This is a genomic window from Falsiroseomonas bella, assembly GCF_003173615.1.
Taxonomy (GTDB): domain Bacteria; phylum Pseudomonadota; class Alphaproteobacteria; order Acetobacterales; family Acetobacteraceae; genus Falsiroseomonas; species Falsiroseomonas bella.
In genome coordinates, this window is sequence record NZ_QGNA01000004.1 from 549,239 (window position 1) to 604,192 (window position 54,954).

Here is a 54,954-nt window from a genome sequence, read left to right on the forward strand (position 1 = left end):
CTGCCTGATCCTGCGTCACCACGGCCTGCTGACGGTCGGGCGCAGCGTGGCGGAGGCCTTCTACTGGATGTACTACCTGGAACAGGCCTGCCGCATCCAGCTCGCGGCGCAATCCTCCGGCGCGAAGCTCGCGCTGCCGCCGGCTGAGGTTGTGGAGCGCACGCGCGCGCAGTTCAGCACCGGTCCCGGCAAGGGCTGGCTGCCCTGGCAGGCGTTGCGGCGCAAGCTGGACCGCGAGCAGCCCGGCTATCGCGACTGATGTCGGCCACCGGACACGCCCTGGCGCTGCATGGGCTGACCAAGCGCTACGGCAGCTTCACCGCCGTGGACGACGTCTCCCTGCGCATCGAGCGCGGCCAGTTCCTGACGCTGCTCGGCCCCTCCGGCAGCGGCAAGACGACGATCCTGATGTGCATCGCGGGCTTCGTCGCGCCGACTGCCGGCGCCGTGCTGCTCGATGGCCGCGACATCACCGCCTTGCCGCCGGAGAAGCGCGATTTCGGCATGGTGTTCCAGGGCTATGCGCTGTTCCCGCACATGACGGTGGCGGAGAACGTGGCCTTCCCGCTGCGCGTCCGCCGGATGGGTGCGGCCGAGCGGCAGGAGAAGGTGCGCGCGGCGCTGGACCTCGTGCAGCTCGATCGCTTCGCGGATCGCCTGCCGCGGCAGCTTTCCGGCGGGCAGCAGCAGCGCGTGGCGCTGGCGCGCGCGCTGGTCTTCGACCCGGCGCTGCTTCTGCTGGACGAGCCGCTCTCGGCGCTCGACAAGAAGCTGCGCGCCGAGCTGCAGGAGGAGCTGAAGGCGCTGCATCGCCGCGTCGGGCGCACCTTCGTCAACGTCACGCATGACCAGGAGGAGGCGCTGTCCCTCTCCGACCGCGTGGCCATCCTCAACCATGGCAAACTGGTACAGGAAGGCGCGCCGGCGGCGCTCTACGAGAAGCCGCGCACGCGCTTCGTCGCGGACTTCCTCGGCAAGTCCAACTTCCTGCACGGCACCGTGCGGGAGGCGCATCCGGGCGGCTTCGCCGTGATGGCCGGCGGCACGCGCGTGATCCAGGCGATCGCGCCCGACGCGCCGCGGCCCGCCGCCGGCACGCCGGCGCTGCTGTCGCTGCGCCCCGAGAAGATCGCCCTGCTCGGCGAGGCGGAAACCGCGGAGAACGCCGTGGATGGGCGCATCCTGAGCTGGTCTTATCTCGGCGCCGGTTTCGCCATCAATGTGGCCACCCAGGATCTCGGTGCGCTGCGCGTGACGCTGCCGAGCTGGGGCGCGCCCTTCGCGCCGGCGGAGGGCATGCCGGTGCGGCTGGGCTGGAGCGCGACGGCCAGCGTGCCGGTCGCCGAGGACGCGGACTGATGGCCGCGGCGGCGCAGCGGCAGACCGGCTGGTGGCTGCTGATCCTGCCCGCCTTCCTGCTGATGACGGCCTTCTACGTCGCGCCCATCCTGCAGGTGCTGGCGATCTCCTTCACCGAGCCGCAACCCGGCCTGCAGAACTACGAGCGCCTCTTCACCAGCGAGAGCGTGCAGCGCGTGATCGGCACGACGCTGCGCATCTGCCTGATCACCACCGCGCTGGCGCTGCTGCTGGGCTATGCGCTGGCCTACCGCATCGCGCTGGCGGAGGAGCGGGTGCGGCGGTGGTGGATCCTGGCCGTGCTGGTGCCGCTCTGGATCAGCGTGCTGGTGCGCGCCTTCGCCTGGGTGACGCTGCTGCGCCGCCAAGGGCTGGTGAACCAGGCGCTGCTCGAGACCGGCGTGATCGCGGAGCCGCTGCAGCTTGTCTGGAACGAGTTCGGCATCGTCGTCGGCATGGTGCACTACATGGTGCCCTATGCCGTGCTGCCGATGCTTGCCAGCATGCGGGAGATCGACCCGCGGCTGCTGGCCGCCGCGCGCGGTCTCGGCGCGTCGCGCTTCACCGTCTTCGCCCGCGTCTTCCTGCCGCTGTCGGCGCCGGGGCTGATCGCTGCGGGCGTGCTGGTCTTCATCTTCTCGCTCGGCTTCTACATCACCCCGGCGATCCTCGGCGGCGGCAAGACGCTGATGGTCGCGGAATGGATCGGGCTGCAGATCCTGGACCTGATCCGCTGGGGCCTGGGCACCATGATGGCGACGGTGCTGGTGGTGGCGATCCTGACCACGCTCGCCATCTTCTCCCGCGCCGTGGACCTGCGCCGGCTGTTCGGGAGCGGCGCCTGATGGAAGGCGCGCATCGGCCCGGCGGCGCGGCGAAGGGGCTGGCCTGGCTGGTCGCGCTCTACTTGGTGCTGCCGATCGGCATCATCCTGCCGGTCTCGCTGACCGACCAGCGCTTCCTGTCCCTGCCGCAGGAGGGGCTTTCGCTGCGGCACTACGCCACGGTGCTGACCTCGACGGAATGGCTCGGCTCGATCGCGCAGAGCTTCTGGATCGCGGTGGGCTCCACGATCCTCGCCGTGGTCGCCGGGACGCTCTGCGCGATCGGCTGCTGGCGGATCTCGCGGCGAGCGACGGACCTGGTCCGTGCGTTGATGCTGCTGCCGATCATCATCCCTTCGATCGTCTATGCGATCGGGCTCTATCGCTACTTCGCCGGGCTCGGGCTGCTGGACCGGTTCCTCGGCGTGGTGATCGCGCATGGCGTCACCGGCATCCCCTATGTGATCATCACCGTCTCCACCGCGCTCGCCGCCTTCGATCCGCGGCTGGAGCAGGCGGCGCGGGGGATGGGGGCGAGCCTCTGGCAGACCCTGCGCTGGGTGATCCTGCCGCGCATCGCGCCCGGCATCGCTTCCGGCGCGATCTTCGCCTTCATCCATTCCTGGGACGAGCTGGTCATCGTGCTGTTCATCGCCAGTCGAGACGTCTTCACCCTGCCGCGCCGCATCTGGGACGGGATCAACGAGAACCTGGATCCCGCCATGGCGGCCGTCGCGGTGCTGCTGATCGTCTTCACGGTGCTGCTGCTGCTGCTGGACATGGCGCTGCGGCGCCGGCGCGATGCGCCATGACCGCGCGGTGCGCCGGCATGGGGCGCACCATGCGCACCACCGGGAAGGCCATGCGCCCGCCGAGGGCCAGCACGTGATCGGACACGGCGCAATAGCCCAGCGCGTCGTAGAGCGGCACGCCGGAGAGCGTGGCCATCAGCTCCGCCACCTCCGCGCCTTCCGCGGCCAGGCGCTGTTCCACCGCGGCCATCAGGCGGCGCGCGATGCCGCGGCGCGTCACCTCCGGCGCCACATAGACGCTGCGCACGGTCCCGCAGCGGCCGGGCAGGGGCAGCAGCGTCTCCCGCATCAGCCGCGCGTAGTTCGGCTTGCGCAGCGTCCAGCCGGCGCTGCCGGCGATCCGTCCCTCGAGCTCCGCCACCAGATAGGTGCCGTCGCCGATCAAGCGGGGGTCCATCGTGCCCATCTCGGCCAGCGCGGCCTCCAGCACCTCGCGGTCGTAGAAGGCGGCGCCGAGCAGGCGAAGGCTGCGCTGCTGCATCGCCAGCAGCGGCTCCAGGTCGTCCGGGGTTGCGGGGCGTATAAGGGCGGTCATCGGGGCATCTCCGTCCCCGCCTTCGTAGCGGCCGCGGATTGCGGCGTTATGTCGCGGTGCGGCCGCGATGGTGTCATTCATGTCGTCCGTGACGCAGTTGAGGAGGACCGGCCATGTCGCGCGCGATGAGCGAGTTCGACCACCGCTACAACATGCTGATCGAGCGCTTCGCCTCGGTGCCGGAGCCGCCCTTCGAGGACGCCGCGGAGACGGCGCGGGTCTGGGGCCGCGCCTGGGGCTGCGATTCCGACATCGGCCGGCTGCGCGCGGTGCTGATGCATCGCCCCGGCGAGGAGATGCATGTCGTCGAGAAGCTGCCGCTGATCCCCGAGCTCGGCGCCTACGGCGCCCCGGAGAGCGGCGCCTACTGGCGCGGCGAGGTCCGCCCGACGCTGGCCGAGCAGCAGGCGCAGCACGATGCGCTGGCGAACGCGCTACGCGAGGAGGGGGTGGAGGTCGTCTACCTGAAGCGCTGCGCGCCGGGGCGGCACAAATCCATCTACACGCGCGACAGCTCCTTCGCGGTGAAGGGCGGCGCGATCGTGACGCGCATGGGCCCGAAGATCCGCCGCGGCGAGGAAGCGCCTGTAACCGAGACGTTGGCCTCCATCGGCATGCCGATCCTGCGCACCATCCACGGCACCGGGCTGATGGAAGGCGGCAGCTTCGCCTGGATCCGGCCGGATCTCGCCGTCGTCGGCGTCTCCTCCCGCGTGAACGAGGAAGGGGCACGGCAGGTGGAGGAGGTGCTGCGCGTACAGGGCGCGCGGCTGATCCGCGTGCAAATCCCGGGCTACCGCCTTCATATCGACGGCGCCTTCGTGATGATCCACCACGACACGGCCATCGTGAATCCCTCGACGCTGCCCTTCGTCTTCATGGAGGAACTGAAGCGCGAAGGCATCCGCATGATCCCGGTGAACCATGAGGACCCGTCCTGGGCGATCAACTGCCTGGCCGTCGCGCCCGGCCGCGTGCTGATGAGCGACAAGGTCTCGCCCCGCACGCAGGAGGCGCTGGACCGCGCCGGCGTCAGCGTGAAGCTGGTGCCCTATGACAAGGTGGGCCTCGGCGGCGGCGGGATCCATTGCTCCACCTGCCCGCTGCTGCGCGACCCGCTGTGACGCCAGCCGCGGCGGCGGGCAGGGGCTGCCCAGGCTTGCGGCAGGCTTCGTTGAGGAAGCGCGACGCACGCCATCTGCCGGGTTGACGCTGTGGGCCCCGGGCGGGACAGTCCCGTTGTGGAGAACTTGAAACCATAAAGGCAGAAGCCCGGGACGCATGACGCAGGATGTGATCTTGACGGGCGGCCGCGTGTTCCGCGGCCTGGCCGGCGGCTTTGCCGAAGCCCTGGCGGTGCGCGACGGCCGCATCCTTGCCGTCGGCAGCGCGGCGGAGATGGCGGCGGCCGCGCCCGATGCACGCGTGGTCTCGCTGGAGGGCAGGGCGGTGATCCCCGCCTTCAACGAAGCGCACATGCACCTGCTGCCCTACGGGCTCGCACTCGGCCAGGTGAACCTGCGCGCCGAGGAGGTGCGGAGCCTGGACGAAGCGCTGCGCCGGATCCGCGCGGCGGCCGAAGCCGCGCCGAAGGGCGCCTGGATCCTCGGCCGCGGCTATGACCATGGCGAGCTGGATGTCGGCCGGCATCCGACGGCGGCCGAGCTGGATGCGGCGGCGCCTGACAATCCCGTGTTCATCGTGCGCACCTGCGGGCATATGGGCGTGGCGAACAGCGCGGCGATGCAACTCGCCGGCGTCGGCCACAACACGCCCGATCCCGAAGGCGGCGTGATCGAGCGCAAGGGCGGCGCGCTGACCGGACTGTTCCAGGAACGGGCAATGCGCCTGGTGCGCGACGTCATCCCGGCGCCGGCAATCGGCCTGCTGGTGGATGCGATCGAGCGCGCCGGGAACCACCTCGCCAGCCTCGGCTTCGCCAGTGCCACCGACATGAATGTCGGCATGATCGCCGACATGGCGGAGATCGAGGCCTATCGGGAGGCGCAGCGCAGCGGTCGCCTGCGCCAGCGCATGTGGCAGGTGCTGGCGGGCAATCCCGAGGGCATCGCGCAGCTGGCCTGGGAGCAGGGGCTGCGCCCGATGCAGGGCGACGACATGCTGCGCTGGGGCGCGGTGAAGGTCTTCGCCGATGGCAGCGCGGGCGGGCTGACCGCCGCCTTCTTCGAGCCCTATCTGGCCAGTGCCGGCGGTGGCACCGGCGTCTTCACCTTCCCGGACGAGAAGATCCACGCGTTGCTGAAGCTCTATCACGAGCAGGGCTGGCAGCTCGACATTCACGCCATCGGCGATGCCGCGATCGAGCAGGTGCTGCTGGGGATGGAGGCGGCGGACACGCCCGCACATCCCTTCGCCGGCCGCCGCCACCGGATCGAGCATTGTGGCTTCGTCACGCGCGACCAAAGAAGGCGGATGAAAGCTCGGGAAATCCTGCCGGTGCCGCAGCCGGTGTTCATGTACGAGTTCGGCGACCTCTACATCCGTAACCTCGGCCACGGGCGCAGCGACCACGCCTATCCGATGCGCACCTGGTTCGAGGAAGGGCATCACCCGGCGGCGAGCTCGGACTGCCCGGTCTCGACCGTGGATCCCTTCGTCAACCTCTTCACCATGATCACGCGCAAGACCAACCGCGGCACGGTGATGGGGCCGGAGGAGGCGCTCACGGTCGAGCAGGCGATCCACTGCCAGACCTGGTGCGGCGCCTACACGCAATTCGCCGAGGATCGCCGCGGCACGCTGGAGCCGGGGATGCAGGCCGACATCGCGGTGCTGTCGCGCGACATTTTTGCGACGACGCCCGAGGACATCCTGCGCGACACGCGCTGCGACCTGACGCTGCGGGGCGGCGAGGCGATCTTCGACCGCCACGGGGCGCTCGCCTGATGCTGCGCCACGCCGTCCAGCGCCTGGCGATGGCGGTGCCGGTGATGTTCGGCGTGCTGCTGGTCGGATTCCTGCTGATGCAGGTGGTGCCGACGGATCCCGCTACGGTGCGCGCCGGCCCGACCGCCACGCCGGATGTCATCGCGGCGATCCGTGCCGATCTGGGCCTGGACCGACCGCTCTACGAGCAGTTCGGCCTCTATCTCTGGCGGCTGCTGCAGGGTGATCTCGGCGTCTCCATCATCAACAACGTCCCGGTCACGCAGGAGCTTGGCGCGACCATCGGCCCGACGCTGGAGCTGATGGTGGCGAGCCTGTTCTGGTCCATTCCGCTCGGCATCGCGCTCGGCACCATCGCGGCCTATTGGCGCGGCTCGCTGCTGGACCGGGCGATCACCGCCCTCACGGTCGCGGGCGGCTCCATTCCGGTGTTCTTCCTGGGCCTCGTGCTGATCTGGTACGTCGGCTTCAAGTGGCAGCTGCTGCCCTTCACCGGGCGGACCGGCCCGCTCTGGACCTGGGAAGGGGTACAGGGGATCATCCTGCCCGCGCTGACGCTCGGCGGCGTCTTCGTCGGCCCGGTGGCGCGCATGACGCGGACCGCGGTGCTGGACGTGCTGGGCGCCGACCATGTGCGCACCGCGCGCGCGAAGGGACTGACGGAGCGGCGCGTGGTGACGCGGCACGGGCTGCGCAACGCGCTGATCCCGGTGGTCACGCTGATCGGCCTGCAGATCGGCTTCCTGCTCGGCGGCGCGGTGGTGACGGAGACGGTGTTCTCCTGGCCCGGCGTGGGGCGTCTCGCCGTGGGCGCGATCCTCTCCTCCGACTTCCCGATGGCGCAGGGCACGATCATCGTGCTGTCCATGGGCTTCATCGTGATCAACCTCTGCGTGGACCTGCTCTACGCCGCGCTCGATCCGCGGATCCGCCACGCATGAGCGCAACGGCTGGCGAGATCGCGATTCCGAAGCGGCCGGGCGTGCTGGCGCTGATCCTGCGCGATCCGGCGGCCGCCGTCGCAGCGGCCTTCGCGCTGGCCATCGTGCTGGCCGCGGTCTTCGCGCCCTGGCTGGCGCCGACCGATCCCTTCGACAACGATCTCGCCAAGGCGATGCAGCCGCCAGGCAGCGAAGGCTTGCCGCTCGGCGCCGACACGCAGGGCCGCGACATGATCACGCGGCTGCTGTTCGGGCTGCGCGTGACGCTGCTGATGGGCGTGGCCGCGGTGGCCGCCGGCGGCAGCGTGGGCGCGCTGCTCGGCTTCGCTGCCGCATTCTACAAGAAGATCGACGGCTTCATCATGCGGCTGATGGACGTGCTGCTCTCCTTCCCGGCGATCCTGTTCGGGCTGGCGATCGCGGCGATCTTCGGCCCCGGCCTGTTCTCCGTGGTGCTGGCGCTGTCCATCGCGACGGTGCCGCTGATGGCGCGCATCGTGCGCGGCGCGGCGCTGGTGGTGATGCAGCAGGACTACATCGAGGCGGCGCGAGCCCAGGGCATGTCCGATGCGCGGCTGATCCGGCGGCACCTGGCGCCCAACTGCCTCTCGCCGATCTTTGTCTTCGCCACGCTGCGCTTCGGCCAGGTGATCCTGCTCGGCTCGGCGCTGTCCTTCCTCGGCCTCGGCGCGCAGCCGCCCACGGCAGAGCTCGGCGCGATGGCGAGCGAGGGGCGCAACTTCCTGTTCTTCGCGCCGCATATCGCGGTGATCCCCTCGCTGGTGATCTTCGCGGTGGTGCTGGCCTTCAACGTGCTGGGCGACGCGCTGCGCGACGCGCTCGATCCGCGGCTTCGCGTGTAGAACCAGAAGAAGGGAGACTGGAGAGCGATGAGGAAGATCCTGGGCACGGCCCTGCTCGCCGCAGCGGTGGCGATGCCGGTGGCCGATGCGCTGGCGCAGGCCGCGCCGCGCAACACGCTGGTGGTGATGCGCGAGATCGATGCGGAAAGCTACGATCCGCACCGCTCCACCGCGCGCGGCGCGGGCGAGGTGGTCTACATGATGAGCGACACGCTGGTGTCGCTGGACTGGGACATGCGCACTGTCCGCCCTGGCTTGGCCGAGCGGTGGGAGGTCAGCCCGGACGGCAAGACCTACACCTTCCATCTCCGCCGCGACGTGACCTTCTGCGACGGCCGGCCGATGACCGCCGACGACGTGGTCTACTCGATCCAGCGCTGGGTGGATCCGGCCACCCGCAGCCCGGTGCGCTGGCGCGCAGGCCCGATCAAGGAAATCCGCGCGCGCGACGCGCATACGGTGGAATACGAGCTGACCGAGCCGTTCGGCGAACTGCTCTACCAGCTGACGCTGTTCTTCGCCTCGGTGATCGACAAGAACACGGTGGAGCGCCTCGGTCAGAATTTCGGCGTGCAGGGCTTCAACGGGACCGGCCCCTATTGCTGGGCAAGCTGGACGCCGCGGCAGGAACTGGTGCTGACGCGCCACCCCACCTACAGCTGGGGCCCGCCGATCTACCAGAACCCGCGCCCGCAGGTGGAGCGCGTGATCTGGCGCGTGATCCCGGAGGCGAACACGCGCCTTGCCGCGATCCAGACCGGGCAGGCGGACGTGACGCAGTACATCCCGGAGATCGCGGTGAACCAGCTGCGCGCCGTGCCGACGGTGCGCATGTCGCAGCAGCCCAACTACTTCTGGGACCACTTCATGGGCTTCAAGGTGGACAAGCCCGTGGTGAACGATCCGGCCGTGCGGCGCGCCATCAACCTCGCGGTCAACCGGAACGCCATCGTGCAGGCCACCTGGTTCGGCCAGGCGCAGCCGGCAGATGCGTATCTCAACCCGAACGTCACCGGCTTCGACCCAGAGGCCGGGCGGATGGTGCCGCAGTACAACCCGGATGAGGCGCGCCGGGTGCTCGATGCCGCGGGCTGGACGCCGGGCGCGGACGGCATCCGCGTGAAGAACGGGGAGCGCGCGAGCTTCCTGGTCTATGGGCTGCAGACCGCCGTGGCGCGACGCTACCTGGAAGCCATCCAGGCCGATCTGCGGCGCGTGGGCATCGACATGCGCGTGCAACTCTGGGACGCCACGGTGGGCTGGGGCCGGCTGGCGACGCAGGAATTCGACGCCTTCGTGATGTCCTACCCCTATATCAGCGCGACGGACGGTTTCGCGCTGTATTTCGACAGCCGAAACCGGCCGACACCGAACCGGATGAACTGGAACGACCCGGAGACCGACGCGCTGCTGCAGCGCGCGAAGACCGCGCTGAGCGAGGCGGACCGGCTCGCCGCGATCCAGGCGGCGCAACGCCGCATCGCCTCCAACTACGTGTGGCTGCCGATCGCGCGCGAAGGCCTTTGGGTCGCCGCGGCGCAGCGCGTGGAAGGCGCGCGGGCGCACGGCATCTATGGCGTCGGGCTCTACAAGGGCCTCGACATCCGGCTGACGCGCTGAACCGAGCCAGGGCCGGCGCGTTGCGCGCCGGCCCGCATCCGATCCGAGGACAGGGCCATGACCACCGTCATCCGCAACGCGGAACTCGTTGTCGCCTGGGACGCCGGCACGCAGTCCCACATCTACCTGCCCGACGCAGATGTTGCCTATGAGGGCGGCGCGCTCACCTTCGTCGGCCGCGGCTACAAGGGCCCGGCCGAGGAGGAGATCAGCGGGCGCGGGCTGATGGTCATGCCCGGCCTCGTCAACATCCACTCCCACCCGTCGAGCGAACCGCTGAACAAGGGGCTGATCGACGAGATCGGCAGCCCGGGCCTCTACAACTCCTCGCTCTACGAGTTCATGCCGATCTTCCGCGCCGATGCGGAAGCGGTGCCGCATTGCGTGCGCGTTGCGCTGTCCGAACTGCTGCTGTCGGGCGTGACGACCGTCGCCGACCTTTCCATGGCGCATCCCGGCTGGCTCGACCTGCTGGCGGAAAGCGGCCTGCGCGTCTGCATCGCGCCGATGTTCAAGTCGGCGCGCTGGTACACGAAGAACGGCCATGTCGTGCAATACGAATGGGACGAAGCCGCCGGCGAGAAGGCGATGGCCGAGGCTCTGCAACTGATCGAGCGCGCCGAGCAGCATGAATGCGGCCGCCTCTTCGGCATGGTCGTGCCGGCGCAGATCGACACCTGCACCGACACGCTGCTGAAGGAATCCTTCCAGGAGGCCGGCAGGCGCGGCGTCTCCTGGCAGATCCACGCGGCGCAGTCGGTGGTGGAGTTCCATGAGATCACCCGCCGGCACGGCATGACGCCGATCGGCTGGCTGGATTCGATGGGCCTTCTCTCGGATCGCTCCATCATCGGACACGGCATCTTCCTCGATGACCACCCGAGCACGAAGTGGTGGACCGATACCGACATGAAGCGCCTGGCGGAGACCGGCACGACGGTCGCGCATTGCCCGACCGTCTTCGCGCGCCGTGGCATCACGCTCAAGCATTTCGGGCGCTACAAGCGCAGCGGCGTGAACATGGGCCTCGGCACGGACACCTATCCGCACAACATGCTCGACGAGATGCGGCTCGTCGCCTATCTCGCGCGCACCCAGGCGAATGACCCGCGCAGCATGACGACGACGGAGCTGTTCGACGCGGCGACCATCGGCGGCGCGAAGGCCCTGGGGCGGGAGGATATCGGCCGCCTCGCGGCCGGCTGCCGCGCCGATTTCGTGCTGGTGGACGTGACGCATCCGATGATGCGCCCCGCGCGCGATCCGGTGCGCAGCCTGGTGTACGCCGCGGGCGACCGCGCGGTGAAGGATGTCTTCGTGGATGGCCGCAAGGTGGTGGCCGATGGCGAGGTCGTCACCATGGACTACCGCCAGGCGGCCGCGCATCTGCACGAGGCGCAGAAGCGCGTGATCGGCAATGCCCCGGCGCAGGACTGGGCGCACCGCCCGGTGGAGGTCTCCTCGCCGCCGACCTTCCGGTGGCAGTGACGCATGCGATGACCGCAGGGCGCAGGCGTAGCCGAGCACCGGAGGTCTGAATCGCATGCGCGACAACGCACCTCTTCTCCGTATCGAAGGGCTGCGGACCGTCTTCCGCAGCTCGGTCGGCGAGATCGCGGCGGTGGACGGCGTGGATCTTGACGTGCCGCGCGGCCGCACGCTCGGCATCGTGGGGGAGAGCGGCTGCGGCAAGTCTATGCTGAGCCTCTCCGTCATGCGCCTTGTCCCGCCGCCCGGCCGCGTCGCGCAGGGGCGCGTGCTGCTGGAGGGCCAGGATCTGCTGCGGCTATCCGCCGGCGCGATGCGCCAGGTGCGCGGCGGCAAGGTGGCGATGATCTTCCAGGAGCCGATGACGTCGCTGAACCCGGTACACAGCGTCGGCGCCCAGATCACCGAGGCGATGCGCGCGCATGACAAATCGGCGTCCGGCGCCGAACTGCGCGACCGCGCGATCGAGGCGCTGAAGCGCGTGCGCATCCCCTCCCCGGAATCGCGCTTCGACGACTATCCGCACCAGCTCTCCGGCGGCATGCGCCAGCGCGTGATGATCGCCATGGCGCTGGCCTGCCGGCCGCAACTGCTGATCGCGGACGAGCCGACCACCGCGCTCGACGTCACGGTGCAGGCGCAAATCCTGGATCTGCTGCGCGAGCTCCAGGACGAGACTGGCATGTCCATCATCCTGATCACCCACGATCTCGGCGTGATCGCCGAGATGGCCGACGAGGTCGCGGTGATGTACGCGGGCAAAGTGGTGGAGCGCGCGACGGCGGCGGAGCTCTTCGCCAGCCCGCAGCATCCCTACACGCTCGGCCTGCTCGGCTCGATCCCGCGCCTGGATGAGGATCGCGAAAGGCTGCTGGCGATCGAGGGCGCGGTCCCGCCGCCCTTCGCCCTGCCCAAGGGCTGCCGTTTCCACCCGCGCTGTCCCTTCGCGATTGAGGCCTGCACCCGCGCGCAGCCGGCACTGGAACCCGTGGCCGACGGCCACCTCGCGGCCTGCATCCGCGCGCCGGTCGAGCAGTCGGCGGAACTCGCCGCATGAGCGCGCTGCTGCAGGTCGAGGGGCTGGCGAAGCACTACCCGGTGAAGCACGGCGTTCTGGACCGCGCGCAGGGCGTGGTGCGTGCGGTGGATGGCGTCTCATTTGCCATCGCGCGCGGCGAGACGCTGGCGCTGGTCGGCGAATCCGGCTGCGGCAAGTCCACCACCGCGCGCCTCGTGCTGCGCCTTATCGAGCCGACCGCCGGCACCATCCGCTTCGACGGCGTGGAGGTTTCGGGCGCCGCCGAGCTCCGCGCGCTGCGCCGGCGCGTGCAAGTGGTGTTCCAGGATCCCTATGCCTCGCTGAACCCGCGGCTGCGGGTGGGCGAGGCGATTGCGGAGCCGATGGAGGTGCATGGCATCGGCGACGCGCGCTCGCGTGCCGATCGCGTGAAGGAACTGCTCGGCCTGGTCGGTCTCGCCCCCTTTCACGCGCAGCGCTATCCGCATGAATTCTCGGGCGGCCAGCGCCAGCGCATCGGCATCGCGCGCGCGCTGGCGGTGCAGCCGGAGCTCGTCGTCTGCGACGAACCGGTCAGCGCGCTGGATGTCTCGATCCAGGCGCAGGTGGTGAACCTGCTCAAGGACCTGCAGGGGCGCTTCGGCCTCTCCTACCTGTTCATCGCGCATGACCTGGCGGTGGTGCGCCACATGGCCGACCGCGTGGCGGTGATGTATCTCGGCCAGATCGTGGAGACGGGGCCGAAGCGCACGCTGTTCGCCAATCCGCGGCATCCCTATACGCGCGCGCTGCTGGCCGCGATCCCGCATCCCGATCCGCGCCGGCGCGGCCGCGTGCAGCACCTTGGCGGCGACGTGCCGAGCCCGATGAACCCGCCGCCCGGCTGTCGCTTCCACACGCGCTGCCCGTATGCGCAGGCGATCTGCCGCGAGCAGGCGCCGCCGCTGCGGGAGGTCGCGCCCGGCCAGGCCAGCGCATGCCACTTCGCGGAGGACCTGCCGCGCTTCGACGCCGCCGTGGGGGAGGGGATCGCGCCGCGCGCCGCGGAACGTCTCGCGCTGTACGCTGCCGCCAAGGCGCGCCGGGCGGGCTGAGCCGTCCCGTCATCCTCGTGTCGGCCCCGTGCCGCAGGATCGCCGCGATCTCGTTGGATCCTGCGTGCATGTTCGCCCTGTCACGACGCACGCTTCTCGCCCTGCCGCTCGGCGCGCTGCCTGTCGTGGCGCGGGCGCAATCCGGCACCATCCGCGGCAGCGCGACCTATCACGAGCGCATGGCGCTGCCGCCCGGCGCCGTCCTGCATCTCCGCCTGGAGGATGTGTCGCGTCATGGCGCGCCCGCGTTGCTGATCGCGGAAGCCCAGATTCCGATCACCGGTCAGGTGCCCATCGCCTTCGCGCTGGCCTACGAACCGGCGCGCATCGAGGAGCGCTTCACCTATGCGCTGCGCGCCGAGATCCTGCTCGACGGCCGGGTGCTGTTCCGCACCGACCCCATCCATCCGGTGCTGACGCGCGGCGCGGAGGAGCAGATCGAACTTCTGCTGGTGCGCGCCCGCGAGAGTGCCGCGCCCGCCGCGCCGGCGCTCGTTGGCCCGGTCTGGATCGCGGAGGACATCGCCGGCCGCGGTGTCGTGGACCGCTCCCGCACCAGCATGAGCTTCGGCGCGGATGGGCGCGTCAGCGGCCTCGGCGGCTGCAACCGCTACAATGGCGGCTACACGCTGGATGGCGCGTCGCTGCGCTTCGGGCCGGTTGCCGGGACCATGATGGCCTGCCCGCCCGCGCTGGCCGAGCAGGAACAGCGCTTCCATGCCGCGCTGGCGCAGGTGCGCGGCTGGCGCATCGCGAACGGCCTGCTGCATTTGACCGACGAGGCGGGCGGCACGGTGATCCGCCTCTCATCGGACGGGTGAAGCCGGCTTCCCTGTCGGCCAGGGATGTCTAGCATGCGCGCGACAACCGAGGGTCGCGCATGACGCCATCATTACAACTGATCTCCTTCGACCTCTGCCCCTATGTCCAGCGCGCGGCCATCGTGCTGCTGGAGAAGGGCGTCGCCTTCGAGCGGGTGGACATCGACCTTTACGCCAAGCCCGACTGGTTCCTGGCCCTCTCGCCGCTCGGCCGCGTGCCGGTGCTGCGGGTTGGCGAGGAGGTGCTGTTCGAAAGCGCGGTGATCGCCGAATACCTGGAGGAGACGCAGGCGCCGCGGCTGCACCCAGCGGACCCGCTGGAGAAGGCCAAGCACCGCGCCTGGATCGAATTCGCCGCCACCATGCTGGACGACACCTGGGTGATCGAGACCGGCAAGGACGCAGCCGCCTTCGACGCCCGCTGCGCGACTCTGCGCCAGAAATTCCAGCGGATCGAGGCCCTGCCGCCCAGGCTGCCTTTCTTCGCGGGCGAGGATTTCTCGATCGTGGACGCCGCCTTCGCGCCCGTGTTCCGCTACTTCGACACATTCGACCGCATGGCGCCGCTCGGCGTGCTGGATGGGCTGCCGCGCGTCGCGGCCTGGCGGCAGGCGCTCGCCGCCCGGCCTTCGGTGCGGAAGGTCGTGGTGCCGGACTACCCCGAAAGGCTCCGCGCCTTCATCATGAAGCAGGGCGGCGTGCTGGCGCAGCGCGCCGCGGCGGCGGGATAAGGGGAGGACGGTCATGGTGGTGCAGCTGGTCGCGCCGCGGCTGATGCTGATGGGCGGCGGATCGGTCGGCAAGCTCGCGGAGGTGCTCGCGCAGCTCGGCCTCTCCCGTCCGCTGGTGGTGACCGATCCCTTCATGGTCTCCTCCGGCCTGCTTGATCGTGCGCTGGCGCCGCTGCGGGCGGCGGGGATAGAGGCGGCCGTCTTCTCCGACACCGTCCCCGACCCGACCGACACGGTGATCGAGGCCGGAGTCGCCGTGCTGAAGGCCGGCAACTTCGATTGCCTGATCGGCTTCGGTGGCGGCAGCCCGATGGACACGGCGAAGGCGATGACGATCCTCGCCGCCGCGCCCGCAGGCACGCATATCCGCGCCTTCAAGGTGCCGGCCGCCGCGAACCTCGCCGCGCTGCCGGTGATCTGCGTGCCGACCACCGCCGGGACGGGCAGCGAGGCGACGCGCTTCACCGTCATCACCGACACCGAGCGCGACGAGAAGATGCTGATCGCGGGCCTGGGCGCGCTGCCGCTCGCGGCCGTGGTGGATCACGAATTCACCTTCGGCCTGCCCGCGCGCATCACCGCCGACACCGGCATCGACAGCCTGACCCATGCGCTGGAGGCCTTCGTCTCCAAGCGCGCCAATCCCGTGGCCGATGACTATGCCCGCAGCGCCATGCGCCTGATCGCGCCGAACCTGCGGCGCGTCTGGGCCGATCCGAAGGACGCCGCGGCGCGGGAGGCGATGATGCGAGGCGCCACGCTGGCCGGCCTCGCCTTCTCCAATTCCTCCGTCGCGCTGGTGCATGGCATGTCGCGGCCGGTCGGCGCGCATTTCCACGTTCCGCACGGCATGTCCAACGCGATGCTGCTGCCCGCTGTCACCGCCTTCGGCCTGGACGCCGGCCGCGCCCGCTACGCGGAAGCCGCGCGCGTCATGGGCGTCGCGCGGGAGGATGAGGGCGACCAGTCCGCCTGCGCGAAGCTGGTGGAGGAATTGCGCGCGCTGAACCGCGACCTGCAGGTGCCCACGCCCGCGGGCTACGGCATCGCGGCGGATGCGTGGAACGGCCTGCTGCCGACCATGGCCGCGCAGGCGCTGGCCTCCGGCAGTCCCGCGAACAACCCGCGCGTGCCGACGGCCGACGAGATCGTCGCGCTGTATCGCGAATCCTACGGCGGCTGAGGCAGCGCGCGCCTTACCGGCCGTCCGGCAGGGCGGCCCCGCTCCAGGCCCCGATCCAGGCCGGCATCGCCTCCGGCGGGATCGGGCGGCCCACGCCGAAGCCCTGCGCCAAGTCGCATCCCGCCGCCGCGGACGCGCGCCACAGCAGCGGGTCCGTCACGCCCTCTGCCACCACCGCGCGGCCCTCGGCATGGGATTGGCGCACCAGACGCTCCACCTGCGCGCGAGCACGGCGCTCGGTCGGCAGCGCGGCGATCAGGCTGCGGTCCAGCTTCACCCCGGCGAAGGGCAGGCCGAGCAGCGGGGTTCGGGCGTCGTCCAGGCTCAGATCGTCCAGCAGCACGCGGAAGCCGGCGCCGTCCAGCCGTTGCAGCGCGCGCCGCAGCAGCGCCGTGTCGCGCACCGTGGTGCTTTCCGTCAGCTCCAGCAGCAGGTCCTGCGGCCGCAGCGCATGGTGGGAGATCAGCGCGCCAAGCCGGCTCGGCAGGTCGGCCCGCAACAGCACCGAGAGCGGCACGTTGAACGAAAGCCGCAGCGGCAGCGCACGTCGTACCGTGGCCAGCGCCTCGATCGCGCTGCGCGCGACGGCGAGGGCAAGCGGCGTGGCCAGGCCGGCCTGCTCCGCCAGCGCCACGAAGGCGCCGGCGCCGAGCGCCACGCGCGGCCGCTCCCATCGGGCGAGCGCCTCCACCATGACCGGCCGGCGATCGGCGAGGCGCACGATCGGTTGCAGGCGCACGGTGATCTCGCCGCGGGCCAGCCCGGCGGCGAGGCTGCGCGCATCGCTTGCCGGCATTGCGCCGCCATGGCCGTTGCGCGACAGCGCGGCGGCGAGCTTGGCGCCCTCCGCCGGCACGGCGCGCAAGCCGTCAGGTGCCTTCTCTCCGGGGCGTGCGACGACGACGACCTCGGTGCCGCTGAAGCGGTCGCGCGCGGCGGAGAGCAGATCCGCGCCCGCGCTGCCGCCTTCCAGCACCAGGTGGCGCGGCGGCTCGCCTGGGCCGACCATGCGGTAGAGCGCCTCGGCCCCGCTGACGATCTGCACCGGGCGGGCGCCCTGCAGGCGGCGGGCGGCCTCATGCACGGCGGCAATCACCAGCGGATCGCTCGCGACCAGCACCAGGCCCGAGGAATCACCCATGCTGCGGCGGGGGCGGCGAAGCATCGCTCAACCCTTCCCGCACGCGCCACCGGCGGTGGCGCGTGTCCGGCGCCTGCGGGCAGGCGCGGCCGCATGGGCCGGATGGCGACGCGCCCGTCTCAAATTAAACCGATTCTCCGCCAAGCGTCACAGCAGCCTAGCTTGGTCACGTCCGTCGCGGAAGCCAAGGTTCTTCTCGCCAGCGCCGGCGCAACGCCTCCTCCTGCCGGCGCAGCAACGCGGTCCAGGGCTCGGGGCCGAGGAAGCGGGGCAGTTGCCCGGCCTCGGCGCATTGCGCGGCAAGGTCCGGGTCGGCGGCGAGCTTCTCCAGCCCCTCCACCAGCCATCCGCGCCAGTCCTCCGGCGCATCCGGCGCCAGGGCGAAGCCGCGCCGCGTGGCGCCGAGCAGCTCCAGCCCCGCTTCCCGAAGGGTCGGCAGGTCCGGCAGCAGCGGCGAGCGGCGGGATGCGGCGATGCCGAGCGCCACCAGCCGGTTCTCGCGCAGGAAGGGAATCGCGTCGGGCAGGGTCAACGCCGCGGCCGCCACATGCCCGCCCGCTGCCGCCTGCCGGGTCGCTGCGGCGGAGGGGAAGACCAGCGGCGTGACGCCGGCGCTCTCCGCCAGGCGCATGCCGGCCATATGCGCCGCAGTGCCCGGCGGCGGGGTGCCGAAGGACACGCCGGTCTGCGCCCGCAGCCCATCAAGGCTCGCCACGCCGCCCGGCGCGGCGACCAGCACCACCGGCTCCTCGATCAGCGCGCCGAGCGGGGCGATCCGGTCGAGCGGGGAGGACTCGCCCGCCTCCACGGCCCGGGCGAGCAGGACGGGCGTGGTGAGCACGCCGATGACGCGTGTGCCGGGGGCCGTTCCGGCAAGCTCGGCGAGGGCGGCGAGACCGCCGCGGCCTGGCAGGTTACGCAGGGCCAGCCGCTGGTGCGGCCAGGCGCGTTCGAGGAACGGGGCCACCTGGCGGGCCCAGCGATCCGGCGAGGAGCCGGGCGGCGCCGGGACCAGCAGAGTGGCAGGCTCGCGCGCCGCGAGCGCCAGGCGCGGCGCGACGCAGCTCGCCGCCAGGGCCAGCAGCCCGCGGCGCGGCAGCCCCCGCCGCGGCACCTGCCGCCCGCCGGGGGCCGCAACGCTCATCCCGGCTGAGCCGCCGCGGCGGAGGCCGGCTCGCTCTTCCGCAGCGACTTCGCGCCGGTGAACAGCACGATCGGCGCTGCGATGAAGGTGGAGGAGGCGGTGCCGATCACGATGCCCGCGATCATCAGCCAGGCGAAGCCGGCCAGCGCCTCGCCGCCGAACAGCGCCAGCGGCAACGCGCTCAGCAGCAACGTCATCGAGGTGCCGATGGTGCGGTTCAGCGTCTCGTTGATCGAGAGGTCCACCAGCTCGCGCAGCGGCATCTGCTTGTACTTCCGCAGATTCTCCCGCATGCGGTCGAACACCACGACCTTGTCGTTGGCGTTGAAGCCGATGATGGTCAGGATCGCCGCGACGGTGGTCAGGTTGAACTCGATCCCCGTCACCACCATCAGGCCGACGACCTTGGTGGTGTCGAGCAGCAGCGTCGCGATGCCGGCGACGGCGAACTGCCATTCGAAGCGGAACCAGATGTAGACCAGCATCGCCAGGAAGGAGAGGCCGAGGGCGATCAGCCCGCCCATGAACAGCTCGGCCGAGACGCGGTTGCCCACCGCCTCCACGCGCAGCACGCGGGTGCCGGGCGCCACCTGGTCCAGCGCGCCGCGCACGGCGGCGACGGCGCGCTGCGTCCCCGCCTCGTCGCCCTGGACGGGCAGGCGGACGAGCACCGTGTCGGGCGCGCCGAATTCCTGCAGCCCGACCTCGCCGAGATCGAGCCCCGAGGTCGCCGAGCGCAGCTGCGCGAGATTGGCCGGCCCCGGCGTGCGCACCTCCATCACGATGCCGCCGCGGAAGTCGATGCCCTTCTCGAGCCCCGGATAGAAGGCCAGCGCGACCGACCCGGTCGAGATGATGGCCGAGACGACCACGCCGATCTTGGCGCCCCTCATGAACGGGATGCGGGTGTCGTCGGGGATCAGGCGGAACAGCGGCCGCGCCAGCCGCTGCCAGAGCGAAAGGCCGGGCCGCTGCAGCACCGGCAGCTCCTTCGGCCGCTTGGTGCGGTACCAGATCGCGATGATCAGCCGCGTCACCACCGTCGCGGTCCACATCTGCACGATGGTGCCCACCGCGACGGTCACCGCGAAGCCGCGGATCGGGCCGCTGCCGAAGCCGTAGAGGCACGCCATGGCGATCAGGTTCGTCAGGTTCGAATCCATGATCGTGCCGGAGGCCTTGGTGTAGCCCGCCTCCAGCGCGTTGATCGGACTTCGCCCGTTGCGCACCTCCTCCCGGATGCGCTCGTTGATCAGGATGTTGGCGTCGAGCGCGGTGCCGAGCGTCAGCACGATGCCCGCGATGCCGGGCAGCGTCAGCGTCGCCCCCAGCACCGTCAGCACGCCGATCATGATGACGACGTTGGCCAGCAGCGCGATGTTCGCGATCCAGCCGAAGAAGCCGTAGGCGAGCCCCATGTAGAGGAAGACGAAGAGCGTGCCGGCGGCGAGCGAGATCAGGCCGGCGCGGATCGCATCCGCGCCGAGCTCCGGCCCGACGGTGCGCTCCTCCACCACGGTCAGCGGCGCGGGCAGGGCGCCGGCGCGCAGCAGCACCGCGAGGTCGGTCGCGCTCTGCACGTTGAAGCTGCCGCTGATCTGGCCGCGGCCGCCGGTGATCGCCTCCCGGATGACCGGGGCGGTGATCACGCGGTCGTCGAGGACGATGGCGAAGGGCCGCCCGACATTGGCCCGCGTGATGTCGGCGAAGCGGCGGCTGCCGACCGAATCGAAGGTGAAGTTCACCACCCATTCGCCGGTGCGGCTGTCCTGCCCGGCCCGCGCATCGGTCAGGTTCGCGCCGTCCACCTCGACGCGGCGGCGCACCGGGTAGCGCTCCTCATTCTGCTCGCCGCGCAGGAACATGGTGCCGGGCGGCGGTGTCGCGGCCTGCAGGTTCGCGTTCTCGTCCAGCAGGTGGAAGGTCATGCGCGCGGTGCGGCCGAGCAGGTCCTTGATGCGAGCCGGATCCTCGACGCCCGGCAGCTGCACCAGGATGCGGTTCTGGCCCTGGCGGGCGATCAGCGCCTCCACGAGGCCGCTCTCGTCGATGCGCCGCCGCACGATCTCGAGCGACTGCTCGACGGCATTCGACGCCTTGTTGCGCAGCGCGACCTCGGTCAGCGTGGCGCTCACCACGCCTTCGGGCGTGGTCGTCACCTCGATGTCGGGCTGCTGCGATCCCGCGCCGGCATTCACCGAGATCGCCGCGTCGCGCAGGATGCGCGCCACGTCGTTCGCCCGCGCCGGGTCGGAGACACGCAGCGAGACGCGGCGCTGCGCCTGGTCGGCATTCAGCCCGGTGTAGAGGATGCGCGGATTGGCCGTGGCCGCGCCGCGGCGGACCGTGTCCACCAGCCCCTCCAGCCGTTCCCGCACCATCGCGGAGGTGTCCACCTCCAGCAGCAGGTAGGAGCCGCCGCGCAGGTCGAGGCCGAGGCTGATCTGGCGCATCCAGCCGGGCATGCTGTCCCGCGGAAGCAGGTTCGGCAGCGACATCAGGACACCGAGGAGGCAGACGCCGGCGATGGCGAGCGCCTTCCAGCGGGCGAAATACATCATGGGCTGGGACAAGCCTGCCGTTCGGGTGGAGCCCGCCCTCCGTTCGGGCGGGAGGCAGGCGTTTGGGGCGGAACATGCGCGGGGGGCAACCCCGATGCAAGCCCGCGCCCTCCCGCACGGGCGGGGGAGGGAGTAGAGGGGGCGCATGAGTCTCCGCCTCGCCATCCTCGGTGCCGGTCATTTCGGCCGCTTCCACGCCCTGAAGGCGGCGAAGGGGCCGCGCGCCCGGCTTGTCGCGGTGCACGACGCCGATGCGGCGCGCGCCGCATCGGTCGCTGCCGAGGCCGGCGCCCCTGCCATGGGGCTGGCGGAGGCGATCGCCGCCGCCGATGCGGTGATCGTCGCCGCGCCCACGCGCTTCCATCATGCGCTCGGCATGCAGGTGCTGCAGGCCGGGCGGCACCTGTTCATGGAGAAGCCGATCGCCGCGACCCTGGCCGAAGCCGATGCCCTGGCGGCGGAGGCCGCGTCCCGCGGCCGCGTGCTGCAGGTCGGGCATATCGAGCGTTTCTCGGCCGCCTTCCGCGCCGTGGTGGCGGCGCCCGGGCGCGACCAGGCGCTCTCCTGGGACGCGGTGCGCGCCGCGCCCTTCCGGCCGCGCAGCCTGGATGTCTCGGTCGTGCTGGACCTGATGATCCACGACATCGACCTGGTGCTGACGCTGGCGGGGGAGGAGCCGGAGGAGGTGACGGCGGTCGGCGCGCGCGTGATCTCGGACCATCCCGACTTCGCCGTGGCGCGCTTCCGCTTCCCCTCCGGCCGGGCGGCGGTCATCACCGCCTCCCGCGTGTCGCTGGCGCTGGAGCGCCGGCTGCGCGTGCTGGGGCGGGAGGGGGAGATGGCGGTGGATTTCCTCGGCCGCAGCCTCGCCGTGCTGCGCAAGGGCGGCGCGGAGCCGGTCGCGACCATGCCCGGCTTCGGCGTGGACCGCGCCGCCTGGACCGACCATGACAGCCTGGAGGCCGAGCAGGCCGGCTTCGCCGCCGCCTGCCTCGATGGCGTGCCGCCCGAGGTGGATGCGGCGGCCGGCCGCCGGGCGCTGAAGGCCGCGCTGGCGGTGGAGGCCGCGATCGGCTGAGGCCTCTGCGAGGCCTGCGGCCCCTCAGGGGCCCCGGCGCTGCCTGGCGGTCGCCAGCGTCTGCGACGGTGTTTCGCCGAACAGGTCGCGATAGGCCAGGGCGAAGCGCCCGAAATGCCAGAAGCCGAGGTCAAGGGCGACCTGCTTGACCATGAGTCCCGCGCCGCCGGCCGCGAGGCGCCGGCGCGCCTCCGCCAGCCGGCGCTGCCGCAGGTAGCGGTGCACGCTGATGCCATAGACCGCATCGAAGCACTGGTTGACGAAGCGCGGGCTCACGCCGAGCGTGGCGCCGATCTCCTCGCTGCAGACCGGGCGTCCAGGCGCCGCGGCGAGATAGTCCACCGCGGCCGAGGTGACGCGCACGGCGCTCCGTTCGCCGCGCAGGCGTCGCGGCGGCGACGGCCGGTCGGCCAGCGCGCCGTCGAGTGCAGCACGCAGGCTGTCCACCAGCGCCGCCGACATCGCGGGGCCCGGTTGGCCGGCCGGCTCAAGACTGGCAAGGGCCGACAGGCCGCGCAGGACCGGCGCCCGCGCAAGCAGGCCCCGAAGCGGCAGGGCGCCCCCCTCTTGCGCCGCGGGCAAGCGCTCGAACACCTCCGCGAAGCGCGCCGCGTCCAGCACCAGCATCGTCCAGCGCTGCCCGTCCGCCACGCGGGCCAGCAGCTCCGCTCCCGGGCCATAGAGCACCGCATCGTCGCGTCCCGGCAGGATGCGGTTGAGCCGGCTTGCCTCCGCCGGGCCGCCGGTCGGGTAGAACAGCGCCCAGCTGCCTGGCGCCACTCGCGCCCGCCCGAGATAGATGCCCTCCAGGGCGTTCGCCTGGACCCGCGCCGGCCCGAGATCCACCAGCCCCATCGTGTAGCGAAAGCGCCCCGGCGAGAGCTGGACGAGTTCGGCCTCGAAGTCGCGCTGCGCCGCGGCCATGTCCTCGACGCAGTCGAAATCGGCCGCCCGGATGACGGGGGCGATGCAGGTCAATCCGCGACTCCCCGCGATGGACGATCCCAGGCGCCGATGCTCTTCCGAATCCGGATAGCGGTTCAAGCTGGGCAGCGCCCCCGAGGGACGGGATAGGATGGCCGCGCGGGACGACCCGCGTCGGAGCATCGTCAGGCCGGCGGCATCGTTGCGGACCGCCCTGCTTCCGGTCGCCGAATCAACCGCCCGGACGCATCGGGCCTCCTTGGACATCCAGCCGTCATGACCACTCGACGCGACCTCGCCCTGCTCGCTGCGGCGGCGTCCGCCCTGCGCGGCGCCTTCGGCCCCGGCACCGCCGAGGCCCAGCCGCTGACCGGCACCCCGACGCCGCCGGCCTTCCGCTACACCACGCCCATGCCGTCCGGCGTCGCCTCCCCGTCCTCGGTCGACACGCGCTTCGGCCGGCTGAATTTCTTCGACGGCGTGCCGGACGCCGCGAGCACGGATGCGCTCTACGACAACCTGGTCTTCCAGCAGGCGGTGCAGGCCTATCTGCTCGGCATCCCGGCGGTGAACCAGGCCTTCAACCGCCAGGCCATCCGCAGCTTCGGCCCCGACAACACCACCATCCCGATCTGGGAACAGCTGGTGGACAGCCGGACGGTCGAGCTCACCGCCAACGACAACACGCCCTACACCTGGTTCTGGGTGGACCTGCGCGGCGGCCCGTTGGTGATCGAGGTGCCGCCGCGCGTGCTCGGCCTGATCAACGACATGTACTATTTCTGGGTCGCGGATCTGGGCCTGACCGGCGCGGATCGCGGGCGCGGCGGGAAATACCTGCTGCTGCCGCCCGGCTGGCGCGGCCAGGTGCCGCAGGGCTACACCGTGACCCGCCCGAAGACCTTCGGCAACGTGGTGATCTGGCGAAGCTTCCTGGAGAACGGCGACCCGCGCCCCGGCGTGGCGATGGTGAAGCAGCGGACGAAGGTCTATCCGCTCGCCCGCGCCGCGAACCCGCCGCGCCTGACCTTCGTGGACGGCTCGACGCGGCCCTTCAACATGGTCGGGCCAGCCGATTTCCGCTTCTGGGAGCTGCTGAACACGGTCGTGCAGGAGGAGCCGCTGTCGGCGACCGACCCGACGAGCCTCGGCTACTTCGCCGCCGCCGGCATCCAGAAAGGCCGCCCCTTCCAGCCGGACGAGCGCATGCGCCGCATCCTGACCGAGGCCGCGGCGACGGGCGACGCCACGGCGCGGGCGCTGTTCTACCGGATGCGCGACCCTGAGGGGATCATCTTCCCCGACCGCCGCTGGAAGTTCGCCTTCGTCGGCGGCTACAAATTCGAGCGCCAGCCCGGCGTGCCGAACCTGAACGCGCGCTCCTTCTACTTCTTCGCCGCGACCGGCGTGACGCCCGCGATGGACACCAGGGTGGTGGGCGAGGGCTCGACCTATCCCTGGACCGCCGAGGATTCCAACGGCAACGCCTTCGACGGCGGCAGGACCTATCGCCTGCGGCTGCCTGGCCCGGTGCCGGTGCGGACCTTCTGGTCCACCATCGTCTACGACACCCAGACCCGGTCGATGCTGCAGACCGACAACCGCTTCCCCTCCGTCAGCAGCCAGAATTCCGGCCTGCAGGTGAGCCCGGACGGCTCGGTGGATGTGTGGTTCGGTCCGACCGCGCCGGCGGGGCGGGCGAGCAACTGGGTGCAGACGATCCCGGGCAAGTCCTGGTTCGTCATCCTCAGGCTCTATGGCCCGCTCCAGCCCTGGTTCGACAAGAGCTGGAAGCCCGGCGACATCGAGCTGCAGGGCTGAAGCCGGGCCGCAGCCGGCGGCGCTCACCCGCGCACCGCCTCCGGCGCGATGCCGAAGGCGTCGGCGAAGCCGGCCCAGCCGACCGGCGTGATCTCGAGCGCCCGCCCGCCGGCCCGCCGCCGCACCCAGCCCAGCTCGAAGCAGCGCGAACACAGCGCGGCGCCGAGCACGCCCGCCACATGCGGCCGCCGTTCCGACCAGTCGAGGCAGGGTCGGCAGAACAGCCGCGTCCGCGCCGGCGTCGCATGGATCCCGAGATCGGCAAGAAAGTCCTGCCCGGCCGGCGTGACGGCGCCGCCATCGGGCGTCAGCTCGATCAGCGCGCGCGCCCGCATCGCATCCGCCATCGCGACCGCCAGCCTGCCGGCGAGGTGGTCGTAGCAGGTGCGGGCCTGGCGCAGCGCGGCGTCGCGCGGCCCCGTCGCCACCGCCCGCCGCGGCGCGGCGGCGGCGACCTCCAGCAGGCCCTCGATCAGCCGCGCGACGGCCGGCGTCGCCAGGCGGTGGTAGCGGTGCCGCCCCTGCCGCTCCATCGCCAGCAGCCCGGCCTCCGTCATGCGCCCGAGATGCCCGCTCGCGGTCTGCGCCGTCACGCCCGCCGCCGCAGCCAGCTCGCCCGCCGTCAGCGCGCGCCCGTCGAGCAGGGCGGCGAGCATGGCGGCGCGGGCGGGGTCCCCGATCAGCGCGGCGGTTTCGGCGAGCGCGGCATTGGTCGGCATGGGGCGAGCATAGCCCGGCGCCGCCGGCGATGCTTCGGCCGCGGCCGAAGCCCCGGCTGCGCGCACCCGGCCAGGATGCCAGGATCGCGCAGCGCGGATCGGCCGGATGAACAACGCGACGGACAGATTCGGATGGCGGGTGGTGGGGGCGGCCTTCGTGGTGGCGGCCTTCGGCTGGGGCATGGGGTTCTACGGCCCGCCGGTCTTCCTCCACGCCGTCGAGACCGGGCGCGGCTGGCCGGCCTGGCTCGCCTCGGCCGCCGTCACCGCGCATTTCCTGGCCGGTGCGGCGGTGGTGGCGCTGCTGCCGCGGCTCTATCGCCGCTTCGGCATCGCGTCCGTCACCCGGGCCGGGGCGGTCTCGGCCGCGCTCGGGGCGCTGGGCTGGGCGCTGGCCGCCGAGCCCTGGCAACTCTTCCTTGCGACGCTGCCCTCCGGCGCGGGCTGGGCGGCGACCGGGGCGGCTGCGATCAATGCGATCGTCTCGCCGTGGTTCGTGCGGCGGCGGCCGGCGGCGCTGGCGGCGGCCTTCAACGGCGCGAGCGTCGGCGGCGTGGTGCTCTCCCCGCTCTGGGTGGCGCTGATCGGCTGGGTCGGCTTCGGCTGGGCCGCGGCGCTGGTCGGCGGGACGATGGTCGCGACGCTGTGGTGGCTCGCCGGGCGGTATCTGGGGCGCACGCCGGCGGGGATGGGGCTGGCCGTGGATGGCGCGGCGGAGCCCGCGGCGCGACCGGTGGCGGAGGCGGCCCCGCGTCTCTGGTCGGACCGGCGCTTCCGGCTGCTGGTGGCGGCGAATGCGCTGGGCCTCTTCGCGCAGATCGGCCTGGTGGCGCATCTGGTGGCGCTGCTCGCGCCCGCGCTCGGCGCGCAGGGGGCGGGGCTCGCGATGGGGCTGGCGACGGCCTGCGCCATCGCCGGCCGCTTCGCCATGGCGCGGCTGCTGGTGCCCGGCGCCGACCGGCGCCGTGCGGCGGCGGCGAATTACGGCGTGCAGGTGCTGGGCTCGGTGCTGCTGCTGGCGGCGGGCGATGCGCCGGCGCTGCTGCTGCTCGGCGTGGCGCTGTTCGGCTTCGGGCTGGGCAATGCGGTGTCGCTGCCGCCGCTGATCGTGCAGCAGGAGTTTCGGGAGGCCGAGGTGGCGCGCGTCGTGGCGCTGGTGGTGGCGACCGGGCAGGCCACCTATGCCTTCGCGCCGGCGGGCTTCGGGCTGCTGCGCGCCGGCGATGCGCCGATGCTGTTCCTCGCCGCCGCTGTACTGCAGACGACGGCTGCGCTGCTGCTGCTGCGCCGCCGAGAGTTGGGCGGCCCGTCGCCGGGCCGCCCATGACTTCGGCCTTGAATGCCGAGGTCAGACGCTCTGGCGCCGGCGCGCCACTGCGGCGATCCCCATCAGGCCGAGGCCGAAGAGCGCCATCGACGCCGGCTCCGGCACGTCCACGACCTGGCCGCCCGAGGTGATCGAGGCGGAGAAGCTCGTGATCGTGTTCCCCTGCGCGGTGAAGGTGTAGGTGGCCGGCGTGTCGTCGTAGCCGGCGCCCCGGAACTGTCCGCCGCCACTGAAGGTGATGCTGGTCTCGCCATCCGGCAGGCGGTTGATGTTGGTGATCGAGAACAGGTCGAAGATCAGGTCGCCGGTGGCCGTGTTCACGACGGCGAAGTTCAGGATGTTCGGAGAGAGCGCGACCGGCCCGGTCCCGACGATCGTGCCTTCCGGAATGTCGGACATGTCGACGCTCGGGTCGTTGATGCCCGCGAGGCTCCCGGTGCCGATCGCCGAGGCCGAGGTGAACGCGATACCCGTCGCGTCGTCGGCATCGCCGGCAGGCAGGATCTCGACAAAGCCTGCCAACTCGACGCCGCTGCCGCTCGGGACTTGTGCGGCCTGGGCCGACGGGCTGAGGAACGTCGCAGCGACGGCGATGCCGGCACCGAGCCCGGCGAGGCGCAGCGTGTTCAATGTTTGGCGCATCCAAAATGTCTCCTTCACCACGGCAGCCGGGCAAATGCCCGCGCCGGCTAGAGGGATACCCAAGCGCCGTGCCGCGCCACGCGGCCAAACGGGGCCGCACCCTCGGTTGAAATGGTTGCTGTTCAATGGCTTGGTGCCTGTCGGCGGATTTGACAGTAACGGTGGGCGCGAGACTGCGCCGGGCCATACAACCTGTGATCCCGTCGCGGCGGCGGACTCACGGGCAGTTGTCGAATGGAAGATCGTATAAGTTATGCAAAACAGGATGCCATTCGCGTTCTGCCTGTGATCTCGCGCGAGGCGATGGCAGGGCGAGGTGCGGCGTTCCGCATATGTCAAAGGGAGCGACAGGCGGCGCGGCATGCCGCGGAGGGGGTGATCCGGCGCCGCGAGGCGCGGTCGTCCGCAAAGCCCGGGCGGGATCGGACCGACCTGGGCGTGGCGGGCTCGCGCCGTCCGGGCACGAGGCGAAAAGGGTACGGGCCGCCCCCAGGGGGAGCGGCCCGCCCGCACTGGTTCAGACGCGGCGGCGCCGGCGCGTCAGGGCACCAAGGCCGACCAAGCCAGCACCGAAGAGCGCCAGGGAGGCGGGCTCAGGCGCCGGGATCGGCGGCGGCTCCTCGCCCGAAACGCGCCCGAGCAGCGCGAAGTAGGACAGGGCCGGGGTCTGCCCGCCATTGTTGAGGAAGGTGATCTCGAACGTCCCGGTGCCGACATTGGGCCCGTCGGGGATCAGCACGTCCTCGAACAGATAGGCGGCGTCATCGGCGCTGCCGCCCTTCAGCACCACGCCGAGGTCGAAATACGCCGGCAGGTTCGGATCGGTGCTCGTGTCGTTGTCGACCCACGTGACCGTCCAGGAACCGCTCGTCGCCCCGACATTCGCCGCGACACTGAAGGAGATGCCACCGATGCCCGAACTTTCCGGCGCATCGGTCTTGTCGAGATAGACGAAGCCCGGGCCGAAAATGTCGTTGAAGCTGGACTCGATGTCGCCCGGATTGTTACCTGTCAGGATGTTGTTTTCGCAGCTCGTCGGCGAGTAGGTGACAGGCGGCGGGTAGTCGATCGTCAGGTCCACATCGCTTGTCGAGCAGACCGCCGCCTGGGCGGCGCCGCTCATCCAGAAAGGTGCGGAGAGCGCAAATGCACCGGCGATAGCGGTGCTGCGCAGCAGGGCTTTAAAACTCATCTCAAAATGCTCCCCCGAGTTGGGTCGGTGGCGGCGCGGCGCGCCGCCGGGTTGACACCATCAAGAGGCGTGCCGTGCCGAACGGCCGCATGGAACTCAGTCGGCACTATGTATATCGTATACAAACAATGGCTTGAACTCTGTCGGAAAACCTTACAGCGCACCGGTGCGCGATGCCGCGGAAGCCTGCTTCAACCACGGCTGCGCAGCAGCGCTTGCCACTCGCAGCGTGTTGATCCCCTGATGCCGCTGTGGTGGAGGATTGCCGGCTCGCCTGCAATTGCAGGCACCTGCGCGCGGACGCCGAGGAGCCTCGGGCGCGGCACCTGTAAACTTGGCTGACAGACGATCGATCAGAACCGGAATGCGACGCTGATCGATCCGAACTGCGCCGGTTCGCGCTGTGTCGTGAATTCCTCGGACCGGATCGTGTAGCTGGCGGTGAGCCTCGCCCAAGGCGTGATCAGGGCCACACCGAGGCTGGCGTCGCCCACCAGCGGCTCGCGCTCGACACTCCGGCTGTCGCGCCAGGTGTTGCCGTCGAGGGAGATGTCATGGGCGACGACACGCCCCTCGACACCCGCGAAGGCGTACCAGCCCCAGCGTTCCACCGGCTGGTAGAACACCGATCCCGCGGAAGCCGGGCGCACGCGTGGCGGGCCGAAATCGGCCTCCAGCTCCGTGCCGATGCGCAGCATCCCGCCGGCCGCGGCATAGGTCGCCACATTGCCGAGGCTGGCCGTCACACTCGGCACGACCCCGACCGAAACGCCGTCCCACACGCCGGTTGGCCGGTTGACCCGCCATTGCCGCGTCAGGATCAGGTTCACCCCGGGCTCGTCCTTGAGCTGATAGTTCCAGCCCTCGGCGCGGGGGACGTTGATCAGGTCGTGCGCGTTGCTCTGCACCTGCTCCGCCAGCGAGGACGGGCCCACCACGCCGAGCTGCAGCTCGAGCGAGCCGAGCGCGGTCGGCGTGTAGGACATCAGCGTCAGCGAGCCATAAAGCCAGCCGGCATAGGGGCGGTCGGTGGGGTCGGGGTCGTGCCGCTCGGTATCCTCCGGCGTCCAGATCTTCTGCCCGAGCGCGACGCCCCAGCGCGCCACGCCGCCGGACGGGAACAGCAGGTTCGGCCGCTCCGTCAGCCCCGCCAGCCAGGCGGGCGGATCGTAGGAGGGGGAGCGCCAGGCGAAGAGCAGCCCGTTGGTGTAGTAGCGATCGTTGCCGGAGAAGGTGTCGTTCTCGTAGATCGCGACGAAGGTGCCGGAGGGATCGACGGTGCGCCCGGGCACGGTTTGCGCCGCGGCCGGTGTCGCGGCGAGCAGGAGCAGCGCCGTCGCGACAACCGTTGTCCGCCTCGACACCCCCCGGACTCCGGGCATCAGCGCTTTCCGAAGGGGAAGGTGGCCAGCATGGTGGGTGAGGGGTAGCACCGTGCCGGCATCGCAGCCAGACGCGTGCGATGCCCTCGGCTGTATGGGGCTGCCCCCGGCCGGGCCGGGGGCAGGGATCGTCAGCGGGATGCGCGCCGCGTCCGCAGCCGCGTGGCGCTGGCGAGGCCCAGGAGCCCGAGCCCGAACAGGGCCATGGAGGCCGGCTCCGGCACCGGGATCGGATCGGGGCCGGTCGAGCCCGGGTCGATGCGCACCTGCTTCACGTCGACGACCAGCAGGTTGATCGAACCGCTGGTCGTGAAGCTGACCTGGCTGAACGCGATCAGCGGGTTCGTGCTGACCGTGAACTTGTTCTCCCCGTTATCGTCGAGGGTGAAGGCCGCGCTCGGGCCGGTCACGTCGGTGTCGAAAGTCACGGAGCCGCTCTCGCCGTCCGCGATGTCGATATTGAGCGCGAGAAGCTCCGCGGCCGACGGAACGATGAAGTCGATCGTCAGGCTGCTGAAGCCCGAGCCGATCGCCTCGATCGCAGCCTGTCCGCCGCCGGCGACCTCGATCGGCTGGTCCGCGGTGAACACGATGATCGCGTTCTTGTTGGTGTTCAGGCAGCCCTGCACGACGAAGTCGCCGGGCGTGGCATCCGCGTCGGCGGTGCAGCCGTTGAAGATGACATTGTTGCCCGTGCCGATGTTGTCGGTCGTGACGACGATGTTCGCCTTTGCGCCAGTCGCCCAACCGGCAAGCACGACCCCCACTGCCAGGGCCGCGCCGGTCAAGAATCTCTGCATCACAAGGTCCCCTCTATGCTGTTGCCACGCTTGAAGGCCGCGCCGCGACGGGAGGGGTTCAATATGCGTGCCACGCCATTTTTTGCGGTGCGGCGGTGGCCGTCAGATAAAATGCGTATTTTACAATGAGTTGCTTGAGGATCTGGGGTGTCGGCAATTCTTACAGTGATCTCTCGCGGTGCCTCAGCCGGCCTCAGGTTCCAATGCTGCAACCGGCCATAGTTGGCGATCACAGGATCTCTTGCGCCGAAGGCGAGTATAACAATGATTTGAAGAAGTCATGGCTTACCATCGGGAGAATGAAAACTTGCCTGCACACGTATGCGGAGAGGTGCAGCCGGCTCATCGGGATCGGACCATGGCTTCGGCGGCGACCTGTAAAGAACGCCGACAGGCGGGACGGCGCGCCGTTGCCGGGGGCGTCAACTGGCCCGCAGCGTGGCGAGGACCGCGGCCGCCGCCGCCTCGCTCGGGGCCTGGCCTGGCGGATGCAAACGCTCGAGCACCGCGCGCAAGCCATCGCGCTGCGCGGCTGCGACTGATGGTTCCGTCAGCAGGCGTTCCAGCGCGGCGGCGATCGCCTCCGGCGTCGCGAATCGCTGCAGGAATTCCGGCGCGACCTCCCGCTCCGACAGCAGGTTCACGAGGCTTGCGAAGGGTACGCGGGCCAGCCGCTCCACGATCCAGGCGGTGACCGGGTTGATCCGGTAGGCGATGACATGCGGCACGCCGGCGACGGCCATCTCCAGGCTCGACGTGCCGGACTTGATCAGGCCGACGCTGCCGGCCGCCGCGACGGCGGCGAAGGCGTCGTGCTTGGCATCCAGCGTCTCGACCAGGATCGGCGCGCCGGGCCAGCCGGCCACGCCCGCCCGCACCGCCTCCGCCACCAGGGGCGAGACCGCAACAACGGGCCGCAGCCCCGGCACGCGCTGCGCCAGCAGGCCGAGCGTCGCGCCGAACAGCGGCAGCAGGCGCTGCACCTCCATCCGCCGGCTGCCCGGCATGACCAGCAGTGGCCGTTCTTCCGGCGACAGGCTGTGCGCGGCACGGAAGCGCGCGGCGTCGCCGCCATCGGCGCCGCTTTCCAGCACGGGATGGCCTACGAAGGTTGCCGGGATGCCCGCATTGTCGAAGATCACCGGCTCGAAGGGCAGCAGGCAGAGAACGCGGGCCACGCGCTCCCGCATCTTGCGCACGCGCCCCGGCCGCCAGGCCCAGATCTGCGGCGCGACGTAGTGGATCACCGGGATGCCGAGGGGCTGCACCCGCTCCGCCAGGCGCATGGTGAAGCCCGGGCTGTCGATGGTGACGATCGCGGCGGGGCGGCGGGCGGCGATGTCGGCCGCGGTCTCGCTCAGGCGCCGCGCGACGTTGCGGATGTTGGGCAGCACCTCCAGCAGGCCCATCAGCGCCAGCTCGCGCATCGGGAACAGGCTGGCCATGCCCTGCGCGGCGAGCAGGTCGCCGCCGATGCCGGCGAAGCGGAGGCCCGGCTCGCGCGCCCTGAGCGCCGCGACAAGCCGCGCGCCGAGCGCATCGCCCGACGCCTCGCCGGCCACGATGTAGATCAGGGGCGCGTCGGTCATGCGAACTCCGCGGGCTCCGGCGGCGGGACGGGGCGCCTGGGCCAGTCGCGGTGGTTGCGCACGGCGCCGTGCTCGCGCACCGCGTCGAGCCGGGCGGGATCGAGGTCGCAGAACACCCATTCCGCCGCATCCAGCCGCCCGGCCGCCAGCACGCCATCCTCCGGGAAGCCGCGATCGGCCGGGCCGAACACCGCGGCATGGCCGCGATTGACGTCGAGCGCGGCGGACCAGGGCGCCTTGCCCACGGTCGGCGTGCAGGCGACGTAGCACTGGTTCTCGATCGCGCGCGCCGCGGCGGAGACGCGCACGCGGGTGAAGCCGTGCAGCGTGTCCGTGCAGGAAGGCGACAGGATCAGCCAGGCGCCGGCCTCCACCTGCACCCGCACGAGCTTGGGGAATTCCACGTCGTAGCATATGGCGATGCCGAGCCGGCCCCAGGGCGTGTCGAAGACGCGCGGCGGCGCGCCGGATTCGATGCCCCAGCGCTCGGTCTCGAAGCGGGTCATCATCCGCTTCTCCTGGAAGGCGAGGCGGCCATCGGGGGCGATCAGCGGCGCCCGCGCCACCACCCGCCCGCCATCCTGCATCGGCAGCGTGCCGGCCAGCAGCCAGGTGCCGGCGCGCATCGCGGCCGCGCGCATCTCGGCCAGGATCTCGGGCGCATGCGCGACCATGGCGGCGAGTTCGGTCGGCTCGTCGGTCGCCGCTGGCGGCGCGGGGCCATGATCGGGGCGGCCGACCAGGGCCGCGCCGAGCTCGACGCAGGCATATTCGGGCAGCACGAGCAGGTCGGCGCGTGGCGCCGCCTCGGCGATCCAGCGGTCGAGCTTGGCGCCGAACTCCGCGATGTCGGCGGGCCGCTCCACCGGGTATTGCAGCAGGCCGAGCCGCAGCGGCCGTGCCGGCGGGGCGCTCATGCGTCGAGCTCCTTCAGCCAGAAGGAGAGGGTGTGCGGCGTCTCCGCCGCCGCTCCGATCTCCTTCCAGTCGAAGGTGACGGTCAGGTCGGGCCGCGGCGTGTAGCCGCGGCGCCGCCAGAAAGCGTCGAGCGGGACGTAGCCGGCCGGACGGCGCGGATCGGCGGCGTCGCGCAGGACGCCGCAGAAGGCGGTGCGGCGCAGGCCGAGGCTTCGGGCATGGGCCTCGCGGTCGGTGAAAAAGCGCACCCCCGCGCCCTGGCCGCGATAGCGGGCGAGCAGCACCGATTCGCCGAGATAACAGAATCCCGCGGGGTCCAGCCCGGCCACGACGAAGGCGTCCCGGACCTGGCGGTGGCTGGTCGCCATCGGCGCGCAGGTCGCCGCCCCCACCACCGCGTCCCCGTCGCGGCAGACCACGACCGCCGCACCCGCGTCCTCCGCATAGTGGCGCAGGTAGCCGCGCTCATAGGCCTCGTCGCCCTCGTAGAGATAGGGCCACTCGCGGAACACGGCGATGCGCAGCCGCGCCAGGTCCGGCAGCAGCGGCAGGAGCGCCGGCCCGGACAGGGTCTCGAAGCGCAGATGGACGTCCGACATCGGCCGATGCATAGGCAGCCGCCCGATGCGGGGAAAGGGGACCGTCGCGTGGATCCGGTGGAGCTTATCGGTCTTCTGGCCGGCGTGCTGACGACCTCGGCCTTCGTGCCACAGGCGCTGCAGACCTGGCGGACGCGCTCGGCGCGGGACGTCAATCTCGGCCTGATCGTGTTGCTGGTGGTCGGGAACTCGCTGTGGTTCGCCTATGGTGCGCTGGTGGGGTCCTGGGGGCTGGTGGCGGCCAACATCGTGACCGTGCCGCTCTGCGCGCTGATCCTCTGGGTGAAGCTCAGCGCCGCGGCGCGATGACGCGGCTGCGCCTTCAGCCGAAGGAGGCTGCGGCCGCGTCCCGGGTCGCGTGGATCTCCAGGATCTTGTCGAAGCCGCTGATCTCCAGCACCTCCCGCACGGAAGGCTGGGGCGCGGCGACGGCGAAGCCGCCGCCGGCGACGCGTGCCATCTTGGCCGCCTTGAGCAGCACGCGCAGGCCTGCCGAGGACACGTAGTGGACCTCGGCGAGGTCCACCACCACGCTTCCGCCGTCGGCCAGCATTTCCAGCAGCCGGGTCTCGGCCGCCGGGGCCGTTGCGGTATCGAGGCGACCGCGGAGGCCGGCCACCTTGGCCGTGCCGGCCGTGCTCTCGATGATGTCCATGCCGGAATCCTGTCCGCTCATCCGTGGAGGCGGTCAAGCCGGAAGGTTGCGCGGGGCGTCGTGGCTGTCAACGCGCCGCGCCGGCGGCGAGAAAGGCGCCGAGCCCATCCCGAACGACCTTCGGGTCGAGGTCGCGCAGGATGAAGACAAGGCGCGATCGTCGCGTCTCGCCGGGCGGCCACGCGGCCAGGCGGCGCGGCGGGTGGAACTGCCCCTGCACGCCATGCACGACGACGGGCTGCGATTCGCCCGCGAGGTCGAGCACGCCCTTCACCCGCAGCAGCGATGCGCCGCGGGTCATCCCCAACATCTCGAGAAAGCCGGCGAGCCCGTCCCAGGGCAGCGGCGCGTCGTAGTCGAGGCAGAGGGCGCGGATGCGGGCGTCGTGCCGGTTGGGGTCATGATCATGGTGGTGGTGATGGTGATGGCCGGGCGCCGCGGCGCCGACCCAGCGCGCGACGTCGGGCGCCTTGGCCGCGGGGTCGAAGGGGCCGGCGCCGAGGATCGCCTCCGGCGCCACCGCACCCCCGACCGCGCGCAGGATCGGCGCCACCGGGTTCAGCGCCCGCAGCCGGGCTTCCAGTTGCTCCGTCGCCTCCGGCGCGGCGAGGTCGGTCTTGCTCAGCACGATGCGGTCGGCGACGGCCGCCTGCCGCACCGCTTCCTCCTGCGCATCCAGCGTCGCCGCGCCGGCCTGCGCATCCACCACCGTCACGACTCCGTCGAGGACGAAGCGGAGCCCAAGGCGCGGATCGGCCATCAGGGTCGCAAGGATCGGCGCGGGATCGGCGAGGCCCGTGGTCTCCACGATGACGCGGCGGATGGGCCGCCCGGCGAGGATGCGATCCCACAGCCCTTCGAGCGCACGCAGCAGGTCGCCGCGGACGGTGCAGCAGAGGCAGCCGGCATTCAGCAGCACCGCCTCCCCGTCCAGCGTCTCGACCAGCAGGTGATCGAGGCCGATCTCGCCGAATTCGTTGATCAGCACGGCGGTGTCGGCCATCTCCGCCCGGCCGAGCAGGGCGTTGAGCAGGGTGGTCTTGCCGGCGCCGAGGAAGCCGGTGAGGACGGTCAGCGGGACCGGCGCGGCGCCTCCCCCCGCGGCGCTCATCGGCCGTAGAGCTCCGCCGGGTCCGCCTCGGGCTCGGTCAGCGCGACCAGCGCGTCGCCGCGCATCGCACGGTAGAAGCAACTGCGCCGCCCGGTGTGGCAGGCGACGCCGGTCTGGTCCACCAGCGCGAGCAGTGTGTCGCCGTCGCAGTCGAGCCTGAGGTCGATCAGGCGCTGCACCTGCCCCGATGTCTCCCCCTTGCGCCACAGCGCCGCGCGGGAGCGGGACCAGTAGGTGACGCGGCCGGTGGCGAGCGTCTCCTCCAGTGCGGTGCGGTTCATCCACGCCATCATCAGCACCTCGCCCGTGTCGTGCTGCTGCGCGATGCAGGCGACGAGGCCGTCGCGGTCGAAGCGCACGGCGTCGACCAGGCGGGCGCGGGAAACGGGATCGGGGAGGGCGGGCACGGAATCGGCCGGGGCGTCGGAAGCCATGTTCAGGGGTCCGCTGCGACGTTACTCTATATCGCATATCGCGCGCCGAAGGCGGCGCGTGAAGGCCGGGCCGCGACGGCGCGGCCGAGCGAGAGGGGAATGCCGCTTATGGCCGAAGCCGGCATCATGGCAGGCACGCAGTCGGTGGAGGCGACGCTGGACGAGGCGGCGGCGGCCTGCGCCGCCCGCGGCGCGCAACTGACCGACCTGCGCCGGCAGGTGCTGCGGCTGATCCTGGCCGCGCCACATCCCATCGGCGCCTACGCCCTGCTGGACCAGCTTCGCGCGGAGCGGCCGGGTGCGGCGCCGCCCACCGTCTACCGGGCGCTGGATTTCCTGCGGCAGCAGGGCCTGGTGCATCGCGTGGAGCGGCTGAACGCCTTCGTCGGCTGCACCGGGGCGGAGGCGCATCACGCCTGCGGCCACGGTCATGACCACCCGCACCAGTTCCTGATCTGCAGCGTCTGCGGCGCGACGGCGGAGGTCTGCGATTCGCGGGTGAGCGAGGCGGTGGCCTCGGCGGCGCGTGCGGCCGGATTCCGGCCCGTCCGGATGACGGTGGAGGTGGAAGGGCGCTGCGCGGCCTGCGCCGAGGTTACGTAGAGAAATCAATATTTTAACGATATCTTACAAAGCAAGAGAAACAAAATGTAAAATCACAATTTCGTGAGTATCGGATCGTAATAAGAACATGTTCTTGCAGCCGCCCGGCCCGCTGGCCCAAGCGGGAGGGGATGGCTGACTCTTCCTCGATTGCTCAACGCCGCCTCGGGGCGCTGGCGCTGATCCGGGCCCTCCGCCGCCTGGACTACGAGAACGGCATCAAGCACAGCGGAATCGCACTCGACGTCGGCATCCTGCTCTATGAGCGCGCCGGCACGGCGCTGACCGTCAAGGAGCTTTGCGCGCTGACAGGCTACAGCGGCCCGACGGTTCGCCTGGTGATGAACCGGCTGGTGAAGGCGGAGGTGGTCACGGGCGCGCTCCGCCAGCGGCGCACCGTCGCCTATGCGCTCACGCCCAAGGGCACGGCCGCCTTCGACGTCTATGTCGAGCGGATCTGGGACTTCGGCCAGGCGGTCGCAGCCGGCGATGTCGGGGCCTTCATCGCCGCTGCGGAGGCCGCGCCCCCGCCGGCTCGCAGGAGCAGCCGGCGCCGCGGCACCCCCCGCGGCCAGATGGAATCGCCCGACCGCGAGGCGGCGGACTGATCGGTTCCGGTCGGGTCAGCGGAGCAACGCCAGCGCCTGGTCCAGGTCGGCGATCAGGTCTGCCACGTCCTCGAGCCCGACATGCAGGCGCACCACCTGGCTGCCCGGCGCAGCCGTGGCGGTGCGGGTGATGCCGGGGTTGGTCGGCAGGGCGAGGCTCTCGTAGCCACCCCAGGATGCCCCGATGCCGAACAGCTTCAGCCCGTCCACGAAGCGGAAGATGTCGGCTTCCGTGTAGCGCGGCTGGAACACCACGCCGAACAGGCTGCAGGCGCCGGTGAAGTCGCGCTTCCAGATGGCGTGGCCGGGATCCTCGGGCAGGGCAGGGTGCAGGATGCGCGCGACCTCGGGCCGCGCCTGCAGCCAGCGTGCGACCTCGAGCCCCGCTTCTTCCTGGTGCTTCAGCCGCACGGCCATGGTCCGCGCGCCGCGCAAGGCGAGCCAGCAATCGTCCGGGCTGGCGTAGTGACCCATGGCGCTCGCCGCGCCGCGCACCTTGAGGTGGTGCGCCTCGGAATTCACCGTGACGGAGCCGAGCAGGATGTCGGAATGGCCGCCGACATACTTGGTCAGCGCCTGGATCGAGACGTCGCAGCCCTTCGCGAAGGGCTGGAAGTGATGGATGCCCCAGGTGTTGTCGATCATCGCGACGGCGTCGCGCGCATGCGCCAGCGCGGACAGCGCCGGCACGTCCTGCATCTCGAAGGTGTGGCTGCCGGGGCTTTCGAGATAGAGGACGCGGGTGTTCGGGCGGAAGGCAGGCGCCAGCGCCTCGGCGGTCGTCGTCGGGTCGTAGAAACTCGTCTCTATCCCCCAGCCCTTCATCAGCCCCTCGGCCAGGCCGCGCGCCGGGCCATAGACGCTGTCCGGCATCAGGCAGTGGTCGCCGGCCTTCAGGAACGCCAGCAGCGGCACGGCGACGGCGGCGAGCCCGGTGCTGACGACGGTGCAATGCGTGCCGCCCTCGATCTCGGCGACCACGTCCTCCAGTGCGTAATGCGTGGGTCCGCCCTGGGTGCCGTAGGTCATCACCCGCTCGAAGCGGCGCTTGGAATTGTCGATGCGCGCCTGGCAGGAGGGCTGCAGCACGGTGGAGCCGCGATGCACCGGCGGATTGACGAAGCCGTGGCTGCGCACGCCCGGCCGCGCCAGATGGGTCAGCCGCGTGGCGAAGCGGCGGTCGTCAGGGTCCATCAGGCGGTGGCCTTCGGCGTTTCGGGCCGCGAGGCCCATTCGGTCCAGGAACCGTCATAGACGGCGGGCTCGGGAAGCCCGGCGCGCACCGCGCCGAGCGCCAGCACGCAGGCGGTGACGCCGGTGCCGCAGGAGGTGACGAGGGGGCGCGCATCGTCGGCGCCGCGCGCCTCGAACAGCGCGCGGATCGCGGCCGCGTCCTTCATCGTGCCGTCGGCGTTCAGCAGTTCCGTGAAGGGCAGGGAGGCCGCGCCGGGCATATGGCCGGAGGAAAGCCCCGGCCGCGGCTCCGGCGCCGTGCCGTCGAAGCGGCCCTTGCTCCGGGCGTCGAGGATCAGCGCCTCGCCGCCGCCTTGCCTGACGATGCGCTTCACGTCGCCGATGCCGGCGAGGCGGCGCGCGATCAGGTCCGGCACGAAGGTCGCGGGCGCGGCGGCGGCAGGCTCGCCGCTCTCCAGCGCGCGGCCCTCCGCCTTCCATTTCGGCAGCCCGCCATCCAGCACCGCCACGGCCTCATGCCCGAAGAGCCGCATCAGCCACCAGATGCGCGGCGAGGATTGCAGGCCCTTCTGGTCGTAGGCGACGACGCGCATGCCGTTGGAGATGCCGAGCGCGCCAACGACCCGCGCAAACCGCGCGGGTGTCGGCACCATGTGCGGCAGCGGATCCTCGATGTCGGCCAGCTGGTCGAGATCGGCGAAGCGCGCGCCGGGGATATGCGCCTTGCGGAACTCGGTCAGCCCGTCCAGCGGCGCCTCGTTCGGCAGGTATTTCGTGCAGTCCAGCACGACGAGGTCGGGCTTGCCGAGTTCCGCCGCCAGCCAGTCGGTGGATACCAGATGCTCCATCGTGCTCACTCCGGCAGGATGAAATGAATGCGCCGGTTCTGCCGGCCCTTGCTCTCGAGCTTGGTCACCTCGACTCGCCCGATCTCGCCGGTGGAGCGCACATGCGTGCCGCCGCAGGGCTGCAGGTCCACCGGCGCGCCCTCCGGCCCGATCCGCACCAGGCGCACGCGGCCCGCGCCCTTGGGCGGCTGCACGGAGAGGGTGCGCACCAGCGTCGGGTTGGCATCCAGCTCGGCTTCGGTGATCCAGGTGAAGCCGACGGGATGGTCGGCGGCGACCAGCGCGTTCAGCTTCTCGGTGAACCACTCCTTCGCCGGCGGCTCCGGCAGGTCGAAGTCGAGGCGCGACTTGTCCATGCCGATCTGGTTGCCGGTGGCGTAGATGCCGGGCAGCACGGAGCACAGCAGGTGCATGGTGGTGTGCATGCGCATGTGGCGGTGCCGCCGCGCCCAGTCGATCGCGACCTGCACCTCGGCGCCGACCGGCGGCGCGGCGCTGCCGGGGGCGAGGCCGTGCAGGATCGCGCCCTCCTCGCCCTTGATCGCCTCGGCGACCGTCGCCTCGCCGCCCTGCCAGCGCAGCGTGCCGGCATCGCCGGGCTGGCCGCCGCTGCGGGCATACATCACGGTGCGGTCGAGGAGGACGCCCTTCTCCTCCACCGCGATCACGCGGGCGGTGCAGTCGCGCAGATAGGAATCCTCGGCGAAGAGCGGTTCGGTCGCAGGCATCGTCAATTCCATTCGGCGCGCAGCCGCGCGCGGTTCAGTTGCAGCCACATCAGCGCGAGCGCGGTCGGCGCGCCGTCCACGCGGTTCGCGGCGACCATGGCGAAGGCGTCCTCGGACGGCACCACGACGACGCGCGTCTCCTCATGCTCGTGATCCAGGCCGTGGGTGCGGCCCGCGGCATCGTCCAGCGCGACGCGCGCGCAGAAGCAGTGCAGCACCTCGTCGCAGCCGCCGGGCATCAGCATGAAGCGGCCGATGGAGGCAACGGCGGTGGCGTCCAGACCGGTCTCCTCGCGCAGCTCGCGCAGGCCGGCCTCGGCCGGATCTTCCTCGGGATTCAGCAGCCCGGCCGGCAGCTCGGTCTGCACGGGCGAGAGGCCCGCGGCATGGGCGGGCAGGCGGAACTGCTCGATCAGCGCGACGGCGTCGCGGGCAGGATCGTAGGGCAGCACCAGCACACCGCGGCCGCGGCGCCATAACTCCCAGGTGAGCGGGCCCGACAGGCTTCCGTCGAAGCGCGTGTAGCGGAAGCGGACGCGCTGCATCGCGAAGCGGCCGGCGAACACGATCTCGTCCGCCTCCACCGCGAGGCCCGGCGCTGGCGCGATCGGCGGTGCCAGGCGATGGCGGGGCGGGCTGGCGTTCATGCCCGGCGGAAACTAGCCTCGGGGTCCAGGATCGTCCATGACCCCTCCCGATTCCGCCGGTGTCGCGAAGGCGCGGCAGCGCGCCATCCTTCTCGTCCTCGCAGCGTCCGCCACCTTCGCGCTCGCGGCGGCGGCGGTGAAGGAGCTGGGCGGCGCCATCCCGCTGGCGCAGGTGATCCTGGCGCGCAACCTGTTCGCGCTGCCCTTCCTGCTGCTGCTGGTCGCACGCTCCGGCGGGTGGGAGATGCTGCGCCCGCGGGCGCCGGGGATGCATGCGCTGCGCACGCTGTTCGGCCTGACGGGCATGGTCGGCGCGTTCGCGGCCTACACCTGGCTGCCGCTGGCCACCGCGACGGTGCTCGGCTTCACCATGCCGCTGTTCCTGACCGCGCTCTCGGTCGTGATCCTGCGCGAGCGCGTGGGCTGGCGGCGCTGGAGCGCGGTGGTGGTCGGCTTCCTCGGCGTGGTGCTGGTGGCGCGGCCCGGCGCGGCGGCGGAGGCGCTGCCGCTGATCCCCGTGCTGCTCGCGCTGCTCGGCGGCCTCGGCTGGGCGCTGGCGATGATGAGCATCCGCCGCCTGGGCGAGGCGGGCGAGCCCGGCGTGACGATCGTGGTCTGGTTCGCCGTCGGCGCCGCGCTGGTCTCCGGCATCGCGACCATCCCGGTCTGGGTGACGCCGGACGGCAAGCAGTGGCTGCTGCTGATCGGCATCGGCGCCGTCTCGGCGCTGGCGCAGCTGCTGATGACGGAGGCCTATCGCCGCGGCGAGACGACGCTGCTGGCGCCCTTCGAATATGCCGGGCTGATCTGGACCATGGCGATGGGCGCGCTGATCTGGGGCGAGGTTCCGGGCGTGGTGGACCTGCTGGGCTTCGCGGTGCTGGTGGGCGCGGGGCTGTTCATCTGGTGGCGGGAGGTCAATCTCGGCGTTCGGCGTTGATATTCGTTGTTTCTTTCTGACGTTTGCCAGCCTTTGCCAGATGCGCCACCGCCAGCGACAGCCGGACATGGTGAGCATCGGTATTCCCTTCGCCACCCTCCTGCACGAGGGTGAGCGAGATGACTGGCCCTTGGAGCAAGTTGCCGCGTGCCGTTTCGGCTTCGGTCTCCCCTTCCGCGGGATACGCGCCGCGCCGCGAGCAGCGCGCGCCCCGCGGCGCGACCCTGGCGCAGATGATCCAGGCGCTCGGTGGCGGTGGCCCGGATGACGGGGTGGCGATCGATCCTGCCGAGGTCATTGCGCGCGGCGCCGAAGGCACCGTCTGGTCGTCGCGCCGACTGCCCGACGGATCGCTCCGCTACTGGTCCGATCAACGGGGCGGCGCCTTTGCGTTCCGCGCCCGCGGCGACCGGCCGACCAGTGGCCACGTGCTGGATACCTCCGACGTGCTGGATGTGGAGATCGGCAACGGCCAGTCCTGGCGCGTTTACACCCCGACCGATACAGCAGGCCGGCCCTTCATCGGCACTGCGGATCGCTGGTCCGTTCTGCAGGTGCTGAACCAGGCCGGCGCCTTCGTGGAGCGCGGCGATGCCGGCACCACCGGTGCCAGCGACATCCGGGGCCGCGAATACCCGTCGGCCGGCAACTACACCGATCAGATCGGCACCACGGCGGCGCAGGTGCGGCAGCTGCTGCGTCGGCGCGCGCGCATGCAGGTGACGCCGATCGTGCACTTCGTGCACGGCTTCGGCGCTGCCACGTGGCGCAACAATGGCGGCTTCTGGCTGGCGCCGGGTTCCGCGCCGTGGGCTTCCGGCGTCGCCATCATGGGCGCGCTGCCGGCAGTCGCTGCGGCCTACGGGATGACGTGCCGGTTCGTCGCGGTGGGTTGGACGCACGGTGTCGCCGGAGTTCGTCGGATCGACTACTATGACGAGCTTCAGAACATGATGGCGTCCTACGACGCGCTGGATCTGCCCGGCACGACAACGCAGGCGCTGCGCATTTTTCTCGACCAGCCGAACACGACCAACAGCGCGACCAGCATCATCGAGCCCGGCCTGCCGCACGGCTCCAACTGGTTCAGGCAGCTGGACTTCGTCCTCGACCACCCGACCCGCGCCTACCTGACCGGGCCGAGATATCCCTTCCCGCTGATCGATACCATTCATCACAGTGCCTACGGCTACGCTAAGATCGGCGAGGTCGAGGGCTACGTGAAGCATCGCGTGCTGGACCTGGGCCAAGCCTGGGAGCCTCTGCGAATCATCGGCGCCAGCATCACCGGTGCGACCATCACCGTGACCACGAACCAGCCGTACGCAGGCGGTGCGCTGTCAATCGACACCAGCATGATCGAGGCCGCCGAGAGCTATGGCTTCCGCGTCTACGTCGCAGGCGTCAAGCGGACGATCAGCGGCGTGGATGTCAGCGGGACCACCATCACCATTACGCTGGCATCCGCGCCGTTGGCCGGGTCGGCCGTCGAGCTTTCCTATGCGGTCTACGGCGTTGCGCAGCGCAGCGGCACGCATGCTGGCGTTTGGGGCAACGTGAAGATGGCCGGGCCTGCCTCGCCATTATGGCCGGCAGAGACGATAGACGCCTGGCTGATCTGTGATCGCCGCACTCTCACTGCCTGACACGCGGGGCGTGAACGCGACCGACCGTGAGCGCCAGACGGGAACGCATCTGCTCGCCCCGCTCAGCCGCGTCCGGCAGATCGCCGTGGCGCTGATCGCCTTCGGCGCCGGCTACGCCACGACACCATCGAGCACCTTTGCCAAAACCGGCCAAAACAGCGGCCTATCGTCGGTTGGCAGGAGATGCCGCCGGGGGTGGCGGCGGTAGCCTGCGTCAGCCCGCCACCTTGGCTAGAAGCTTCGCCAGGCGCTGCGTCAGCGGATGCTCCGGATGCGCCTTTCGCAGGGCCGCCAGATGGCCCTCGGCGCCCGCACGGTCGCCGGCCTCGAGCGCCAGCTCGGCCAGCCGCGCCTGGGCCTGGGGTTGTGTGGGGTCGGCGCGGAGCGCGGCGCGCCAGGCGGCCTTGGCGCCTTCCGCCTCGCCCAGCCGCTCGCGCAGCTTGGCGATCTGCACATGCTGCGCGGCCTCCCGCATCATCGCCGCGGTCGTCTCGCGCAGGATCAGCGCGCAGGCGGCGTCCAGCGCGGCGCCGCGGTCGATCGGCGGGGGGCCTGACGGTGCGGCGGCCGGCGCGGCCGAGGGCGGCGCGAAGAGTGTCGGACGGTCGGGGAACCAGCGGTGGCGCACCGCCTCGTTCACCGCGTGGAAGCGCGCGAGGAAAGCCGCGGCTTGCCCTGGATCGGGGCGCCAGCCCTGGCCGGGCAGGTGCTCGTTGGCCTGCTGCACGAAGCGGCGCCACAGCACGGAGGCGCCGTCGGGTTTGCCGCCCATCGCCTCCGCCATGGCGCGCACCAGCTCGATGCCGCCCGGGGTGAGGGAGAGGTTGCTCTGCCGGTCGGGGTCGTCCGGCGGCACCTCCAGCGGGATGCCGCAAAACGACAGGAAATCGTCCACGACGTCGCCGTTCAGCAGGCTCTCGCGCTCGAAGATGCGCGGCTGCACCGCCGCCTCCCCGAAGACGCGCGCCCAGAGGTCGAGCAGCGCGGCATAGTCATAGGCGCGCAGCGTCTCCGGCCCGGCCGCCGGCATGACGGGGGGCGCGACATGCCCGACGCGCAGCGCCTGAGTGTAGCCGGAGGCGAAATGGCTGTCCTGGCGGCGCAGATACATCACGACGCGCACGGTCCCGACATGCGGCGCGAGCAGGTCGCGCAGCGCGCCGATCGTCTCTTCCGTGTCGAGCAGCCCGCCCATCTGCTCGGCCGAGATCAGCAGCAGCCGCGTATCGGCCGGCAGCGCGTGGAGTTCGCTCGCGAAGTCGGTGCGGAACCGGGCGAGGCGCGCGGCGGGCGGCATGCCCTCCCACACCGCGGGATTGAAATGGCCGAGGCGCTGCACCGGCACCAGCGAGGCCGGCAGCAGGCCGTGGTTCGCCCAGCCAGGCGAGAGAGGATAGCAGACGCCGAGCTTCCCCAGCGCCTCCCGCCGCGCGCCGAGCACGCGCTGGATCGAGGAGGTGCCGGTCTTGGACTGACCGATGTGCAGTATCAACTCTGGTTTCGGCATCGCCCGCTTCTACGCCGCGAAGGCGGCGGGCGCAGCATGTGCGGCGGAACCTCCTCGGCCGCGCAGCGGCCGCGCGCGGCGACCGACCTTTCCGTCCGGCGCACCATGTCTGCGGCGCGCAAGCCAAGTGACCGGAGGTCGCGCCGGCGACTGAGGCATCAAACCAGACTCTTCCTGAACCAGAGCCGGGAATGGCCCGCCGGCATCCCGTCCAGCCGGCCGAACTCCGCATAGCCGTTCCGCTGCCAGAAATCCGGCGCCTGGAAGCTGAAGGTGTCCGTGTAGGCATGGGCGCAGCCGCGGGCGCGGGCGATGTCCTCCGCGCGGCGCAGCAGCTCCGATCCCAGGCCGAGGCCGCGCATTTCGCGGGAGAGCCAGAGCCAGTCGATGAACAGCCAGCCCCAGAAGGTCAGCCCGAGCAGCCCGCCACGGACCGCGCCATCGGGCGCGCGGGCCAGCAGCGTCACCGGCTCCCGGTCATAGGCGCCGCCCATTTCCTGGTTGTAGGCGTGCAGCCCGCGCTGGATGGCGGCGACGGCGTCGAGCTCGGGATAGGCGTCCTCGACGATCTCGATGTCGGGGGGCGCGGCGGGCTTGCCGCTCATCGGCGCCGGAAGCCCCGAAGCGCTGCGGCCAGCGCGCGGACCTCGTCCGCCGCCAGCGAGCGCGGCGCGGCTTCCGTCACGCCGAGCCCGGCCGCGAAGGCCTGCGCGAAACCGGTGCGGTTGCCGAGCGTGGCATCGAGCAGCGTGACGCCCTTGCCGCGCAGCGCCGCCGCCACCTCGGCCGTCAGCCTGCCTTGCGCCGGCACGCGGTTCAGCGCCACGGCGACCGGCCGCTTCTCGGCCTTGGCGAGGTCGAGCGTCGCGCCGGTGGCCCAGAGATCGGCCGGGGAGGGCTGCAGCGGCACCAGCACCAGGTCGGCGCTGCGGATGGCGATGCGGGCGTCGGTGTCGTCATGCGGCGGGGTGTCGAGCAGGATCACGTCGTGGCTGCGCCGCAGCTTGTCGCAGGCGGCGGGCACGCGCCAGCCGGCCGGCGCCTCGAAATCCAGCACGGTCGCGCGGCCGCCGGCCTGGCCGCGGGCTTGGTGCCAGTGGCTGAGCGTCTTCTGCGGATCGGTGTCGAGCAGCGCCACGCGCTCCCCGAGGCCGGCGAAGGCCGCGGCCAGGTTGGCCGCCAGGGTGGACTTGCCTGCGCCGCCCTTCCGCTGGGCGACGGCGACGACGAAAGCCATGGGCGCGACTCCGCACGGTCGTTGTGCAGTGCGGAAGTTAGCAGCAGCGGGGCTGCCCGCCCAAACGCCGCCGGCACGCCGTGCCGCTCAGCGGCCGGCGGGGGGCGTGCCAGATTGCATCGGCGCACCGCCGACCCGGGGCGGGATGACGTCGCGATTGGTGAAGAAGCCCTCGGAATGGTCCGGGCGCCGCGCGCCGGGCACGGGCGGGCCGCCAAGGACTTCGTGGCCCGAGGGTGGACCCGGCGGGCGAGGGATCCCGGCGCCGGCGCGCGGGTCCGGCGCAACGCCGGGTGCCCGCACCTCGCCTTCCGGCCCTGGCTGGCTGTTCCCGGGCGGGAGGGACGGCGGCAGTTGGCTGCTGACGGCCGGCGCGTCCGGGCCGGATCGCAGCTGGGCGCCGGCGGTGCCGCCGAGTGTGAGGAGGCAGGCGACGAGGAGAAGCGTCCGCATGCGGCGCAAGCGCCGCAAGTGCCCCCGGGTTCAGCTGCCTTCTCGCAGGAACCCGGGAAGCGGTGCGATCCGCCCGGGAAGAACGGCACCGTCCTTCCCGATCGTCGTCAGTCAGCGGCGACGCCGGCGGGCGAGCCCCATGGCGAAGATGCCGGCTCCGAGCAGCGTCAGGCTTGCCGGCTCGGGCGCCGGGATGAAGTTCGGATCGGCCACGGTCGTGCCTTTCCAGACGAGGTAGTCGTTGTCGTCACCCACGCTGCCCGGATGTGAAAAGAGCAGATACTTCGCCGACGTGTCGAAGCCGGCGATGGAGGCGAGGATCTCCTTCTCCACGGAGCCGCCGGTGTAGGCGAAATTGGCGCTGCCGATCACCGAGCCGAAGGTCGGGTCGTTGCTCCACTGCAGCCGGCCTTCCTCGCTGCCGCCGCTGCCGCCGCCATCCAGCGACGAAACCCAAAGCGTTTCCCAGAGCTCGCCCGTGGGCAATGTCAGGCGGATGAACTCGTTGCTGCCGTCGTTGTCGAGCTCGTTCACGTCCCCGCCGCCGCTGCGGCAGGCGCTGGCCCCCTCGGAGCAGACCCCGAGGCCGTGATCATTGGTCACGTTCCGGAGCCACAGGTTGGCGGGCGTGCTCAGGTTGTTGTTGAAGCCTTCCGCCGTCACGCCACCCACCACGACGCTCGTCGCGAGCGCAGTGTTCTCAGCCCCGAGCGTCGTGAAGTCGAAGCTGCCAGCCTGCGCCTGCCCGACGCCGAGCAGCGCTGCAGCCGCGATCCCCAAGAGAGATGACTTCTTCATCCTTGGCCCTCCGACACGGGCGAGCGCCATGCTCGCTCCGCGGCTCAGACAGCAAAAGACATGCCAGCGACCGCGAAAGAAAAATCAGCACGACAATCAATACGTTGTCACATCGTGCGGCGAGCGCGGCCTTGCATTGTAAAGAAATACGACATCATGATCATTAATGATGCATTCATGCTGCACGACGAGGTGAAAAAGACAGGACAGGGGCTGGCGGGCAGATTGCCCCGCGGGTCGCTTTGAGTCGTCCTGGCTGTTTGCGGTGGGCGAACTTCTCGTAACGGTTGTGGTTGCCGGCGTGGCCGTATTCCGCTGTCGCGCGCAATGTAAGATTCTTCGACACCGGCCCGGCGTTCTTTCGAAACAATTGTATTTAACGAATCTATACTATCAAGTGGCCTGTGCCCGTTCGGCGGAACCGCGCGGCAGTTCCTCCCGCCCTGCCGCTGCTCTAGCCTCGCCCGCGTGGAGGAACTGCTCACCCCGGCTGAGATGGCGCGCGCCGACACGGCGGCGATCGCCGGCGGCGTGCCCGGCGTCGTGCTGATGGAGGCCGCGGGGCGGGCGGTGGCGCGGGCGGCGATGCGGCGCTTCCGGCCGGTGCGGACGCTGGTGCTGGCCGGGCCCGGCAACAATGGGGGCGACGGCTGGGTCGCGGCGCGGCTGCTGGAGCAGGCGGGCTGGCCTGTGGTGGTGGCGCCGCTGGCTCTGCCGCGGCCTGGCGGCGATGCGGCGCTGGCCGCTGCGCGCTGGCGTGGGCCGGTGGTGCCCTTTTCGGCGGCCGAAGCGGCGCGTGCCGGGCTCGTGGTGGATGCGGTGTTTGGCGCCGGCCTGTCCAAGCCGGTGGATGGGTTGGCGGCCGACGTGCTCGGCGCCGTGCGATGCCCGCTGGTGGCGGTGGACGTGCCCTCCGGCGTGGATGGCGCGACGGGGGAGGTCATTGGGTTCGCGCCGAACGCCGCGCTGACCGTCACCTTCTTCCGCCGCAAGCCTGGGCACCTGCTGTATCCAGGGCGCGCCCTCTGCGGCGAGACGGTCCTGGCCGATATTGGCCTGCCCGCCTCCGTGCTGCCGGCCATCGGTCCACGCGCCTGGCGCAACGGGCCGTGGCTCTGGCGCATCCTCCGCCCCGGCGCGGCCAGCCACAAATATGCGCGGGGCCATGTGGCCGTCGCGGCCGGCAAGGGCATGACGGGCGCGGCGAGGCTGGTCGCCACGGGGGCGCGGCGCGCCGGGGCGGGGCTGCTCAGCGTCGCCGCGCCGGATGCCGCGACGGCCGCGGTGCTGCGCGCCGGCGATCCAGGCGTGATCGTCGCAGAGGATCGCGCCGCGCTGCTCGCCGATGTCCGCATCGGCACTTGGGTCATCGGCCCCGGCCTGCCGCCCGACGAGGGGACGCGCGCGCTGCTGCGGGAGACGGTGTCCGCCGGCAGGCAAGTGGTGGCGGATGCCGGTGCGCTGCGCGCCGCGGCCGGCGATCCTGCCGCGCTCGCCGGCTGCGCCGTGCTGACCCCCCATGCCGGCGAGTTCTCCGCCGTCTTCGGCCCGCCGGGCGCCGATCGGCCGGGCGCGGTCCGCGCCGCCGCGGCGGCGACCGGCGCCGTGCTGGTGCTGAAGGGGGCGGATACGCTCATCGCCGCGCCGGATGGGCGGCTCGCCATCAACGACAACGCGCCGCCCTGGCTCGCCACCGGCGGCACCGGTGACGTGCTGGCCGGGATCGTCGCCGGGTTGCTGGCGCAGGGCATGCCGCCCTTCGAGGCCGCCGCCGCGGCGGTGCATGTGCATGGCGAGGCCGCGCGGCGCGCCGGGCCGGGGATGCTGGCCGAGGACCTCGGTTCCGTGATCGCTCACGCCATCGCAACCTATTGGCTCGATTGATCGCCTCCTTTCTGCCACCATCTGTCTGAAACACGCGGAAAGGATCCGTGATGTCGGACCTGGCCATCTCGACCGGCCTCCTCGACCGCGCGCTGCGCCGCGTCACCTCGCTGTGGCGCGACATGGCCGGCACCGCGCCGGTCGGCGCCGAGGCGGATTTCGCCGCCCGGATGCGGGCCTGCCTGGAGGCGCGCGGGGGCGAGGTCTCCGCCCGGTCCCGCGCGGCCGGCCTCGCCGAGGCCTATCTGGCGGCCGACCATGGCGGGCGCGGGGACTTCCTGCGCGCCCTGGCCGCCTTCGATTCCGACCCCGAGGCCGTTCGCGCCGCCTGGGAGAAGGTGGCCGCCGCGACCGACCCGGCCGAGCGCGCCGCGGCCAAGGCGCGTCTGCGCCGCACGTTGGAGCCGCCGCGGCTGCGCCTGCTGACCCAGTTCACCGCGATCCCCGATGGCGTGAAGTTCGTGGTGAACCTGCGCGCCGACCTGCTCGCCCGCGTGAAGGGCGAGCCGATGCTGGAGGCGCTGGAGACCGATTTCCGCACGCTGCTCGCCGCCTGGTTCGACGTGGGCTTCCTGGAGCTGCGGGCGATCGACTGGTCCTCTCCCGCCTCGCTGCTCGAGAAGCTGGTGGGCTACGAGGCGGTGCACCGCATCCGCACCTGGCGCGACCTGAAGAACCGGCTGGATTCCGACCGGCGCTGCTATGCCTTCTTCCACCCCCGCATGCCGGAGGAGCCGCTGATCTTCGTGGAGGTCGCGCTGGTGAAGGGGCTCGCGGACAACGTGCAGGCGCTGCTGGACGAGAAGGCGCCGCTGCAGGACCCGCGCAAGGCCGACACGGCGATCTTCTACTCCATCAACAACTGCCAGCGTGGCCTGGATGGGATCAGCTTCGGCAATTTCCTGATCAAGCGTGTGGTCGCGCTGCTCTCGGCCGAGTTCGGCAACCTCAAGGCCTTCGCGACCCTCTCGCCCATCCCGGGCTTCCGCCGCTGGCTGGATGAGCGGATCGCCGCCGCCGATGTCGCGCTGATCAACGAGGAGGAGGCGCTTGCGCTGCGCACGGCGCTGCCGCCCGACCTCGCGCTGCCCGCGCCGGCCAGCGACGGCGCCGTGGTCGCGCCGCGCCCGCCGGCGGGCGAGACGCCGGTGCAGACGCTGGCGCGCGTGCTCTCGCGCCGGATCGCGGCGCGGGAGGAGGCGGTGGCCAAGGCGCTCGATCCCCTGCTGCTGCGCGCCTGCGCGCGTTACCTGCTGGCCGAGAGCGGCCGCGACGCGAAGCGCGCGCGCGACCCGGTGGCGCATTTCCACCTCTCCAACGGCGCGCGGGTGGAGCGGCTCAACCCGCGCGGCGACGTCAGCGAGAAGGGCTGGCGCGAGAGTGCGGGGATGATGGTGAACTACCTCTACGACCCCGCGAAGATCGAGGATTACCACGAGGACTATGCGGGCGAGGGCAAGCGCGCGGCGTCCTCGGCCGTGCGGAAGCTGGCCAAGGGCTTCGTCTAGCCTTTCGCGCGCATTTCGCGCGGCGGAAACAACTGAAACGCAGCCCGCAGCGACGGATACGGGCGCACAATCCGCGCGCAAGGTCGCGCGGCGAAAACGTCTCCCACAGGCACGGGATGTTCCGGGCCGATCCGATCTGGGAGACCTCCGATGGCGACCGTCAGCATCAATTTCGGCGACGACAACGACAACTTCTACGGCCAGCCCTATGACGACGACCTCATCATCCAGATGGGCAAGGGCAACGACACCGTCTTCGCCGGCGAGGGGACCAACCTCGTCTATCTCGGCGCCGGCAACGACGTCTTCGAGTCGGAGGACATGCTCGGCGGGCCGTTCGATGAGTCCACCGAATGCGGCCCTTCCACGGTGTATGGCGACATCGGGAATGACCTGTTCGACTTCTACGACGTGTCGGGCACCGCCTATGGCGGCAAGGACAACGACATCTACCTGATCAAGGGCATGGACGCCTCGGTCAGCGTGGTCGAGTACGGCGGCGAGGGCATCGACACGATAAAGATCGACCTCTGGAGCAAGGCCACCTACACGATCCCGGTCAACGTCGAGAACCTCAGCGTTGGCAACGTCTACTACTGGGGCTTCTTCAGCAACACCTGGGAGACGACGAACAACAGCTTCGAGGAGGGCTTCGTCGACGCGGGCGTCACCATCATCGGCAACGCCGAGAACAACGCCATCACCGGCAGCGACATGCACGACACGCTGAAAGGCGGTGCGGGCGCCGACACGGTGAAGGGCGGCCTGGCGAACGACGTGCTCCATGGCGAGGACGGCAACGACGTGCTGTGGGGCGAGCACGGCAACGACAAGGCCTATGGCGGCATCGGCAACGACAAGCTCTCCGGCCACGGCGGCAACGACACGCTCGACGGTGGGGAGAACGACGATCTCGTGGACGGCGGCGGCGGCAACGACCTGCTCTACGGCGGGAACGGCAAGGACGTGCTGTTCGACGGCGCGGGCGCCGACACGATGAATGGCGGCGCGGGCGATGACATCTATGTGGTCACCGACGCGACCGACAAGGTCATCGAGGCCGCCGGCGGCGGCAATGACCTGGTGAAGACCAAGCTCGCCAGCTACACGCTCGGCAGCGAGGTGGAATCGCTGATGTTCACCGGCAGCGGCGGCTTCCAGGGCACCGGCAACGCGCTGACCAACCGCATCACCGGCGGCTCCGGCGCGGACCTGCTCAAGGGCATGGACGGCAACGACGTGCTGACCGGCAATGACGGCGCCGACCAGCTCTATACCGGCACCGGTAACGACTACGCCTCCGGCGGCAACGGCATCGACAGCCTGTTCGGCGAGGCCGGCAACGACTCGCTCTACGGCAACAACGACGCCGACTACCTGACGGGCGGCGGCGACAACGACTACCTGGACGGCGGCGCCGGCAACGACAACATGCATGGCGACGACGGCCACGACACGATGCAGGGCGGCGACGGCAACGACCTGATGCAGGGCGGTGCCGGCAACGACGAGATCCGCGGCGGCAACGGCGACGACAAGATCTATGGCGGCCTGGGCAAGGACAAGCTCTACGGCGACGCCGGCTTCGACAGCTTCAGCTACCAGTCGCTGAACGAAAGCAACGCCGCCTTCGGCCGCGACTTCATCTACGGCTTCGAGCAGGGCAAGGACAGGATCGACCTGTCCTGGATCGACGCCGACAGCACGGTGGCCGGCAACCAGGGCTTCAACTTCACCGGCAGCGGCGCCTTCTTCAAGAGCGCGGGCGATCTGTGGCTCACCTCCAGCCTGCTCGGCGCCACGGTGAACTGCGACGTCAACGGCGATGCGGTGGCCGACATGCAGATCAACGTGGTCGGCGTGTGGAACCTGACGGCGAGCGACTTCGTGCTCTGATCCTCGATGCCCCGTCGGCTTGCGCCGCCGGGAGGGCCTGCCCACGCCACCCGCGCACGGCTTCGCCGCCGGCGCGGGTTTGGCTATGCTGCGGCCACAACGGCCGGGCGGGAGATCCAGGGATGACCGAGCAGAAGCCGATCAGGCCGGCGCAGGCCATGGACCCGATGCGCCGGCTGCGCCTGCTGCACCAGGTGGAGCGCAAGCTGCTCTGGCTATCGGCCTGGATGATCCACCATGCGAACCACATCCGCCCGAACCGCGACGGTCTGAAGGTCGGCGGCCACCAGGCCTCCTGCGCCTCCTGCATCTCCATCATGGCGGCGCTGTATTTCGAGATCCTGCGGCCCGCGGATCGCGTGGCCGTGAAGCCGCATGCCGGGCCGGTGTTCCACGCGATCAACTACCTGCTGGGCCGCCAGACGAAGGAGAAGCTCGCGACGCTGCGCGAGTTCGGCGGCATCCAGCCCTATCCCTCCCGCATGAAGGACGGGGCGGAGGTGGATTTCTCCACCGGCTCCGTCGGCCTCGGCGTGGCACTGACCACCTTCGGCTCGCTCGTGCAGGACTATGTCCATCTGCACGGCATGGCGCGGCCCGACGTGCCGAAGGGCCGGCATGTCGCGATCGTGGGCGATGCCGAGCTCGACGAGGGGAACATCTACGAAGCCCTGCTGGAGGGCTGGAAGCACGATGTGCGGAACGTCTGGTGGGTGGTGGACTACAACCGCCAGAGCCTCGACAGCGTCGTCCCCGACCGCCTCTTCGGCCGGATCGAGGGGCTGTTCCGCGACATGGGCTGGAACGTCGTCACGTTGAAATACGGAAGGAAGCTGCAGGCCGCCTTCGCGCGGCCGGACGGCGACGCGCTGCGCCGCTGGATCGACGATTGCCCGAACAGTCTCTACGCGGCGCTCACCTTCCAGGGCGGCGCCGCCTGGCGCAACGCTGTGCTGGCCGATCTCGGTCGCGTGCCCGGCGTGCGCGCCATCATCGACCCGCTGACCGATGACGAACTGGCCGAGTTGATGACCAATCTGGGCGGCCACGACATCGAGACGCTCACGGAAGCCTTCCGCGCGCAGGATGCGGAGGGCGACCAGCCCACCTGCTTCATTGCCTACACCATCAAGGGCATGGGCCTGCCCTTCGCCGGGCACAAGGACAACCATGCCGGGCTGATGACGAAGGAGCAGATGGCCGGCTTCCGTGCCGCCATGCGCATCCGCGAGGGCCATGAATGGGACCCGCATGAGGGGCTCGACGCGACCGAGGCGGAGATGCGCGCCTTCCTCGACGCCACGCCCTTCGCCGCGCCGCTCGCATCCGAGGGCCGCCGCCTCTCCGCGCCGCCGGTGCATGTGCCTGCTTCCTTCGCCGTGCCCCGCGTGCCGGCCGGAAGAAAGCTCTCCACCCAGGCGGCCTTCGGCGAGATCCTGGCGGAGCTTGGCCGCGGCCACGGGGATGCGGCGGAGATCGCGGCCCGCATCGTCACCACCAGTCCGGACGTGACGGTCAGCACCAATCTCGGCCCCTGGGTGAACCGGCGGGGGATCTTCGACCGCCACCAAAAGAACGACGTTTTCCGGGATGCCAAGCTGGCGAGTGCGCAGCGCTGGGGCATGGCGCCGGAAGGCCAGCACATCGAACTCGGAATCGCCGAGCAGAATCTGTTTCTTCTTCTTTCGGCCTTGGGGCTGTCGCATCAGCTCTATGGCGCACGGCTTCTGCCGGTCGGCACGGTGTACGATCCCTTCGTCAATCGCGGCCTCGATGCGCTGATCTACGCCTGCTACCAGGATGCCCGTTTCCTGCTGGTGAGCACGCCATCGGGTCTGACGCTCGCGCCCGAGGGCGGCCAGCACCAGAGCGTCAACACGCCGCTGATCGGCATGGCGGCCGACCGGCTGGCGAGCTTCGAGCCCGCCCATGCCGACGAGCTCGCGATCCTGCTGCGCCACGCCTTCGACCACATGCAGAAGCCGGACGGCTCGGCCGTATGGCTGCGCCTGTCCACCCGCGCGCTGGCGCAGCCGGAGCGCAGCCTCGATCCCGCCGCGGTGATCGCCGGCGGCTACTGGGTGGTGCCGCCCGCGGACGGCGCGCGGATCGCCATCGCCTATCAGGGACCGGTCGCGCCGGAGGCGGCGGAGGCCTTCGAGGAATTGCGCGCGGAGGAACCCGGCGCCGGGCTGCTCGCGATCACCTCGCCCGACCGGCTGCAC

At 71.1% G+C, this 54,954-nt stretch carries 52 protein-coding genes (2 of these 52 only partly in view); 28 read left to right on the forward strand and 24 right to left on the reverse strand.

Annotation, left to right across the window (positions count from 1 at the left end):
- The 4 genes in view from DFH01_RS19520 to DFH01_RS19535 are tightly spaced (each overlapping or abutting the next) and all read left to right on the forward strand, a layout consistent with a single transcriptional unit that may run on beyond the window.
- A protein-coding gene (locus DFH01_RS19520) for a class II aldolase/adducin family protein (RefSeq protein WP_109872136.1) crosses the window boundary here: on the forward strand, nucleotides 1-259 show its 3' end. 512 nt of this gene lie to the left of the window's left edge; only the last 259 of its 771 coding nucleotides appear in the window; the start codon falls outside the window, past its left edge; the stop codon is at nucleotides 257-259.
- The gene (locus DFH01_RS19525) at nucleotides 259-1,359 is read left to right on the forward strand and encodes an ABC transporter ATP-binding protein (protein ID WP_109872137.1); all 1,101 of its coding nucleotides are present in this window, start codon (nucleotides 259-261) and stop codon (nucleotides 1,357-1,359) included. The genes DFH01_RS19520 and DFH01_RS19525 overlap by 1 nt, the downstream gene beginning before the upstream one ends.
- Nucleotides 1,359-2,204, forward strand: a complete 846-nt coding sequence (locus DFH01_RS19530) for an ABC transporter permease (RefSeq protein ID WP_109872138.1) — start codon at nucleotides 1,359-1,361, stop codon at nucleotides 2,202-2,204. The genes DFH01_RS19525 and DFH01_RS19530 overlap by 1 nt, the downstream gene beginning before the upstream one ends.
- Complete coding sequence (locus DFH01_RS19535) at nucleotides 2,204-2,995, forward strand: ABC transporter permease (RefSeq protein ID WP_109872139.1); 792 nt, start codon at nucleotides 2,204-2,206, stop codon at nucleotides 2,993-2,995. Before DFH01_RS19530 ends, DFH01_RS19535 begins: the two co-directional genes overlap by 1 nt.
- Here DFH01_RS19535 and DFH01_RS19540 read toward each other — a convergent pair.
- A complete protein-coding gene (locus DFH01_RS19540) occupies nucleotides 2,937-3,530 on the reverse strand; it encodes a GNAT family N-acetyltransferase (RefSeq protein ID WP_158287828.1) in 594 nt (197 codons plus the stop codon). The two genes, DFH01_RS19535 and DFH01_RS19540, sit on opposite strands and share 59 nt — an antisense overlap.
- 113 nt (nucleotides 3,531-3,643) lie before the next feature.
- On the opposite strand from DFH01_RS19540, the gene DFH01_RS19545 reads away from it, so the two are divergent.
- From DFH01_RS19545 to DFH01_RS19595, 11 genes are all read left to right on the forward strand, one after another.
- Nucleotides 3,644-4,654 (forward strand): dimethylarginine dimethylaminohydrolase family protein, encoded by a 1,011-nt coding sequence (locus DFH01_RS19545; protein ID WP_109872141.1) that lies wholly within the window; start codon nucleotides 3,644-3,646, stop codon nucleotides 4,652-4,654.
- Nucleotides 4,655-4,811: 157 nt separating this feature from the next.
- A complete protein-coding gene (locus DFH01_RS19550) occupies nucleotides 4,812-6,437 on the forward strand; it encodes an amidohydrolase (RefSeq protein WP_109872142.1) in 1,626 nt (541 codons plus the stop codon).
- Nucleotides 6,437-7,378, forward strand: coding sequence for an ABC transporter permease (locus DFH01_RS19555; RefSeq protein WP_109872143.1), 942 nt, complete (start codon nucleotides 6,437-6,439; stop codon nucleotides 7,376-7,378). The genes DFH01_RS19550 and DFH01_RS19555 overlap by 1 nt, the downstream gene beginning before the upstream one ends.
- A complete protein-coding gene (locus tag DFH01_RS19560) occupies nucleotides 7,375-8,241 on the forward strand; it encodes an ABC transporter permease (protein WP_109872144.1) in 867 nt (288 codons plus the stop codon). Before DFH01_RS19555 ends, DFH01_RS19560 begins: the two co-directional genes overlap by 4 nt.
- A 27-nt stretch (nucleotides 8,242-8,268) precedes the next feature.
- The gene (locus DFH01_RS19565; RefSeq protein WP_109872145.1) at nucleotides 8,269-9,861 is read left to right on the forward strand and encodes an ABC transporter substrate-binding protein; all 1,593 of its coding nucleotides are present in this window, start codon (nucleotides 8,269-8,271) and stop codon (nucleotides 9,859-9,861) included.
- A gap of 57 nt (nucleotides 9,862-9,918) precedes the next feature.
- Entirely contained in the window at nucleotides 9,919-11,349 is a 1,431-nt protein-coding gene (locus DFH01_RS19570) for an amidohydrolase family protein (protein ID WP_109872146.1), read from the forward strand.
- 55 nt (nucleotides 11,350-11,404) lie between these two features.
- On the forward strand, nucleotides 11,405-12,406 hold the full coding sequence (locus DFH01_RS19575) for an ABC transporter ATP-binding protein (RefSeq protein WP_109872147.1): 1,002 nt from the start codon (nucleotides 11,405-11,407) through the stop codon (nucleotides 12,404-12,406).
- On the forward strand, nucleotides 12,403-13,461 hold the full coding sequence (locus DFH01_RS19580) for an ABC transporter ATP-binding protein (protein WP_109872148.1): 1,059 nt from the start codon (nucleotides 12,403-12,405) through the stop codon (nucleotides 13,459-13,461). Before DFH01_RS19575 ends, DFH01_RS19580 begins: the two co-directional genes overlap by 4 nt.
- 68 nt (nucleotides 13,462-13,529) lie before the next feature.
- Entirely contained in the window at nucleotides 13,530-14,282 is a 753-nt protein-coding gene (locus tag DFH01_RS19585) for a YbaY family lipoprotein (protein ID WP_109872149.1), read from the forward strand.
- A gap of 59 nt (nucleotides 14,283-14,341) precedes the next feature.
- Entirely contained in the window at nucleotides 14,342-15,013 is a 672-nt protein-coding gene (locus DFH01_RS19590; protein ID WP_109872150.1) for a glutathione S-transferase family protein, read from the forward strand.
- A gap of 13 nt (nucleotides 15,014-15,026) precedes the next feature.
- Nucleotides 15,027-16,196, forward strand: a complete 1,170-nt coding sequence (locus DFH01_RS19595; RefSeq protein ID WP_109872151.1) for an iron-containing alcohol dehydrogenase — start codon at nucleotides 15,027-15,029, stop codon at nucleotides 16,194-16,196.
- A gap of 13 nt (nucleotides 16,197-16,209) precedes the next feature.
- Here DFH01_RS19595 and DFH01_RS19600 read toward each other — a convergent pair whose 3' ends face one another.
- From DFH01_RS19600 to secD, 3 genes are all read right to left on the reverse strand, one after another.
- Entirely contained in the window at nucleotides 16,210-17,361 is a 1,152-nt protein-coding gene (locus tag DFH01_RS19600; protein ID WP_146217097.1) for an EAL domain-containing protein, read from the reverse strand.
- A 142-nt stretch (nucleotides 17,362-17,503) separates the two neighbouring features.
- Entirely contained in the window at nucleotides 17,504-18,481 is a 978-nt protein-coding gene (locus DFH01_RS19605; RefSeq protein WP_109872153.1) for a Bug family tripartite tricarboxylate transporter substrate binding protein, read from the reverse strand.
- The gene (gene secD, locus DFH01_RS19610) at nucleotides 18,478-21,207 is read right to left on the reverse strand and encodes a protein translocase subunit SecD (protein ID WP_442899713.1); all 2,730 of its coding nucleotides are present in this window, start codon (nucleotides 21,205-21,207) and stop codon (nucleotides 18,478-18,480) included. Before secD ends, DFH01_RS19605 begins: the two co-directional genes overlap by 4 nt.
- Between secD and DFH01_RS19615 the strand changes: the two genes are divergently transcribed.
- Entirely contained in the window at nucleotides 21,188-22,120 is a 933-nt protein-coding gene (locus DFH01_RS19615) for a Gfo/Idh/MocA family oxidoreductase (RefSeq protein WP_109872155.1), read from the forward strand. The two genes, secD and DFH01_RS19615, sit on opposite strands and share 20 nt — an antisense overlap.
- Nucleotides 22,121-22,144: 24 nt before the next feature.
- On the opposite strand, the gene DFH01_RS19620 is transcribed toward DFH01_RS19615, so the two are convergent.
- Entirely contained in the window at nucleotides 22,145-23,098 is a 954-nt protein-coding gene (locus tag DFH01_RS19620; protein WP_109872156.1) for an AraC family transcriptional regulator, read from the reverse strand.
- Between the two features lie 222 nt (nucleotides 23,099-23,320).
- Between DFH01_RS19620 and DFH01_RS19625 the strand changes: the two genes are divergently transcribed.
- Nucleotides 23,321-24,865 (forward strand): DUF1254 domain-containing protein, encoded by a 1,545-nt coding sequence (locus tag DFH01_RS19625; protein WP_109872157.1) that lies wholly within the window; start codon nucleotides 23,321-23,323, stop codon nucleotides 24,863-24,865.
- A 23-nt stretch (nucleotides 24,866-24,888) separates the two neighbouring features.
- Here DFH01_RS19625 and DFH01_RS19630 read toward each other — a convergent pair whose 3' ends face one another.
- Nucleotides 24,889-25,584 carry an ArsR/SmtB family transcription factor gene (locus tag DFH01_RS19630; protein WP_109872158.1) on the reverse strand — a complete coding sequence of 232 codons (696 nt, stop codon included), beginning with the start codon at nucleotides 25,582-25,584 and terminating at the stop codon, nucleotides 24,889-24,891.
- A gap of 106 nt (nucleotides 25,585-25,690) precedes the next feature.
- Here DFH01_RS19630 and DFH01_RS19635 point away from each other — a divergent pair, with 106 nt between their 5' ends.
- Nucleotides 25,691-26,911 carry an MFS transporter gene (locus tag DFH01_RS19635; protein WP_109872159.1) on the forward strand — a complete coding sequence of 407 codons (1,221 nt, stop codon included), beginning with the start codon at nucleotides 25,691-25,693 and terminating at the stop codon, nucleotides 26,909-26,911.
- A 21-nt stretch (nucleotides 26,912-26,932) separates the two neighbouring features.
- On the opposite strand, the gene DFH01_RS28280 is transcribed toward DFH01_RS19635, so the two are convergent.
- From DFH01_RS28280 to DFH01_RS19670, 7 genes are all read right to left on the reverse strand, one after another.
- Nucleotides 26,933-27,553: a PEP-CTERM sorting domain-containing protein gene (locus DFH01_RS28280; RefSeq protein WP_158287829.1), complete on the reverse strand. Its 621-nt coding sequence runs from the start codon at nucleotides 27,551-27,553 to the stop codon at nucleotides 26,933-26,935.
- Between the two features lie 517 nt (nucleotides 27,554-28,070).
- Complete coding sequence (locus DFH01_RS19645) at nucleotides 28,071-28,745, reverse strand: PEP-CTERM sorting domain-containing protein (RefSeq protein WP_109872161.1); 675 nt, start codon at nucleotides 28,743-28,745, stop codon at nucleotides 28,071-28,073.
- A gap of 353 nt (nucleotides 28,746-29,098) precedes the next feature.
- Nucleotides 29,099-30,109: a lipid A deacylase LpxR family protein gene (locus DFH01_RS19650; protein ID WP_233256189.1), complete on the reverse strand. Its 1,011-nt coding sequence runs from the start codon at nucleotides 30,107-30,109 to the stop codon at nucleotides 29,099-29,101.
- 149 nt (nucleotides 30,110-30,258) lie between these two features.
- Nucleotides 30,259-30,915 carry a PEP-CTERM sorting domain-containing protein gene (locus DFH01_RS28500; RefSeq protein WP_233256190.1) on the reverse strand — a complete coding sequence of 219 codons (657 nt, stop codon included), beginning with the start codon at nucleotides 30,913-30,915 and terminating at the stop codon, nucleotides 30,259-30,261.
- Nucleotides 30,916-31,349: 434 nt separating this feature from the next.
- Nucleotides 31,350-32,516 (reverse strand): lipid-A-disaccharide synthase, encoded by a 1,167-nt coding sequence (gene lpxB / locus DFH01_RS19660; protein WP_109872163.1) that lies wholly within the window; start codon nucleotides 32,514-32,516, stop codon nucleotides 31,350-31,352.
- A complete protein-coding gene (locus DFH01_RS19665; RefSeq protein ID WP_109872164.1) occupies nucleotides 32,513-33,433 on the reverse strand; it encodes a carbon-nitrogen hydrolase family protein in 921 nt (306 codons plus the stop codon). Before DFH01_RS19665 ends, lpxB begins: the two co-directional genes overlap by 4 nt.
- Nucleotides 33,430-34,032, reverse strand: coding sequence for a GNAT family N-acetyltransferase (locus DFH01_RS19670; protein WP_109872407.1), 603 nt, complete (start codon nucleotides 34,030-34,032; stop codon nucleotides 33,430-33,432). Before DFH01_RS19670 ends, DFH01_RS19665 begins: the two co-directional genes overlap by 4 nt.
- A 6-nt stretch (nucleotides 34,033-34,038) precedes the next feature.
- Here DFH01_RS19670 and DFH01_RS19675 point away from each other — a divergent pair, with 6 nt between their 5' ends.
- Entirely contained in the window at nucleotides 34,039-34,341 is a 303-nt protein-coding gene (locus DFH01_RS19675; protein ID WP_109872165.1) for a SemiSWEET family sugar transporter, read from the forward strand.
- A gap of 13 nt (nucleotides 34,342-34,354) precedes the next feature.
- On the opposite strand, the gene DFH01_RS19680 is transcribed toward DFH01_RS19675, so the two are convergent.
- From DFH01_RS19680 to hisI, 3 genes are all read right to left on the reverse strand, one after another.
- Nucleotides 34,355-34,687 carry an STAS domain-containing protein gene (locus tag DFH01_RS19680; protein ID WP_109872166.1) on the reverse strand — a complete coding sequence of 111 codons (333 nt, stop codon included), beginning with the start codon at nucleotides 34,685-34,687 and terminating at the stop codon, nucleotides 34,355-34,357.
- Nucleotides 34,688-34,754: 67 nt separating this feature from the next.
- The gene (locus DFH01_RS19685; RefSeq protein WP_109872167.1) at nucleotides 34,755-35,798 is read right to left on the reverse strand and encodes a CobW family GTP-binding protein; all 1,044 of its coding nucleotides are present in this window, start codon (nucleotides 35,796-35,798) and stop codon (nucleotides 34,755-34,757) included.
- The gene (gene hisI / locus DFH01_RS19690) at nucleotides 35,795-36,232 is read right to left on the reverse strand and encodes a phosphoribosyl-AMP cyclohydrolase (RefSeq protein WP_109872168.1); all 438 of its coding nucleotides are present in this window, start codon (nucleotides 36,230-36,232) and stop codon (nucleotides 35,795-35,797) included. The genes DFH01_RS19685 and hisI overlap by 4 nt, the downstream gene beginning before the upstream one ends.
- 108 nt (nucleotides 36,233-36,340) lie before the next feature.
- Between hisI and DFH01_RS19695 the strand changes: the two genes are divergently transcribed.
- Nucleotides 36,341-36,835 carry a Fur family transcriptional regulator gene (locus tag DFH01_RS19695; protein WP_233256191.1) on the forward strand — a complete coding sequence of 165 codons (495 nt, stop codon included), beginning with the start codon at nucleotides 36,341-36,343 and terminating at the stop codon, nucleotides 36,833-36,835.
- A gap of 131 nt (nucleotides 36,836-36,966) precedes the next feature.
- Nucleotides 36,967-37,443, forward strand: a complete 477-nt coding sequence (locus DFH01_RS19700; RefSeq protein ID WP_109872170.1) for a winged helix DNA-binding protein — start codon at nucleotides 36,967-36,969, stop codon at nucleotides 37,441-37,443.
- A gap of 15 nt (nucleotides 37,444-37,458) precedes the next feature.
- Here DFH01_RS19700 and metC read toward each other — a convergent pair whose 3' ends face one another.
- Genes metC through DFH01_RS19720 form a run of 4 tightly spaced genes read right to left on the reverse strand, consistent with a single transcriptional unit; the run spans nucleotide 37,459 to nucleotide 40,860 of the window.
- A complete protein-coding gene (metC, locus tag DFH01_RS19705) occupies nucleotides 37,459-38,637 on the reverse strand; it encodes a cystathionine beta-lyase (protein WP_109872408.1) in 1,179 nt (392 codons plus the stop codon).
- Nucleotides 38,637-39,485, reverse strand: coding sequence for a sulfurtransferase (locus DFH01_RS19710; RefSeq protein WP_109872171.1), 849 nt, complete (start codon nucleotides 39,483-39,485; stop codon nucleotides 38,637-38,639). Before DFH01_RS19710 ends, metC begins: the two co-directional genes overlap by 1 nt.
- A 5-nt stretch (nucleotides 39,486-39,490) precedes the next feature.
- A complete protein-coding gene (locus DFH01_RS19715) occupies nucleotides 39,491-40,213 on the reverse strand; it encodes an alanyl-tRNA editing protein (protein WP_109872172.1) in 723 nt (240 codons plus the stop codon).
- A 2-nt stretch (nucleotides 40,214-40,215) separates the two neighbouring features.
- On the reverse strand, nucleotides 40,216-40,860 hold the full coding sequence (locus DFH01_RS19720; protein ID WP_109872173.1) for an NUDIX domain-containing protein: 645 nt from the start codon (nucleotides 40,858-40,860) through the stop codon (nucleotides 40,216-40,218).
- A gap of 37 nt (nucleotides 40,861-40,897) precedes the next feature.
- On the opposite strand from DFH01_RS19720, the gene DFH01_RS19725 reads away from it, so the two are divergent.
- The 3 genes from DFH01_RS19725 to DFH01_RS28285 all read left to right on the forward strand — a co-directional run bounded on the left by DFH01_RS19725 (nucleotide 40,898) and on the right by DFH01_RS28285 (nucleotide 43,654).
- Nucleotides 40,898-41,800, forward strand: a complete 903-nt coding sequence (locus tag DFH01_RS19725; protein ID WP_109872174.1) for a DMT family transporter — start codon at nucleotides 40,898-40,900, stop codon at nucleotides 41,798-41,800.
- Nucleotides 41,801-42,033: 233 nt separating this feature from the next.
- A complete protein-coding gene (locus DFH01_RS19730; protein ID WP_158287830.1) occupies nucleotides 42,034-43,446 on the forward strand; it encodes a SwmB domain-containing protein in 1,413 nt (470 codons plus the stop codon).
- A 10-nt stretch (nucleotides 43,447-43,456) separates the two neighbouring features.
- Nucleotides 43,457-43,654 carry a hypothetical protein gene (locus DFH01_RS28285; RefSeq protein ID WP_158287831.1) on the forward strand — a complete coding sequence of 66 codons (198 nt, stop codon included), beginning with the start codon at nucleotides 43,457-43,459 and terminating at the stop codon, nucleotides 43,652-43,654.
- Nucleotides 43,655-43,660: 6 nt separating this feature from the next.
- Here the strand turns inward: DFH01_RS28285 and DFH01_RS19735 are convergent, their stop codons facing one another.
- The 4 genes from DFH01_RS19735 to DFH01_RS19755 all read right to left on the reverse strand — a co-directional run bounded on the left by DFH01_RS19735 (nucleotide 43,661) and on the right by DFH01_RS19755 (nucleotide 47,441).
- Complete coding sequence (locus tag DFH01_RS19735; RefSeq protein WP_146217098.1) at nucleotides 43,661-44,953, reverse strand: tetratricopeptide repeat protein; 1,293 nt, start codon at nucleotides 44,951-44,953, stop codon at nucleotides 43,661-43,663.
- 158 nt (nucleotides 44,954-45,111) lie between these two features.
- Nucleotides 45,112-45,558, reverse strand: a complete 447-nt coding sequence (locus DFH01_RS19740) for a GNAT family N-acetyltransferase (RefSeq protein ID WP_109872177.1) — start codon at nucleotides 45,556-45,558, stop codon at nucleotides 45,112-45,114.
- Complete coding sequence (gene parA / locus DFH01_RS19745; protein WP_109872178.1) at nucleotides 45,555-46,190, reverse strand: ParA family partition ATPase; 636 nt, start codon at nucleotides 46,188-46,190, stop codon at nucleotides 45,555-45,557. The genes DFH01_RS19740 and parA overlap by 4 nt, the downstream gene beginning before the upstream one ends.
- Before the next feature lie 564 nt (nucleotides 46,191-46,754).
- Entirely contained in the window at nucleotides 46,755-47,441 is a 687-nt protein-coding gene (locus DFH01_RS19755) for a PEP-CTERM sorting domain-containing protein (protein WP_158287832.1), read from the reverse strand.
- Between the two features lie 468 nt (nucleotides 47,442-47,909).
- Between DFH01_RS19755 and DFH01_RS19760 the strand changes: the two genes are divergently transcribed.
- From DFH01_RS19760 to DFH01_RS19775, 4 genes are all read left to right on the forward strand, one after another.
- The gene (locus DFH01_RS19760) at nucleotides 47,910-49,325 is read left to right on the forward strand and encodes an NAD(P)H-hydrate dehydratase (RefSeq protein ID WP_269846271.1); all 1,416 of its coding nucleotides are present in this window, start codon (nucleotides 47,910-47,912) and stop codon (nucleotides 49,323-49,325) included.
- Nucleotides 49,326-49,375: 50 nt separating this feature from the next.
- Nucleotides 49,376-50,833, forward strand: a complete 1,458-nt coding sequence (locus tag DFH01_RS19765) for a malonyl-CoA decarboxylase (protein WP_109872182.1) — start codon at nucleotides 49,376-49,378, stop codon at nucleotides 50,831-50,833.
- Nucleotides 50,834-50,983: 150 nt separating this feature from the next.
- Nucleotides 50,984-52,729 (forward strand): calcium-binding protein, encoded by a 1,746-nt coding sequence (locus DFH01_RS19770; RefSeq protein ID WP_109872183.1) that lies wholly within the window; start codon nucleotides 50,984-50,986, stop codon nucleotides 52,727-52,729.
- Nucleotides 52,730-52,851: 122 nt separating this feature from the next.
- Nucleotides 52,852-54,954 carry the 5' portion of a 1-deoxy-D-xylulose-5-phosphate synthase N-terminal domain-containing protein gene (locus tag DFH01_RS19775; protein ID WP_199231300.1) on the forward strand. The gene runs 288 nt beyond the window's last position, so only the first 2,103 of its 2,391 coding nucleotides appear in the window; it begins with the start codon at nucleotides 52,852-52,854; its stop codon lies off the right edge, out of view.

Excerpts from the sequence above, each read along its gene's own strand:
- DFH01_RS19525 (WP_109872137.1), top strand. The coding sequence starts at position 259 with ATGTCGGCCACCGGACACGCCCTGGCGCTGCATGGGCTGACCAAGCGC.
- DFH01_RS19530 (WP_109872138.1), top strand. The coding sequence starts at position 1,359 with ATGGCCGCGGCGGCGCAGCGGCAGACCGGCTGGTGGCTGCTGATCCTG.
- DFH01_RS19535 (WP_109872139.1), top strand. The coding sequence starts at position 2,204 with ATGGAAGGCGCGCATCGGCCCGGCGGCGCGGCGAAGGGGCTGGCCTGG.
- DFH01_RS19540 (WP_158287828.1), bottom strand. The coding sequence starts at position 3,530 with ATGACCGCCCTTATACGCCCCGCAACCCCGGACGACCTGGAGCCGCTG.
- DFH01_RS19545 (WP_109872141.1), top strand. The coding sequence starts at position 3,644 with ATGTCGCGCGCGATGAGCGAGTTCGACCACCGCTACAACATGCTGATC.
- DFH01_RS19550 (WP_109872142.1), top strand. The coding sequence starts at position 4,812 with ATGACGCAGGATGTGATCTTGACGGGCGGCCGCGTGTTCCGCGGCCTG.
- DFH01_RS19555 (WP_109872143.1), top strand. The coding sequence starts at position 6,437 with ATGCTGCGCCACGCCGTCCAGCGCCTGGCGATGGCGGTGCCGGTGATG.
- DFH01_RS19560 (WP_109872144.1), top strand. The coding sequence starts at position 7,375 with ATGAGCGCAACGGCTGGCGAGATCGCGATTCCGAAGCGGCCGGGCGTG.
- DFH01_RS19565 (WP_109872145.1), top strand. The coding sequence starts at position 8,269 with ATGAGGAAGATCCTGGGCACGGCCCTGCTCGCCGCAGCGGTGGCGATG.
- DFH01_RS19570 (WP_109872146.1), top strand. The coding sequence starts at position 9,919 with ATGACCACCGTCATCCGCAACGCGGAACTCGTTGTCGCCTGGGACGCC.
- DFH01_RS19575 (WP_109872147.1), top strand. The coding sequence starts at position 11,405 with ATGCGCGACAACGCACCTCTTCTCCGTATCGAAGGGCTGCGGACCGTC.
- DFH01_RS19580 (WP_109872148.1), top strand. The coding sequence starts at position 12,403 with ATGAGCGCGCTGCTGCAGGTCGAGGGGCTGGCGAAGCACTACCCGGTG.
- DFH01_RS19585 (WP_109872149.1), top strand. The coding sequence starts at position 13,530 with ATGTTCGCCCTGTCACGACGCACGCTTCTCGCCCTGCCGCTCGGCGCG.
- DFH01_RS19590 (WP_109872150.1), top strand. The coding sequence starts at position 14,342 with ATGACGCCATCATTACAACTGATCTCCTTCGACCTCTGCCCCTATGTC.
- DFH01_RS19595 (WP_109872151.1), top strand. The coding sequence starts at position 15,027 with ATGGTGGTGCAGCTGGTCGCGCCGCGGCTGATGCTGATGGGCGGCGGA.
- DFH01_RS19600 (WP_146217097.1), bottom strand. The coding sequence starts at position 17,361 with ATGCTTCGCCGCCCCCGCCGCAGCATGGGTGATTCCTCGGGCCTGGTG.
- DFH01_RS19605 (WP_109872153.1), bottom strand. The coding sequence starts at position 18,481 with ATGAGCGTTGCGGCCCCCGGCGGGCGGCAGGTGCCGCGGCGGGGGCTG.
- DFH01_RS19615 (WP_109872155.1), top strand. The coding sequence starts at position 21,188 with ATGAGTCTCCGCCTCGCCATCCTCGGTGCCGGTCATTTCGGCCGCTTC.
- secD (WP_442899713.1), bottom strand. The coding sequence starts at position 21,207 with ATGGCGAGGCGGAGACTCATGCGCCCCCTCTACTCCCTCCCCCGCCCG.
- DFH01_RS19625 (WP_109872157.1), top strand. The coding sequence starts at position 23,321 with ATGACCACTCGACGCGACCTCGCCCTGCTCGCTGCGGCGGCGTCCGCC.
- DFH01_RS19630 (WP_109872158.1), bottom strand. The coding sequence starts at position 25,584 with ATGCCGACCAATGCCGCGCTCGCCGAAACCGCCGCGCTGATCGGGGAC.
- DFH01_RS19635 (WP_109872159.1), top strand. The coding sequence starts at position 25,691 with ATGAACAACGCGACGGACAGATTCGGATGGCGGGTGGTGGGGGCGGCC.
- DFH01_RS28280 (WP_158287829.1), bottom strand. The coding sequence starts at position 27,553 with ATGCGCCAAACATTGAACACGCTGCGCCTCGCCGGGCTCGGTGCCGGC.
- DFH01_RS19645 (WP_109872161.1), bottom strand. The coding sequence starts at position 28,745 with ATGAGTTTTAAAGCCCTGCTGCGCAGCACCGCTATCGCCGGTGCATTT.
- lpxB (WP_109872163.1), bottom strand. The coding sequence starts at position 32,516 with ATGACCGACGCGCCCCTGATCTACATCGTGGCCGGCGAGGCGTCGGGC.
- DFH01_RS19665 (WP_109872164.1), bottom strand. The coding sequence starts at position 33,433 with ATGAGCGCCCCGCCGGCACGGCCGCTGCGGCTCGGCCTGCTGCAATAC.
- DFH01_RS19670 (WP_109872407.1), bottom strand. The coding sequence starts at position 34,032 with ATGTCGGACGTCCATCTGCGCTTCGAGACCCTGTCCGGGCCGGCGCTC.
- DFH01_RS19675 (WP_109872165.1), top strand. The coding sequence starts at position 34,039 with ATGCATAGGCAGCCGCCCGATGCGGGGAAAGGGGACCGTCGCGTGGAT.
- DFH01_RS19680 (WP_109872166.1), bottom strand. The coding sequence starts at position 34,687 with ATGGACATCATCGAGAGCACGGCCGGCACGGCCAAGGTGGCCGGCCTC.
- DFH01_RS19685 (WP_109872167.1), bottom strand. The coding sequence starts at position 35,798 with ATGAGCGCCGCGGGGGGAGGCGCCGCGCCGGTCCCGCTGACCGTCCTC.
- hisI (WP_109872168.1), bottom strand. The coding sequence starts at position 36,232 with ATGGCTTCCGACGCCCCGGCCGATTCCGTGCCCGCCCTCCCCGATCCC.
- DFH01_RS19695 (WP_233256191.1), top strand. The coding sequence starts at position 36,341 with ATGGCCGAAGCCGGCATCATGGCAGGCACGCAGTCGGTGGAGGCGACG.
- DFH01_RS19700 (WP_109872170.1), top strand. The coding sequence starts at position 36,967 with ATGGCTGACTCTTCCTCGATTGCTCAACGCCGCCTCGGGGCGCTGGCG.
- metC (WP_109872408.1), bottom strand. The coding sequence starts at position 38,637 with ATGGACCCTGACGACCGCCGCTTCGCCACGCGGCTGACCCATCTGGCG.
- DFH01_RS19710 (WP_109872171.1), bottom strand. The coding sequence starts at position 39,485 with ATGGAGCATCTGGTATCCACCGACTGGCTGGCGGCGGAACTCGGCAAG.
- DFH01_RS19715 (WP_109872172.1), bottom strand. The coding sequence starts at position 40,213 with ATGCCTGCGACCGAACCGCTCTTCGCCGAGGATTCCTATCTGCGCGAC.
- DFH01_RS19720 (WP_109872173.1), bottom strand. The coding sequence starts at position 40,860 with ATGAACGCCAGCCCGCCCCGCCATCGCCTGGCACCGCCGATCGCGCCA.
- DFH01_RS19725 (WP_109872174.1), top strand. The coding sequence starts at position 40,898 with ATGACCCCTCCCGATTCCGCCGGTGTCGCGAAGGCGCGGCAGCGCGCC.
- DFH01_RS19730 (WP_158287830.1), top strand. The coding sequence starts at position 42,034 with ATGATCCAGGCGCTCGGTGGCGGTGGCCCGGATGACGGGGTGGCGATC.
- DFH01_RS19735 (WP_146217098.1), bottom strand. The coding sequence starts at position 44,953 with ATGCCGAAACCAGAGTTGATACTGCACATCGGTCAGTCCAAGACCGGC.
- DFH01_RS19740 (WP_109872177.1), bottom strand. The coding sequence starts at position 45,558 with ATGAGCGGCAAGCCCGCCGCGCCCCCCGACATCGAGATCGTCGAGGAC.
- parA (WP_109872178.1), bottom strand. The coding sequence starts at position 46,190 with ATGGCTTTCGTCGTCGCCGTCGCCCAGCGGAAGGGCGGCGCAGGCAAG.
- DFH01_RS19755 (WP_158287832.1), bottom strand. The coding sequence starts at position 47,441 with ATGAAGAAGTCATCTCTCTTGGGGATCGCGGCTGCAGCGCTGCTCGGC.
- DFH01_RS19765 (WP_109872182.1), top strand. The coding sequence starts at position 49,376 with ATGTCGGACCTGGCCATCTCGACCGGCCTCCTCGACCGCGCGCTGCGC.
- DFH01_RS19770 (WP_109872183.1), top strand. The coding sequence starts at position 50,984 with ATGGCGACCGTCAGCATCAATTTCGGCGACGACAACGACAACTTCTAC.